The organism is Streptomyces sp. NPDC093795 (assembly GCF_044764665.1).
Taxonomy (GTDB): Bacteria; Actinomycetota; Actinomycetes; order Streptomycetales; family Streptomycetaceae; genus Streptomyces.
Map to the genome: position 1 here is coordinate 473153 of NZ_JBIWIO010000003.1, position 57671 is coordinate 530823.

Consider the following 57671-nt stretch of genomic DNA (forward strand, 5'->3'; position numbering starts at 1 on the left):
GTGGCCTGCAGTCCGTGGCCGATGACGTCGCCGACGACGAGCGCGATCCGCAGCGACGACAGCGGGAACGTGTCGAACCAGTCGCCGCCGACGCTGACGCTGCCGGCCGCCGGCAGATAGGTGCCGGCGGTCTCGGCCGCGGCGCTCTCGCTGGCCGACGGGGGCAGCAGGCTCTGCTGCAGCACGACGGCCGTGTGATGCTCGCGCGTGAACCGGAAGGCGTTGTCGACCGCCAGCGCCGCCCGGTGACACAGATCCTGCATGAGCTTGATGTCGGCTCCGTCGAACGGGGCGGGGTTGTGCGTGCGGTACACGGAGGCGAACCCGTAGAACCGGCCGCGGTGGTAGAGCGGGCAGCCGAGCGAGCCGTGCATGCCCTCGGGCATGTAACGGGCGATGAGTCGCGGGTCGTGCCCCAGGATCTCCCGGAGCAGAGCGGCGTCCGCGACGATCACCTCCCCGACGACCAGGGGGGCGACCTCAGCGCTCTCCGGCACGGCCGGGGTCCGCTCGCCCAGCTGCGTCAGCTCGCGAGGCCAGGCGCCGTCGACCGACCGGACGGCGACGCGCCGCGGCGCGGACGCCTCCACCCCCGGGTAGCCGAGGGGCGGGTCGCGCCCCTGGAGGACGTCGTCGGGGAAGTCGACGCAGGCGAGGTCGCCGAGGGCGGGCACCAGGACGGCCACCAGATCGCGGGCGCTGTGCACCACGTCGAGGGAGTCGCCGATCTCGATCGCGCTCCGGTACGCCGTCGAGAGGCGCTTCTGGGCGCGGTACCTCTCGGTGACCTCGATCGCGGCGATCGCGATGCCGACAGGCACTCCGAGCGAGTCGCCGAGCCGGACACAGGTGAGGGACAGCAGGCGGTCGGCCTCGAACGGGTACTCGGCCGCGATGACGGGCGATCCCGTCTCGGCGACCCCCGTCATGAACCCGCGCACGGTCCCGTGGATGCCGGAGCCCGGCAGGTCCCGCAACCAGTCGTCGTCGCACCCGTCGGGCCGCAGAGCGTCGAAAGCGGCGTTGGTACGCACGACCCGCAGGTCCATGTCGAGTTCGGCGACGGCGATGCGGTCCTGGCTCAGGACGGCGCGGGCGAAGGCGATGTCCTGGTCCCAGCCCGCCGGGCCCTCGGGGCTCCCGGCCACGACGAGGGTCCCGCCCGGGGTGTCGGAGCTCATCAGGCGCACGTCGGCCTCGACCACCGTGCCCGAGCTGTGGCGCAGCCGTAGACGCCCGCCGTCATCGCTTCCGGGCGGCCGCCCGGCGGTGCCTCCCGGGGGCCGCTCGGCGGTCGCGTCCGGTGCGAGGAGGGTCCGGGCGGGTGTCCCGGAGACCTGGGCACTCGTCCAGCCGAGAAGCTCCTCCGCGGCGCGTGACCACCAGACGATACGGCCGTCCTCGTCGAGCAGCGCGGCCGCGACACCGTCCGTGCCGGGCCCCTGCCGCCCCTCTCCACCGGCGGGAGGTGTCACAGGCGTCTCCCCTTGTCGGCACAACCCTGGGGTCCTGTGGGCCGCTGCTGTCCTCCAGGATGCTCCCTTCCCCGAGCCACGGCACCTCGGGTCGGCTCAGCGCCCCCCCGCTCAGCCGGCACCTCGGCAGGACACCGTTTCCTCTCCTGCTAGCTTCCTGTCTTCGATGTCCTGCTCTTGGGAGTCATGTGAGCACCCTCGACCTCGCCCCCGCGCCGCGCCCCCTGGCGCTGCCCGACGGCCGCCCGGCGGCCGCCGCCTGGTCGCTCGATCCGGCGGTCACGCACCTCAACCACGGATCCTTCGGCGCCGTCCCCCTCGCGGCCCAGCAGGAGCAGGACCGCAGGCGCCGGCAGATGGAGGCCTCGCCCGTCGCGTGGTTTCCCGCGCTGCCGGGAAAGATCGCGGCGGCGCGCGAATCACTGGCCCGCTTCCTGCGGGTCGAGGCCGACGACCTCGCCCTCGTACCGAACGCGAGCGCCGGCGCCAGCGTCGTCTACGGCGGTGTCCCGACGCGCCCCGGCGGAGAGGTGCTGGTCACCGATCACGGGTACGGCGCGGTGACCATGGGCGCCGAACGCCTCGCCCGGCGCTGGGGCGGCGCCCTGCGCACCGCCCACGTCCCGCTCGACGCCGACGAGGACACCGCCTACGCCTGCGTCGTGGCCGCGATGGGCGAGGCGACCGGGCTCGTCGTCGTCGACCACATCACCTCGGCCACCGCCCGCTGGATGCCCGTCGGGCGGATCGCCGCCGAAGCCCGCCGCCGCGGCATCCCGGTCCTCGTGGACGGCGCGCACGTCCCCGGGCTCGCCGCCGACCCCCTCGCCGACGTCGACTGCGACGTCTGGGTCGGCAACCTCCACAAGTTCGGCTGCGCCCCGCGCGGCACCGCGGCGCTGGTCGCGCGCACACCCCTACGGGACCGCCTCTTCCCCCTGATCGACTCCTGGGGCGCCCCCGACCCGTTCCCGGACCGCTTCGACACCCAGGGCACCGTCGACGCCACCAGCTATCTCGCCGCTCCGACCGCCGTCGACTTCGTGGCGGACACCTGGGGGTGGGAGGCCGCGCGCACCTACATGCGCGAGCTGGCGGACTACGCGGAGCGGATCCTGGCCGACGCCTTCTCCGAACTGACCGGCGAGGACTGCCGCGTGGACGTCGGCACACCGGTCGGCGTCCTGCGGCTCGTACGGCTGCCGACTCCGCTGGCCGCCACCCGCGCCGAGGCCGACGCGCTGCGCGACCGCGTGGGGCGGGAACTGGGCGTCGCCGCGGCGTTCACCAGCTTCGGCGGCGTGGGCTACCTGCGCCTGTCGACCCATGTGTACAACACGGCCGCCGATTTCGAGCACTTCGCCGAGCGCTGTGTCCCCGTCCTCGGCGCGTGGTCCCGCACCGGATCCCGGAGCTGACCGCGACGGCTGGGAAGCGGCCTCTCAAGGCGGTCCGGGCGAGGAGCGGCGCAGTCGGTCGACGCTTCGGATGACCGGGGTCGCGGCGGCGCCGTGGACGACGACGGAGAGCAGGACGGTGAAGGCGACCACCGACCAGAGCTGGCGCGCGTCGGCCGCGAAGGTGTCGCCGTGGCCGAGTGCGTACGCGAGGTAGAACAGCGAGCCGATGCCCCGGATGCCGAAGAAGGCGATGACCCCCTTCTCCCTCGGGCCCGCGCCGAAGCCGATCAGTCCCAGCCACCCCGCTGCCGGCCTGACGACGAGGACGAGCGCCACGGCGACGAGCGCGCCCTGCCAGGTGAGGGCTCGCAGGCCGCCCGTGACGAGGAAGCCCCCGAGAAGGAAGAGCAGACAGACCGTGAGGAGGCGTTCGATCTGCTCGGTGAACTCGTGCAGCACCCGGTGGTAGCCGTGGCTGCGCTCGGCCGCACGGATCGTGCAGGCCGTCACGAACACGGCGAGGAAGCCGTAGCCGTGGAGGAGTTCGGCCGCCCCGTACGCCAGGAACGTGGCGCCCAGGGCGACGAACCCCTCCATGTGCTCCGAAAGGCGCAGCGCGTCCGTCCGCGCGCGGAAGAACATCCGGCCCAGCAGCCGCCCGGCCACGATTCCCACCGCGACCCCGGCCGCGATCCTGGCCAGGACGTCGACGAGCAGCCATCGTCCGATCCACTCCGCCGACCATCCGTCGCCGGCCGCCGTGGCGAGCGCGAGGGCGGCCAGGACGAACGGGAAGGCGAGTCCGTCGTTGAGGCCGGCCTCGGAGGTGAGGGTGAACCGGACCTCGTCCTCGTCGTTCTCCGCGTCCGTCGGTTCTCCCACTCTCACCTCCGCCGCGAGGACCGGATCGGTCGGCGCGAGTACCGCGGCGACGAGCAGGGCGAGCGCCGGTGGCCAGTCGAGCAGGAGTACGGCGATGAGCGCCGTCCCGGCGATGGTCAGGGGCAGGCTGATGCCGAGCAGGCGCCAGGGCCCGCCCCACGTACGTCGGCCGAAGGGCCGGTTGAGGGCGAGACCGGCTCCCATCAGGGACACGATCACGCACAGTTCGGTCACGTGCTCGACCCAGAGCCGGTCCCGCACCGGGTCCACCGTCGGCACGGGCAACGGCAGCGCGGCCACGGCCACGCCGGCGGCGAGGAAGACCATCGGCATGGAGAGGGGCCGCTTGAACACGAGCCTCGGCACGACGGCCGCGCCGAGCGCACCCAGGCCCATCGCAAGGTAGACGGTGTCGGAGAGGATCACCCCGCACATCCTGTCCGAAACGGTCTCCTCCATGCGTGATCGCCGTCGCGGCCACGGCTTCCGCGCGGCACCCCTCGCCGTGGCCCGTCAGCGCAGTTGGCGGCGGACCAGGCTGTGGAAGAGACCGGCCGTGTCGGCGAGCAGGTCGGCCGGGGTGCCCTCCTGGACGACACGGCCCTCCGCCATGGCGATCACCCGGTCGGCGCCCATGATCGTGGACAGGCGGTGGGCGATGACCACGCGCGTGGTGCGCAGCGCCCGGGTGGCTTCGATCACCTGCCGCTGGGTCTCGTTGTCGAGTGCGCTGGTCGCCTCGTCGAGGAACAGGATCCTGGGCGTCCGGACGAGGGCCTGGGCGATCATCAGGCGCTGGCGCTGACCACCGGAGAGGGTGGCGCCGCCGTCGGACAGCATGGTGTGCAGGCCCATCGGCATGGCCCGGATGTCGTCGGCGAGCCCCGCCAGCGTCACGGCCCGCTCGACCTCCTCCAGGGTGCGGTCCTCGGCGCCCCGTACGCACTCCAGGATCGAGCCGGTCAGGGGCTGGGCGTTCTGCAGGACGACCCCGCACTGGCGCCGCACCGCCGTCTGGTCGAGTGCGGCGAGGTCCTGGCCGTCGTACAGGACGCTGCCCTCGGTGGGCCGGTCGAAGCCGATGAGCAGGCGCAGGAGGGTCGACTTGCCGCAGCCGCTGGGGCCGACGACCGCGACGAACTCGCCGGGTTTGACACGGAGGTCGACGCCGTCGAGGACGAGGGGGCCTTCGGGGGAGTAGCGGTACGAGAGACCGCGGGCCTCGACGGCGCCGGTGAGCGTGCCGGGGCGGGCGGCGTCGGCGCGTACCTCCGGGGCGGCCTTCAGGATCGGCACGACCTGTTCGAAGACGGGCAGGACGGCGGCGACGGAGAGGAGCGCGCTGATCGCCTGGGTCACCGAGGACAGCAGCATCGTCAGGGCGGTGGAGAACGTGAGGAACCCGGCGGCGGACATGGCCCCGCGGGCCGGACCCGCGAGCAGGGCGAACATCACCAGGGTGCAGAGCGGCAGGCAGACCGCGCCCAGGACCGTCAGGGCGTTCTGGATCCGGCCGGCGCGCTGCTGGAGGACCCGGGTCCGGGCGAACTCCCGCGCCCAGGCGGCGTACGCGAAGCTCTCGGCCGCCGCGACCCGCAGCTTGGGCAGGCCGCGCAGGGTCTGGAAGGTCTGGTTGTCGAGCCGGTTGCCGAGCTCGGTCAGACGCCGCTGATGGCGCAGCTGCCACAGCCCGAGGGTGAGGAGGACCGCGGCGACGACGAGGATCAGGGCGAGTGCCACCAGTGCCAGCTTCACGCTGTGGACGAGCAGCAGGACGAGGTTCACCGTGCCGATGGTGCCCGCCTGGAGACAGACGGGGGCGATGCCGGACAGCATGCGGCGTACGGCGCTGATGCCCATGGCCGCGTTGGCCAGTTCGCCCGTCGAGCGGCCGCTGAAGAAGGTGGCCGGCAGGCGCAGGAGCCGGTCCCAGACGGCGGGCTGGAGGGTGGCCTCGATCCGGCCCTCCATCCGCAGCAGGGCGATGTTCTGCGCCAACAGGGACGCGGCCCCGACGGCGGTGGCCGCGAGGAGGGCGACCGCCGTGACGACGATGAGGTCTCCGCGGCCCTGCGGCACGTACTGCCCGAGGATCCGGCCGGTCGCCAGCGGCACCGTCGCCCCGAGGACCACGGAGACGAGCCCGGCCAGGAGCAGGCCGCGCAGGTCCTGACGGGTGCCGCCCAGGCTGAAACGAAGGAGTCGCGCGAGACCGAGCCGGCCCTCGGGCAGGGGGCGGTAGAACATGACGGCCCGCCGCTCGAAGCCGTCCTCGTTGTCCTCGTCGATCCGCTCCCGCCCGCCACCGGGGTCGGCCGCCACATAGCCGCCACGCCGCCACAGCAGGGCGACGGGCGCGCCGTCCGGCTCGCGCCGGCCGAGGAGGGGACCGCAGTTCTCCCGCCACCAGCGGCCGCGCAGCCCGACGGTGCGGGTGCGGACGCGGGAGGCGTGGGCGAGGCGCTCGACCGGGTCGTTCCGTCCGCTGTCCGTCGTCGGGTCGGACTCGGCGGCCGTGGCGGGCGCGTCGGCGAGCGTGATGCGGGCGTCCGCTGCGACCAGACGGCACACCGCCCGCGTCGCGTCCGCGGCGCCGCCGCGCCGGGGGTTGCTTCCGGAACGGCCGAGGGCGGCCAGGAGCGCCTGGTCCCCCTCGCTGCCCGCCGCGCGGCCCGCCGCGAGACCGGCGGCCGTACGGTCCTCGTGGTCGCGCCGGCGCTGCTCGATCCAGTCGTCCAGAGCGTACAGGAGCCGGTGCTGCTGATCCACCATGCCCTGCCACATCGCCGCGTCGACGAGGAGAGTGCCGGGCGCGTGCGGCTCGTACGCGGAGCCGTGGCCGACGCTCCCCGGGGCGACCGGCATCCAGACGATCTCGTCGTCCTCCGCGCCCTGCCCCGCGTCGGCGCGGCCGTCGAGCGGAGCCTCGTACAGGACGCGCAGGCCACGGCCGATGCCGCGGGCGAAGGCCTCCTCCAGCGGGCTCAGGGCGGGTGTGCCGGCGGCATCGGCCCCGTACCCGTACCCGTAGTCGTACCCGTACGGGGACCCGTGCCCGTGCCCGTGCTCGTACCCGTACGCGGATCCGTGCCCGTACGCGGATCCGTTCCCGTACGCGTCCGCGTGCCCCGGTGCCTGGAGCAGCTCGCGCAGTTCGATCCGGCGAAGCAGGCACTCCTGGGAGGGGCGGCCGACGAGGGTGTGGCCGGGGCCCTCGGCGGGGCCGAGCAGCAGCGCGCCGGCGTCGAGGCGGCCGAGGAAGTGCCAGGGCCCGAGCCCCGCCACGTCGACGGCGAAGAGGTCGAGATGGCCGTGGACGACGAGCCAAAGCACCCACGGCCCCTCCAGGGGCAGGCTGCGCAGTCCCGTGCCGTCGACCGGTGTGCCGAGGGCGCCCAGGGCGGCGACCACCGGGTCGGGGGACGAGGGTCCGGCCATTGCCGTGACCGGATGAGGGAACGTCACCTCAGTGCTCCTTCACCAGGTCCGCGTACCGGCCGCCCGAGGCGAGCAGGTACGCGTGGGGTCCGCGCTCCACGACCGCGCCCCGGTCCAGTACGAGGATCTCGTCGCTGTCGCGGACCGTGCTGAGCCGGTGGGCGATGACCACGCACGCGCAGCCACGGCGCCGCAGGTTGTCGATGACGGCCCGCTCGGTGTCCGCGTCCAGGGCGCTGGTCACCTCGTCGAGAACGAGGACGCTGGGGTCGCGGACGAGGGCCCGGGCGAGTTCCAGGCGCTGGCGCTGGCCGCCGGAGAAGTTCCGGCCGTCCTGCTCGACCCGGCTGTGGATGCCGCCGGGCCGCCGGGAGACGACGTCGAGGACGACGGCGTCGGCGAGCGCCGCGACGACGGCCTCGTCGGGGATCGAGGGGTCCCACAGGGCCACGTTGTCGCGGACGGTCCCCTCGAAGAGGAAGACGTCCTGGTCGACGAAGGAGACCGAGGCGGCGAGGGCGCCGCGCGGGATGTCCGCGAGCGGCATCCCGTCGATGCGCAGGGCGCCCTCCCAAGGGGCGTACAGGCCCGCGATGAGCCGGGAGACGGTGGACTTCCCGCTGCCGGAGCCGCCGACGAGCGCGACCTGCTGCCCCGGCCCGACCGTCATCGAGAAGTCCTTGAGCAGGGGCGCGTCGAGCGGGCTGTAGCCGAAGGTGACGTGGTCGAGTTCGACATGACCGGCGAGGCGGCGGGCGGGTCCTGCGGGCTCGCGGCGGGTGTGGACCGGATCGACCGGGAAGTTCTCGACGTCCCGGAGCCGTGCGACGTCGACGGCGAAGTCCTGGGCGCGGCCGACGACACCGCCGAGGCGGGCGATCGGTGCGGTGAAGGCGGTCACCAGGGCCTGGAAGGCGACGAGCAGACCGACCGTCAGATGTCCCTCGACGGCCCGCAGACCGCCGATCATCAGGATCAGGGCGCTGTTGACGGCGGCGAGGGTGGGCGCGACGACCGCCAGCCAGGCGGTGGGCACGCCGAGGCGCTGCTGTACGTCGAGGGTGACGGCGTGCTGGCCCGCCCAGCGGCGGAAGAAGCCGTCCTCGCCGCCCGTCGCCTTGACCGTCTCGATGAGCTGGAGCCCGCCGTACGAGGTGTTCGCGAGGCGGGCGCTCTCGGCGCGCAGCTTCCCCGCGCCCGTGGCCCGCACACGGACCGTGATCCGCATCGCCACCACGTTCAGGAGGGCGACGCCGACGCCGACGAGCGTGAGCTGGGGGTCGTACGTCCACAGCAGGACGGCGTAGAGCACGACGACGAGGGAGTCCACGCCGGCCGCCGACAGGTCGCGGGCGAGGGTCTCGGCGACGGTGTCGTTGGACCGCAGCCGCTGGACCAGGTCGGCCGGGCCGCGCTGGGCGTAGAAGGCGACGGGGAGGCGGAGCAGGTGCCGCAGGAAGCGGGCGCCGGTCAGGGTCGAGGAGACGATGCGCCCGCGCAGCAGGTTGGCCTGCTGGAGCGCGGTGAGCGTGGCGGTGAGGACCAGCGCGACGGCCATGGCGGCGAGCAGCACGCCGAGCAGCGAGGACCGTCCGCCGATGAGGAACATGTCGATGTACGTACGGCTCAGGGCGGGCACCCACGCGCCGACGACGACCAGGAGGAGGCTGGCGAGCACGGCGGCGGCCATGGTGCCGGACATGCCACGCAGGCGGCCCGGCATGGCACCGAGGAGCCCGGGCCCGCGGCCGCCGCGGCGGAAGTCGGGGCCGGGTTCGAGGACGAGGACGATGCCGGTGAAGGCGGTGTCGAACTCCTCCATGGGCACGAAACGGCGGCCCTTGCCCGGGTCGTTGACGTGGACACCACGGCGGCCGGGGCGACGGGTCATACCGTCGTACACGACGTAGTGGTTGAACTCCCAGAACAGCACGGCCGGGGCGGCGACCCCCGCGAGGGCCGCGAGGTCCATCTGCATGCCCTTGGCCTGGAGGCCGTAACTGCGCGCCGCCTTCAGGAGGTTGCTCGCCCGCGAGCCGTCGCGCGAGACGCCGCACGCGATGCGGAGCTCCTCGAGGGGGACGAACCGGCCGTAGTGGGCGAGCACCATGGCGAGGGCGGCCGCTCCGCACTCCACTGCCTCCATCTGGAGGACGGTGGGGGTACGGACCGGGCGCGGCGTCCTGCCCTTGGGCGGGGCCGCGCGGCGGCGGGTCCGGGGGGTGGGGGGAGTGGCGCGGGTGCGGGGGGTGTGCCGGGTGGGACGGGTGCGGGGGGTCTGCGGTGCGGCGCGGGTCACGGGAGCAGCCAGTCGACGGGGCGGTGCGCGGAGAGGTGGACGGCGCCGGTGACCGGCGTTCCCGAGGCCGCGGTCCGCGGGGAGCCGTCGGAGGCGGGCGGGAGTTCCAGGGAGACGAGGACGGCCACCGGGTTGCCCTGCCGGGTGAACTCGGCGGCGAGCCCCTCGTCGCCGAGGAAGCCGGCGATCTGGCCCGGGGTCTGGGGCGCGCCGCCGACGGAGGCGACGCGGCCGCGCAGGGCGCCGTACGTGCTCCGCGACGCCGAGCGGACGCTGACGTCGACGGTCGCGCCGACGCGCAGGGAGCCGGTGTCGCCGCCCGGTACGTAGAGGACGGCCATGAGGGGATCGTCCGGGTCCGTGACGCGCTCGACGGTCGCGACGTCGGCGCCGGTCGTCACGACCGAGCCGGTGCGGGCGAGGAGCGCCGTCAGACGGCCTCCGGCGACCGCGCGCACGGGCCGGTCGCCCTGTGCCGTGCGGACGACGACGAGCGGTGCGCCGGCGGCGACCCGCGTGCCCTCGGTGACGAGGACCTCGGTCACCTGTCCGGCGACGGGGCTCTGCAACAGGTACCTGCCCTGGGCGTGGGTGAGGATGCCGGGGGCGGTGAGCCGGTCGGTGACGGTGCCGGTGAGGGCCCAGAATCCGGCGGCGGTGATGACGAGGGCGGTGACCGCCAGGACGAACCGTCCCTGGGGGCGCGCGAAGCGCACGGGAAGTTCGAGTTCCTCGGGGGATTGCAGCTTGGAAAGAGCCTTCTGGCGAAATTGCATGGGCTGGTGACTGTTCCTTCGGCTGCTTTCGTCCCACCGTGTTCGCGCCGCGGCCATGACGTGTGCCCATGCCACGGGTTCCGCCGTGAATCCCGGAGCGGGAAATGCTCCGGGATTCACGGCAGGAGGCTCGCTCAGAGACCGGCGAGACCGGTGAGGCCGCCGGTGTTCACCGACACGCCGGTGATGCCCTGGGCCAGGCCGGGGACGCCGCCGACGAGACCCTCGACGCCCTGCACGGTCTGCAGGTTGCCGACGGTGCCGAGCAGGTTGGTGACGTCGCCGGTCACGGCGCCGGCGAGACCGCCGTTGACGCTGACGAGACCGCCGGAGACGGCGTCGAGCTCGGTGTCGTCGATCTCGCGGGTCTCGATGTCGTTACGCATGGGGCGCACCTTTCTTGTCCATGGGGGGAATCCTTTTGCCGCGGGGGCCCGGCGGGTGGCGGATAAGAGGGGGGAAGCCGCTCCTCCGTTTCACCGCGACGGGCCAGATCAAAGCACGCGAACGAGTGACCGGGCCAACTCGGTTGACGCCCTTTCGGGCCCGGATGTGACGCTCGGGAGGCAGGCGTGCAGCTTGTTTCACCGAACGCCGACAGCTTCTCCGCAGGACCGGGTAACAGATTCGCGCGGTGCGGGACGCGGAGGGGAGAAAATGGGGCGAACGCGGACAGCTGTACGCCGTCGCCTGGTCGTATCGGAGAGCCCTTGAGGAGGCTGTGCCCGCGTCACGCACACAATGTGCGAGTTTCCGGCAGACGCAGACGCAGACGCAGACGCAGACGCAGACGCAGGGTCGGACACGGACACCCGTGCGGCGTCACCACCCGAGGGTGGTGACGCCGGTTCACGTGCGAGCGGTCAGTGGCGAGGCGTCACTTGCCGAGCCACGCGTCGCGGATCGTCAGCGTCGACGTGTTGCCCTGCTTGTCCGTGACCTCGGTGGAGAGGGAGATGCCGCTGTCCTTCGCCGGGTTCTTCACGGAGATCCTGCCGTCCCTGACCTTCACGAGCCGCCAAGTCTTCCCGTCGTCGTAGCTCACGGACACGGCGAGCGACCTGAGGTTCTTCCCGGCCGCCGCGCCCTGCACGGTCACCGGGACGAGGACCGACGCGCCCGCGGGGGCGCGCGAGGCGAGGTCGACGGGGGCCGCGAAGCGGACCGTGGACACCGGCAGCGCCGTGGTGGCCGTGACCTGCTGCGAGCGGAACGTGAAGCTCGTGTCGATACGGGTCGAGGCGGCGGCGATCTTCGCCGAGCGCTCCACGGAGGTCGTGAGCCGGTACTCGGCGTCGGCGGCGCCGACCGTGAAGGGCCCCGCGCCGGTCAGCGGGTCGTCGTTCTCGGCGACCTTGACCCCGTCGCGGTACAGCGTCGACGTGGCCGAGGTGTGCGGCGTGGAACCCGTGTGCCCCGCGCCGTCGGCGAACAGCGGAAGGGAGCCGACGAGCTGCTGCTCGCCCGTGGCCGGGTCGGGCGCGGTGCGGAAGACACCCATGTCCTCGCCCAGGAGCGGACCGAAGACACCCGTGTTGAACGTCTCCCGGTACGTCCGGCCGGCCTCGTAACGCTTCGGCCGGACCATCGCGTAGCCGCCCTCGTCGGTCGGGCCCCACTCGTCGGGCTCGCCGTACTGGCCGGACCTCGTCAGCCAGGTGACACCGTCGGTGGTGGAGACGAGGAAGGTGTGGGTGCCCGGCGTCGCCCGGCGCGCGAAGAACGCGTTGCCCGGAGAAGCGCCCGGCAGGTGGGGGAAGGGTGCGGTGAGCGCGGTCTTCCCGGGTGCGGACGAGCCGAGCCCGACCTTGAGCGTGGCGAGCTCGTCCGCCTTCACGTGCTTGGTGTAGCCGGTCGCGACCTTGCTCGCCTTTCCGCCGAAGGCCACCGAGTACTGGGTGGTGTCGTCCTTGACGAAGTGCGCGTCCCAGGCCTGCAGAAGCGTGCCGTCGGTGACGGCCGGACCCAGGTGGGCGGTGCGGAAGCCGGTGAAGCCGGGGAGGACCCAGCCGTGGCCGACGGTGCCGATCTCGGTGGCGAGGTCGTAGAACGTGCCGCCGAAGTCGGCCGTGTCGAGGCCGGGCACCGTCAGGTTCACCGGCCTGGTGGTCCGCGCGTCGGCGGTGAGCGTGGTGTCGGCGGAGATCTCCAGCTTCGGCTGGGCGATCCAGTCGGTGCCCTTGCTGAAGTCCGAGGGGTCCTCGTAGACGGCCGTGTCGAAGGTGTACGAGCCCTTGGGCACACGGATCGTGTGCGGTCCCGGCTCGCTGTCGACACGGGTCAGGAAACCCTTGGCCGCGCCGCCGACGCCGTACAGGGTGTTGGAGAAATGGGAGGCTTCCGTGCCGTCGCGGCCGATGGTCCGGAGCGTGACGTCGTAGGACTCCGCCTCGCGGACGGCGACCGCGGCCGTACGGACGGACTGGCCCGCGCCGGTGGCGGTGACGTAGCCCGAGTAGCTGCCGTCGGCGTCGCCGATCCTGGTGTCGGCGATCAGGTCGACCTCGACCCTGCCGCCGGCGGGCACGGTCACCTTCGAGGTGCCGAGCGAGAAGAACCCGGCCGGGGCCGGCTTGCCCGCCGGGTCGATGGTGGACACCGACAGGTCGAGGGTGACGTCACTGGTCCCGAGGTTGCGGTAACCGAGCTTCTTGGTGGCGAGCGGGTCGTCGGCGTGGGGCCACCGCGCCACGCCGAAACTCAGCGAGACCGGATCGGCGATCACGCTCTGCGCCAGTGCCCGGTCGACCTGGATACGGCCCGAGCCCTGCTGGAAGGCGCTGTGATCGCCGCCCTTGGTGGACGCGATCAGCGCGCCCTTCAGCTCGGTGGACTTCCAGTCCGGATGCTGCTGCTTCAGGATCGCGGCCGCGCCCGCCACGTGGGGCGTGGCCATGGAGGTGCCGTCGATCTGCAGATAGCCGGGGGCCGGGTGCGGAACGCCGGGGCGGGTGTCGAGGGCGCTGCCCGGCGCCGCGGCCGCGGTGATCGCCACCCCGGGTGCGGTGACGTCCGGCTTGATGGCACCGTCCTCGGCGCGCGGGCCGATGCTGGAGAAGGCCGCGGGCTTGTCGTCCTTGTCGACCGCCCCGACGGTCAGTGCCGCGTCGGCGCTGCCCGGTGAGCCCAGCGACGAGTCGCCGTACTCGCCGTCGTTGCCCGCCGCGACGGCGAAGAGGATCCCCTTCTCGGCGGTCAGCGTGTTCACCGCCGCTTCCAGCGGGTCGACGCCGGGGCTGTCCATGCCGCCGAGGCTGAGGTTGACCACGTCCGCGCCTTCGGCGGCGGCCCACTCCATGCCCGCGATGACGGCGGAGTCGTCCCCGAAGCCCTCGTCGTCGAGGACCTTCCCGCTGATCACCTCGGCGCCGGGGGCGACGCCCCTGTACCGGCCGCCGGACTTGGCGCCGGTGCCGGCGGCGATCGACGCGACATGGGTGCCGTGGCCGACGCGGTCCACGGCGTCGGCGGAGGCGGAGAAGTTCTTCTCGCCGACGACCTGGGTGCTGAGGTCGTCGTGGGTCCTGTCGACGCCGGTGTCGAGGACGGCGATCGTGACGCCCTTGCCGTCGAACCCGGACGCCCATGCCTTGTCGGCGCCGATCTGCGGGACGCCGCGGTCCAGGGTCGCCCTGCGTACCCCGTCCAGCCACACCGTGGCGATGCCGGAGGCGGCGGCGCGCGCACCGGTCCGCTGCTCGCTGGTCAGCGCGTCCCACACCTTCGCCACGTCGTCCTGTGACGTACGGATGGCGTCGGCGTCGATGGTCGGGAACGTACGCCGCACCTGGGTGTCGCCGGCAGCGCGCACCTCGGCCCGCGCGGCGGCGCCGGCACCCCCTTCGTACCGCACGATCAGCTTGAGCCCGGCGCGGTGGCTCTCGCGCAGTCGCGGGTCGGTGAGCACGGCGAGGTCGAAGAGCCGCTGGTCCAGCCTGCCCGTGGCGATCAGACGCTGGGCGTCGCTGGGCACCACCAGGGTCCGGTCCTCGGTGCGCCGCACCTGTACGGGTATGTGCTCACGGCCCTCGGCGGGCTCGAAGCCCACCATCCGCCCCTCGGCGTCCACCACGACGCGGTCTCCCGTGATCAGCGGGATCCGCTGGTTACCGCCGACGCGGGTGATGTCCGCTGCGGCCGTCGGGTGCGCGACGACCGCCGTCGCGGGGCCGGTCGTGCCTGCTACCAGGGCCACCGATGTGGCCGCTGCGATGGTGAAGGCGCCTGCTCTCTTCACATGTGCGCGCAAGTCTCCCCCAGGAGCTTGGAATGAGGTCGAGTGGTCTTCGCCGGACAGGGGCACGAGGGCGCCCGCCGCCGGCCAGCGCAGTATGGCCAGGTGATCAACGGCGGTACGGGTGGCAGGCGTTGAGGCTCGTGCTTTCAAGCCACGCCGAGGTCCGTGCGTGCGATGGGACGACGATGGCCGTGTGACGGCGCTGTGACGCCCGGGCGATGCTTGTGCGACACCGGCGCACGCCGGCGCACGCCGACCCCGCCGGATCGCCGTCCAGGGCAGGCCCCGCGCGCTTTCGACGACCGGCCCCCTCGGGGTCGGAGCGCGCCCCTCCCCGTTTGGCCGTATCCGCACCCGGACGGACGGCCCTTCAGCGGGCGCGCAGCACCGCGCAGCCGCCGGGCGGCAGTTGGCGGACCGGGCCTCCCACCAGCAGGTCGTGGGCGGGCTCCGGCAGTGGCACGGCATCGGCGCGGTGGTTGACCAGGACGTGCCAGCGGCGGCCGTCCGCGGCGTGGCGGGTGACGGCCTCGACACCGGACGGCAGGCCCGGCAGCTCCTCGACCACACCGGCTTCGTCGAGCAACCGGGAGACCAGGGCCGCGTAGCCGGTGTCGTCGAGACGGGTGGAGAGGTACCAGCCGGCGCCCGCCCCGTACCCGTGGCGGGTGAGTGCCGGACCGCCGGCGAGCATGCCCTCGGTGTACGTGGCGAGGACCTCGGCACCCTCCGTACGCAGGGACTCGCTCCAGGCGGTGCCGCGCGAGCCGTCGGAGAGGACGGTCACCTCGTCCCGCCGCAGCGGGCGGTACTCCTCGATCCGGATCCCAAGCGCCGCCCGGAGCGGAGCGGCCGGGTAGCCGCCGAGGCGGGCGTGGAGGCGCTCGTCGACGGCGCCGCTGAAAGGCTGGACGAGCAGGGTGCCGCCACGCGCCACATAGCGGTTCAGGTTCGCGGCGCCCGCGTCGGAGAGCAGGAACAGGGCCGGCGCGAGCACGAGCCGGTAGCGGCTCAGGTCGTGCCCCGGGTGGGCGAAGTCGACCGTGACGCCGGCGTCCCACAGCGCCCGGTGGGCCCGGCGCAGCGTGCCGTGGTAGTCGAGTGCGGCCGAGGGCAGCCCGTCGGCCTCGAGCGCCCACCAGGCGTCGGAGTCGTGCAGGACGGCGACCTCGGCACGGACGGTGGAACCGGCGAGTTCACCCAGGCGGCTCACCTCCTCCCCGACGGCCGCGACCTCGCGGAAGACGCGGCTGTCCGGCCCGGCGTGCGGGACCATCGCGGAGTGCCACTGCTCGGATCCCGCGCGGGACTGGCGCCACTGGAAGAACATCGCGCCCTCCGAACCGCGGGCGATGTGGCCGAGGGTGTGGCGCCGGATGTCACCCGGCTCCTTGCCGAGCACACGGTCGCCCGCGTACACGGTGTTCGTGCCCTGCTCCATCAGCAGCCAGGGCGCGCCGCCGCCGAAGGAGCGGGCCCGGTCGGCGCCGAAGGCGGTGTCGGCGGCGGCGTCCACCGCGGGCGCGGCGGGGTAGTGGTCGACGGCCACCAGGTCGACCTCACGGCCGAACGCCCACAGGTCCAGGTTCTGGTAGCCGGGCAGCATGAGGTTCGTCGTCACCGGGCGTTCGCTGTGCGCGCGGATCGCGTCCCGCTGCTCGCGGTACGCGGTGAGGGCCTCGTCCGACCAGAAGCGGCGGAAGTCCAGGGCCTGGCCGGGGTTCTTGTGCCACTGGGTGGCGCGGGGCGGCATGATCTGCTCCCACGCCGAGTACCGCTGGCTCCAGAACGCCGTCCCCCAGGCCTCGTTGAGGGCGTCGAGGGAGCCGTGACGGGCCCGCAGCCAGACCCGGAACGCGGCCGCGGTGTGCGCGCACCAGCAGAGCGTCGCGTACTCGTTGTGCACGTGCCAGAGGGCCAGCGCGGGGTGGTCACCGTAGCGGGTGGCGAGAGCGTCCGCGATACGGAGGGCGGCCCGGCGGTACGCGGGCGCGGCGAGGCAGTAGGTGTCCCTGCTGCCGTGGGTCAGCCGGGTGCCGTCGGGGGAGACCGGCAGGGCGTCGGGGTGGGCCAGGGTGAACCAGGGCGGCGGGGAGGCGGTCGGGGTGGCGAGGTCGACGGCGACACCGGCCGCGTGCAGACGGTCGAGCTGGGTGTCGAGCCAGGCGAAGTCGTAGCGGCCCTCCTCGGGTTCGAGCAGAGCCCAGGAGAAGACGCCGACGGTGGCCAGGTTGACCCGCGCCCGGCGCATCAGCTCGTCGTCCTCCTTCCACACCTCCTCGTCCCACTGCTCCGGGTTGTGGTCCCCGCCGAAAGCGAGACCGTCGAGCCGGTCGGTCAGCCGGCGCGTCGTCATATGAGCCACTCCCTCAGCTTGTGCCGTCGGCATCGACGTGTCGAAGCGCTTGGATGCCGAGGCGAGGCTATTGACGCGATTCCCGTACGACAAGAGCCTGGGCACATCCAAGAATCCCCGGAGCAGCAGCAGTTGACACCGACACCGGAGCCTGTCAGCGTCGAAGCGCTTCGACGAAGAGTGTCACCGCCAGCCTGCCGAGGGGTTGCCCACGTGAGTTCCCTGTCCGCGTCCGCGGCCGATCAGCCGCCCTTCCGCGACCCCGCGCTCCCGCTGCGCCGACGCGTCGACGACCTGCTCGAACGGCTCACGCCCGACGAACGGATCGCGATGCTCCACCAGTACGCGCCGGCCGTCCCGCGCCTCGGCGTCGACTCCTTCCGTACCGGCAGCGAGGCCCTCCACGGCGTCTCCTGGCTGGGGGAGGCGACGGTCTTCCCCCAGGCCGTCGGCCTCGGCGCCACCTGGGACGAGGACCTGGTGCACCGGGTCGCGGAGGCGGTCTCGGTCGAACTGCGCGCCTTCCACCGCCACCGCCCGCCGGTGATCGCCCCCGACCGCGCCCCCAACAGCCTCCAGGCCTGGGCGCCCGTCCTCAACCTGCTGCGCGACCCGCGCTGGGGGCGCAACGAGGAGGGCTACTCCGAGGACCCGACGCACACCGCCCGCCTCGGCGAGGCCTACTGCCGGGGCCTGTCCGGCGACCACCCGACCTATCTGCGCGCGGCCCCGGTGCTCAAGCACTTCCTCGCCTACAACAACGAGGACGAGCGCTGCACCACCTCCTCGGGGCTGCGTCCGCGCGTGCTGCACGAGTACGACCTCGCCGCCTTCCGCCCCGTCGTCGCCGCCGGGGTCGCGACCGGGGCCATGGCCGCGTACAACCTGGTCAACGGCCGCCCCTGCCACGTGACTCCGCTCATCGAGACCGAACTCCGCCGCTGGGCGCGGCCGACCGGCCACGAGCTGTTCGTGGTGAGCGACGCAGAGGCCCCGTCCAACCTCGTCGACCCCGAGCACTACTTCGACGACCACGTCGAGTCGCACGCGGCGGCGCTCAAGGCCGGCATCGACAGCTTCACCGACCACGGCGAGGACAGCGAGACACCGCTCGGCCGGCTGCGCGAGGCCCTGGAGCGAGGCCTGATCGACGAATCCGACGTGAACCGCGCGGTCCGGCGTCAGCTCGAACTGCGCTTCAGGCTCGGCGAGTTCGACCCCGACCTCGACCCCTATGCGGCGATCGGCCCCGAGGTGATCGACTGCCCCGAGCACCGCGCCCTCGCGAGGCGCGCCGCCACCGAGTCGGTGGTGCTGCTCAAGAACGAGGGCCTGCTGCCGCTCGACCCGGCGCGGGCACCGCGGATCGCCGTCGTCGGCCCGCTCGCCGACACGCTGTGCGAGGACTGGTACAGCGGCACCATGCCGTACCAGGTCGGCATCGCCTCAGGACTCGCCGCCGAACTCGGCGCCCACGGAGGTGAGGTGATCCATGTGGACGGCTCGGACCGGATCGCGCTGCGCTCCCGCACCACGGGCGAACTCCTGGGCAAGACCGCGTTCGACGTCGTCGACTGGGGCCACGGCGTGCTGACGCTGCGCGCCGCCGACACCGGCCGCTACCTCAGCCTCAAGGACGACGCCTCCCTCGCGGCCGACCAGAAACTGCTGAAGAGCTGGGAGATCCACGAGACCTTCCGCCTCGAAGCGGCGGGCGGGGCGGTCGGCGGGGGAGGGGGTGACCACGACCTGCTCCTGCGCTCCGTCCTCACCGGACGTTACGCCGCCGTGGACCCGACGGACGGCCGGGTGACCGTCACCGCCGAGACCCCGGACGCCGCCGAACGCTGGCAGCGGGAGCTGCTGCGCGACGGCACGGCCGAGGCGCGGGCTGCGGCCGAAGCCGCGGACGCGGCGGTCGTCGTCCTCGGCAACCACCCGCTGATCAACGGCCGGGAGACGGAGGACCGGGCGGGCATCGACCTCCCCGAGACACAGGAGGCACTGCTGCGCACGGTCGCGGCCGTCCGCCCGGAGACGGCGCTCGTGGTGATGAGCAGCTACCCGTACGCCGTCGACCGGGCCGAGGAGCACCTGCCCGCCGTGGTGTGGACGTCCCACGGCGGGCAGGAGACCGGCCACGCCCTGGCCGCCGTGCTGCTCGGCCGGGCCGAGCCCTCGGGCCGCCTGCCGCAGACCTGGTACCGGGGCGACGACCCGCTGCCCGACCCGCTCGACTACGACATCATCAAGGGCGGCTGGACCTACCAGTACCACCGCGCCACCCCCCTCTACCCCTTCGGCCACGGCCTCTCCTACACCGTCTTCTCCCACCGCGACCTGCGTCTGTCGCGCTCGTCGATGGCCCAGGACGGCACGGTCGACGTCGCGGTGACCGTGACCAACACCGGCCCGCGGCCCGGCAGCGAGGTCGTCCAGCTCTACGTCCGGGCCGTGGACGCCCGCTACGAGGCCCCCCGGCGGCGCCTCGCAGACTTCCGCAAGATCCGCCTGGAGCCGGGGGAGAGCCGGGACGTCACGTTCCGGCTGCCGGCCGAGCGGCTCGCCCACTGGGACGTCGCCACCGGTGCCTTCACCGTCGACCCCGGCGGATACGAGATCACCGTCGCCCGCTCCGCCGAGCACCCCGTCCTCACCGCACCGCTCACCGTCACCGGGGCGGCCCCCGAGCCCCGCGCGGTCGTCGGACGCCGGACCCTGGCCGTCGACTTCGACGACCACGAGCACACCACCATCGTCGACGCCACCCGCGCCGACGGCGACGCCGTCGCCCCTGCCGATCCGGCGACGCGGCCCGCGACCCTCCTCTTCCGTGCCGTCGACCTCACCGGAGCGGTACGCGTGGAGGTCGAGACCGCCCGCGAGGCCGAGGGGTCGCGGGAGGCGCGCCTCGAACTCCACGCCGGTGAGCGGCGGCTGGCGGAGATCAGGGTGCCGGTCACGGGCGACCGCCACACCTGGACGGCCTGCGCCGCCGAGTTCACCGCTCCGCCGGACGGCGTCCACGACCTGCGACTGACGCTGCACGGCGCCTTCCGCCTCGCCGCCTTCCGCTTCGGTGAGGGCCCCCACGGGAACCGTGGCCCGATCACCGCGCACGGTGCGTCGCGTACGGAGGGAACCTCGCGATGAAGTTCACCGACGGGTACTGGCTGATGCGCCCGGGCCACACCGCGCGCTACGCCGCCGAGGTCGCGGACATCCGGGCCGACGAGCACCGGATGACGCTCTACGCTCCGGTGAAGCAGGTGCGCGGTCGCGGCGACACCCTCAACAGTCCGTTGCTCACTGTCGAGTGCTGGTCGCCGGCCGAGGGCGTGATCGGGGTACGCACCACCCACCACGCCGGCGCCGTACGGCGGGGTCCGGAGTTCGCGCTGCCCGGAGCGGAGCAGGGGGCCGGCAAGGTGCGCCGGGACGGTGGGGTCGTCGAGCTGGTCGCCGGTGACCTGACGCTGCGGGTGGACACGGCCGAGCCGTGGCGCCTCGACTTCACCGCCGACGGGCGGGTGCTGACCTCCGTGGGGGAGCGCGGCACCGGATTCGCCACCGACGCCGAAGGCCGGCACTTCATGCTCGGCCAACTCTCCCTGGGAGTCGGGGAACTGGTCTACGGGCTCGGGGAGCGGTTCACTCCGTTCGTCAGGAACGGCCAGACGGTGGACATCTGGCAGGCCGACGGCGGCACCAGCAGCGAACAGGCGTACAAGAACGTCCCCTTCCACCTGACCAACCGGGGGTACGGCGTCTTCGTCAACCACCCCGGCAAGGTCAGCTACGAGGTCGGCTCCGAAGCGGTCGGCCAGGTGCAGTTCAGCGTCGAGGACCAGTCGCTCGAGTACTTCGTCGTCCACGGCCCGACGCCGAAGCGGATCCTGGAGCGGTACACCGCGCTCACCGGCCGCCCCGCCCTGCCCCCGGCCTGGGCCCTCGGCCTCTGGCTGACGACCTCCTTCACCACCGACTACGACGAGGCCACCGTCAACCGCTTCGTCGACGGCATGGCCGAGCGCGGCATCCCCCTGAGCGTCCTCCACCTGGACTGTTTCTGGATGCGCGCCTACCAGTGGTGCGACTTCGAGTGGGACGCCGACACCTTCCCCGACCCGGTCGGCATGCTGACCCGGCTCAAGGAGCGGGGACTGCGGATCAGCGCCTGGATCAACCCGTACATCGCGCAGAAGTCGGCCATGTTCGAGGAAGGCATGCGCGAGGGCTATCTGGTGCGCCGCCCGGACGGCTCCGTGTGGCAGTGGGATCTGTGGCAGCCCGGCATGGCGCTGGTCGACTTCACCGATCCCGCGGCCCGCGCCTGGTACATCGGCAGACTGCGCACCCTGCTCGACCAGGGCGTGGACTGCTTCAAGACCGACTTCGGCGAGCGGATCCCCACCGACGTGGTCTGGCACGACGGTTCCGACCCGGAGCGGATGCACAACTACTACACGCAGCTGTACAACCGGGCCGTCTTCGAGCTGCTGCGCGAGGTACGCGGGGAGGGCGAGGCCCTGCTCTTCGCCCGCTCCGCCACCGCCGGCGGCCAGCAGTTTCCGGTGCACTGGGGCGGCGACTGCGAGTCGCACTTCAACGCCATGGCGGAGTCACTGCGCGGCGGGCTCTCCCTCGGTCTGTCCGGCTTCGGTTTCTGGAGCCACGACATAGGCGGCTTCGAGGGCACTCCGACCCCCACCGTCTTCAAGCGCTGGGTGCAGTTCGGTCTCCTCTCCTCGCACAGCCGCCTGCACGGCAGCAAGTCCTACCGCGTGCCCTGGGACTACGGCGAGGAGGCCGTCGAGGTCACCCGCGAGTTCACCCTGCTCAAGCACCGTCTCGCCCCCTACCTCCAGCGCGCCGCCCAGGAGGCACACACCACCGGCGTCCCCGTCATGCGGGCCATGGTCCTGGAGTTCCCCGACGACCCCGCCGTCGGCACGCTCGACCGGCAGTACATGCTCGGCGACGACCTGCTCGTCGCCCCGGTCTTCAGTGACGACGGGACGGTCGAGTACTACGTACCCGAAGGGCCGTGGACGAACGTCCTCACCGGTGCCCGGATCACCGGCCCCCGCTGGATCCGTGAGCGGCACGACTTCCACACCCTGCCGCTCCTCGCCCGCCCCGGCTCCGTCCTCCCGCTCGGCGCCGACGACCAGCACCCCGTCTCCGCCTGGCCGGACGGAGTCGAACTACGGGTGCACGCCTTCGCCGACGGCGCCGAGCGGACCGTCGTGATCCCGGCCGCCGACGGCCCCGGCGAGGCGGCCCGCTTCCACCTGCGCCGCCGGGGTGACCACCTTCACGTGACCACCGACAGCCGGCACCCGTGGCACCTGCGCGTCGGCGGCCCGGACGGCACCCTTCACGCGCAGCCCGCCGACACCCTGGAGGCAGTTCTCCCCTACGAGGACTGAACCGTCACACTTGTATGCACAAGTGTGACGGGGTCCGCCCGGCGGGCTTCCCTACCCCCGGTGGCCCATTTCCGTCGCCGTGCGGTGGACCTCGAAGAGCCTCCGGCCGTCGCGGTTGATCCAGGTCGCCGTCAGGGTGGGGTTGCTGGGTGATGTAGTCGAGGATCGCATCCCGCTCGTGCGCGTAGGTGCCCCAGTCGTCGGGCTCGGTGTTCTGCGTGTCGTCCCAGATCATGCCGGTGGCCAGGGCCTTGAACGGGGCCGTGCTGGTCCGCAGGCCCTCGCGGAGCCAGTCCCCCTGCACCCGGCCCGGACAGGTCGGGCTTGGCGGGGTCGGCCCAGCTGGGTTCCGTGCGGCTGAACCAGCGGGGGTCGAGGAGGAAGACCTCGATGGGGCCGCGGCGGAAGGAGGTGTAGATGCCCTGGCCGGCCTCGCGGGTGGTCAGGAGGGTGCCGTCGGCCGCGTGGCCGAAGGTGGCGTTCGCGCGGCGGTCGACGCATGGAGGTGGGCGTGACGGCGGGTGCCGCTCCGGCTCGTACCAGGCGGACATAGCGGGCGAGCGCGACGAAGAAGGCGGCGCTGTCCTCGACGGCCGCGGCGGGCTGCGTTGCCGCGCCGGAGGCGTCGAAGCACTTGTCGACGGTGAGGCTGGACACCAGGAACCGGCCGCTGCCGTGCCGTCCCTCAAGCAGCGCCGGGGGGAACCCGGTGGCGTCGCAGGCCATGAGCACCCGCATCGACCGCCACTCCCTGACCGTCTCCCAGCTGACCCGGACGGATGTGTTCCGCCCGGTGAACAGCAGGCCGCCACTGGTCCGCAGGCCGGCGACCAGCGGGTGGTCCGGCGCGGTGGGGTGGATGGTGTCGTAGTCGGAGTCGGTCCGTACGGCTCCGAGGCGTCGGGCAGGTAGGCGACGGAGGCACCCAGCTGGTCGGACTGCGCCAGGTCGAGGACCACCCGGCCGTCGGCGGCGAACTCGCGCAGTGAGGCGCCGTGTTCCGCGACGTACGTACGGTAGGCCGCGTCGTTGTTGGTGAAGCTGCCGAACGCTATGAGGTCCACGGGCTCGGGCTGCGCGGTCGCCGGACGCGTGAGGTCGAGGGGTACGACCGTGAACCCGGCCCGGCGCAGCAGCTCGGCGAGACCCGTGGCCCGGGTCCACTGGTCGGTGTACTCCAGGACGGCGGCGGTGAGTGCGACGGCGACGCCGCCCCCGAGCAACAGCCTTCTGTTGATGCCTTTTTCGGCCATCGTTGGTCTCCCTTGCCTGGACGGTCGCGGAGTGCGTACGAGGGAAAGCTGGCAGCAGTTGTCATGGGACACAAGGACTCATATCTACAAGTTTCCGGGATGTTCATTCGCGTCGGACGGGCCCGGGAGCGCGGCGAACCGAGCCGGGTAGGGTCGCGGACATGGCAACCCCTCTGCACCAGTCCATCGCCACCGAACTGCGCCGGCGCATTCGCCGCGGCGAGATCGAGGTGGGTGAGTCGCTGCCGTCGGAGGCCCAGCTCTGCGAGGAGTTCACCGCGTCGCGAGGGCCCGTACGACAGGCGCTCGCCGCGCTGCGAGACGAGGGCCTGATCGGCGGAGGCCAGGGCAGGCGGGCCACGGTGCTCGACGCGGTGCCCGCCCAGCCGTTCGAGTCGTTCCTCTCCTTCACGCGACGCGCGGAGATGACGGGGTACGTGCCGGGGCAGCGGCTCCAGGAGATCGCCCTGCGGCGGCCCGAACCCGAGATCGCGGCGGCCCTGGAGATCGATGCCGACGACCTGGCCGTCCAGCTCCTGCGGCTCCGGCTGCTCGACGGACGCCCGGCGATGCTGGAACGCATGACGTACGTCGAGCCCATCGGGCGGCGACTGATCGAAGCCGATCTGGACGCGGGCTCCATCTACGCGCTGCTCACGGAGCAGGGGGTGGACCTGCACTCGGCCCGGCACACCTTCGACGCCGTGCCCGCCGAGGCCACCGACGCCCAGCTGCTCGACGTACCCGAGGGCTATCCCCTGCTGAGGGAGCGTCGACTGACGACCGACTCCCACGGCGCACCGATCGAATGGTCCGACGACCGCTACCGCTCCGACATCGCCACGGTGACGGTACGGAACACCCGGGGCTCCCGCACCGCCATGCTGTGACACCGCCCGCCTCATGCGGGCGAGGGGCAGCGGGCAGCGGACAGCACGAAGCCCCGCTCCGGACTGGCGCGAGGCTCGTCCGGAGCGGGGAGTTCAGGTCTTCGGGCTGCGGTAGGAGGGCGGCGCGGGCGGGCCCGGGGAGAGCGTCAAGACCTACCCGGTCGTAGTTCTGCTTCGGTCACCATGTCCCGGGCCAGGTAGGCGGCCCCCACGCACGCCGCCATCTCGCCGAACCGCGCGAGCCGTAACTCCGGTACCGCGGGGGAGGCGAGGTGGCCCGCGAGCGTCGCCCGGAGCGACGTGAGGCCCGACGGCCCCGCCTCGCCCGGCTCTCCGGCGATGACCACCCGCTCCGGGGCGTGACGGCGGATCTCCGTCGCCAGGGCGCCGACCAGCGCGTCCACCGCGTCCGTACAGATGGCGCGGGCATGCGGATCCCCCGCGTCGGCCCGGTGGTACACCTCGCGGGCGGTGACCCCTCGCCAGCCGGTCGTCCGTGCGTACCGCCGGGTGACGGCGGTGGTGGAGGCGACGGTCTCCAGGCAGCCGTGACGGCCGCAGTGGCAGCGGTCGCCGCCCTCCGGCCGGACCACGACATGGCCGAACTCTCCCGCCCCGCCGTCCTCGCCGGGCCCGGCCCGGCCGTCGACGACGGGCGCCGCCGCGAAGTCGTCGCCCACCGAGACGTAGAGGAAGTTCCGGCAGTCGCCGCCGGCTCCCGCGCGCGCCTCGGCGAGTCCCCCCGTACGCCCGTCGTGGCCCACGGCGACGGGCAGGTCCAGGTGCTCGGCCACCCAGTCCCGGACCGGGATGCGGTGCCAGCCCAGGGCGGTGGCGCGGACCGCCCGTCCCGACGTCTCGTCGACGACGCCGGGAAGGGCCACGCCCGCGGCCAGGGGGCGGCAGCGCGCGGCGAGTGAGGCGGCGGCGGCGAGGACGCTCTCGACGACGGCGTCCGGCCCCCGCTCGGGACGGGTGAACCACCGCTCCCCGACCCGTGGGGACCCGTCGGGTCCCAGCACGCACCCCCGGATGAAGGTGCCTCCCACGTGCAGGGCGATCACGGTCCCGTGGTCCGCGCGCCGTCGTCGTACGGCCGGCGGCCCCGGGCGGGGCGCCGCCGTCGGCGGCTCCCGTTCCCCTCGAACTGCCGTGTTCACCGCGCTACTTGACGGATCCGGCGGTGAGGCCGGAGACGACCTTCCGCTCGATGAGCGCGAACAGGATGACGACGGGCACGATGGCGATGACCGAACCGGCGAACAGGTAGTTCCACTGGACGGTGTAGTTGCCGATGAAGCTGTTGATGCCGACCGTCAGCGGCTGGCTCTCCGGAATGGTGGAGAGCGTGAGCCCCATGACGAACTCGTTCCACGCCGCGATGAAGGTGAAGATCATCGCGGTGACGACCCCCGGCATCGCGAGCGGCAGGGTGATCCGCAGCAGCGCTCCGCCCCGCCCGAGACCGTCGATCATCGCCGACTCCTCCAGCGCCTCGGGGATGGAGGCGAAGTAGGCGGTGAGGATCCAGATCGCGAAGGCCAGGTTGAAGGCCGCGTTGCAGAGGATCAGGGTCCAGACGGAGTTGAGCATGTCCAGCTGGTAGAACTCGCGGTACAGACCGACGAGCAGCGAGGTCGGCTGGAACATCTGGGTGATGAGCACGAGCAGCAGGAACAGCTTCCGGCCCCGGAACCTCATCCGCGCCGTGTAGTACGCGGCGGGGATGGCGACGAGCAGGACGAGCAGGGTGGAGCCGGCGGCGACGAGCAGCGTGACCCGGAGGTTGTCCCCGAGGTGCGACTCGCGCCATACGTCGACGAAGTTCGCCCACTCGAAGGCGCTCGGCAGGTAGGTGGCGTCCCGCAGTTCCTCCGCCGGCCGCAGAGCGGTGATCACCATCTCCGCGTACGGCATCAGGAACACGGCCGCGAGCAGCCAGGCGACCGCGGTGATCAGCAGGGTCCGCGGGCGCAGGGTGCGGGGCGCCCGGGGGGCGCCCGGCCGTGGACCGCCCGCGCCGGGGCCGGGGGCCGGGGCCTTCCGGGTGGTCGTCCCCGCGGGGTCGAGGGTGTGCTGGGCCATCAGCTCTCCTCCTGGTTCCAGCGGCTGGCCTTGAGGAAGACGACGACCATGACCACGACGAGGGCGAAGTTCACGACGGACATCGCCGCGGACTGGCCGATGTCGGAGTTCTTGAGCTGGTACATGAACACGGTGGTGGTGGCGGTGTCGCTGTCAGGACCGCCGCGGGTCATGCTCCAGATGATGGGGAACGAGTTGAAGACGTTGATCAGGTTGATGACGACACCGACGAGGAACGCCGGCCGCAGCAGCGGGAGGGTGATCCGCAGGTACGTCTGCCAGGTGTTGGTGCCGTCCACCTTGGCCGCCTCGTAGATCTCACCCGGGATCGTCTGCAATCCCGCGAGCAGGGTGTACGTGGTGAACGGCAGGGAGACGAAGACGGCGACGAACATCATCCAGGGCCAGGCCGTCGCGGGGTCGCCCAGCCAGTCCTTGGGACCGTCGACGAGCCCGAGGTCGGTCATCAGCGTGTTGAGGACGCCGGCGGTCTGGTTGAGCATCCACTTGAAGCCGATGGCGGTCATCACGACCGAGGCGGCCCAGGGCGCGATGAGCGCCCAGCGGGTGACGCGGCGGCCCGGGAACCGCTGGTTGAACAGCTGGGCCAGGGCCAGCGAGATCACCATGGTGGCGGTGACCACGACCACCGTCCACACCACGGTCGACAGGACGACCGAGGGCAGTGACGGCTCTTCGAACAGCTGCTTGTACTTGTCGAAGCCGGCCGAGCCGCGGACGAAGCCGCTGCTGCTGATCTTCAGGAACGACGTGCGGACCATCTCGTAGACCGGCCAGAGCACGACCAGGACGATGAGCAGGACGGCCGGGCCGATCCAGGGCAGCGGCCCCAGCCGGGCCAGGCCGCCCCGGCCCTTGCGGCCGGGGCCTTTGGTGGAGGAAGTGCTGGACACGAAGGTGCCTTCCGTGACAGGGCGGTGCGCGGGGACTACTGGTCCGAGACCGCGTCCTCTGCCTTCTTCTGGAGCTCGCCCAGGACCTTGGCGGGGTCGTTCACGGCCGTACCGCCGCTCTTCTTGATCTCGGCGGAGACGGCGTCCCACGAGGTGTCGCCCAGCGGGTAGAAGACCGCGTTCGGCAGCAGGGCGAAGAAGGGCTCCAGGTCCTTGTGCTTGCCGTTGCCGGTCATCTCCTTGAGGGTGTCCTCGGTGACCGGCATCAGGTTGTACGTCTCGTCGAACTTCAGCGTGTTCTCCTTGGAGTACGCGAAGTCGAGGAACGCGCGGACCTCTTCCTTGTGGCCGTTGTCCTTGAACGCCATCATCCAGTCGGCGACGCCGAGCGTGGAGGTGAGCGCCCCCGTCTTCCCGGGGATCGGCGCGACCCCGTAGTCGACCTTGCCGTCCTTGGACATCTGGATCAGGGACGGGTGACCGTTGAGCATCGCGGTCTTGCCGGCCGCGAAGTCCGCGAACGCGGTCTTGCGGTCCGTCGTCGCCGGGTTGGCGTAGGTGAGGCCGGGCCCGACGAGGTTCGACTTCAGCCAGGCGAAGGACTCGATGTTGGCCTTGCTGTCCAGCGTGTACGCGCCCTTGGCGTCCGTGAAGCCTCCGCCGTTGCCGAGCTCCCAGATCAGCGACTCGCCCTGGGCCTCCTCGGGGCCCAGCGGCAGTGCGTAGGGGGTCACTCCGGGCACCTTGGCCTTGATCTTCGCGGCGGCGGCCTTGAGGTCGTCCCAGCTCTTCGGCGCCTCGGTGATGCCGGCCTTGGCGAAGATCGCCTTGTTGTAGAAGAAGGCCCGCGCCGAGGAGACGAACGGGATGCCGTACTGCGTGCCGTCGACCTCGCCGGCCTTGGCGAAGCTGTCGATCAGATTGGCGCGGGTCTTCTCCGACAGGACCTCGTCCGCCTTGTAGAGCAGGTCGTCGGCGACCTTGTCGGCGTAGCCGCCGGTCTGGAGGACGTCCGGGACGTTGCCGCTCTGGATCATCGTCTTGACCTGGGAGTCGATGTCGTTCCAGTTGATGACCTGGACATCGACCTTGATCTTCGGGTTGGCGGCGGTGAAGCGCTGCGCGACGTCCTTCCAGTAGGCCGTCGAGCTGTTCGACGCCTTGTCGCCGTAGTCGGCCGCGACCAGCTTCAGCGTCACCTCGCCGTTCTCCGACGCACCTCCGCCGCTGCCGCAGGCCGTGAGGGTGAGGACGCCGAGAGCGCTCGTACAGGCCGCCGTGATCAACCGCTTGTTCATTGTCAGAACCGCCTTGTCTCCTGACCGGTCGGAGGCGACGCGGCCGTGTGGCTGGGAACTGCAGCAGATTTTCGGAGCGTGCTCAAACCTGGCTTGTTTACCGAGGGTTCGCTCATTAACGAGCATCTGCTGTGGTCAGAGTAAACATGACGAAGGCCGGGTGAGACTAGGCCCGTTACGTAAAAGATGCATATATGCCCGTGCCGGCAAGGGAATCGGGCGCGGTGGGGTGCCAGGGCATGCGCGAAAGGGCGCCCCCGGACGGGGGCGCCCTCAGTGGAACGACTGGTGAGTGGGCGGATGCGGCCTCAGACGCTGATGACCTCGATGCCCGCCTCGGTGAGCCGCGCCGCCATGTCGGGCGCGAGCCCGGAGTCGGTGACGAGCACGTCGATCCGGTCGAGGCCGCAGATCCTGGCGAACGCGCGCTTGCCCATCTTGGACGAGTCCGTCGCGAGGATCACCTGCCGGGCGCGCTCCGCCAGGAGCCTGCTGATGCCGGCCTCGTCCTCGTGATGGGTCATCACGCCGAGCCGCGGGTCCACGCCGTCGACGCCGAGTACGGCGACGTCGAGCACCACCTGGTTCAGGACTCCCTGGGTCAGCGGGCCCACCAGCTCGTACGTCTGGGGCCGTGCCACGCCGCCGGTCAGCACGATCTTGAACTGGGGCCGGACCGCCAGTTCGCTCGCGATGTTCAGTGCGTTGGTGACGACGGTGAACATCGGCCCGGTGGCGTTCTCCCCGCGCTCCGACGGGCCGCCCGCCCGGAGGGTCATGGCCCGCGCCACCTCCGTGGTGGTGGTCCCGCCGTTGAGGCCCACGACGTCCCCCGGGGTCAGCAGGTCCGCCACCGCGCTCGCGATGCGCTGCTTCTCCGAGACCTGCCGTGAGGACTTGTACCGCAGCGGAAGCTCGTACGAGACGCCGTGCGCGATGGCCCCGCCGCGCGTACGGACGAGCAGCTGCTGCTCGGCGAGTTCGTCGAGGTCGCGCCGGATGGTCGCCGGTGACACGGCCATCGTGGCGGCCGCGCCTTCGACCTCCAGCCTGCCGTCGACCGCGAGCAGCTCCAGCAGCTTGCTCCATCGCTCCTGCTTGGACATGCGCCGCTTCCCCTCCGTGCCCTGAAACTCCGATGCCGAGGGACGAGGACCGTCCGCGCGGCCGGTCGACCGGCCCCCTCGGGAGACATGCGCGGAGCTGATCGTAACGCCGAGGATCGCGCAGGCGCACGGGAGTGATCCGCGCACGCCGTCGAACTCGGGCCCCGGAGTCCTGGACGAGAAGGGCTCGGGCACGTGATACTCCAGTCACATAGACTGCTGGAAGTTGCTCGTTACTCCTCTGTAGTGAGCAGCTCCGATCATCAAGAGGGTTCGATGCTCATGGATGCGCAGGGGTGCGTACTCGGCCTCGACGTCGGCGGCACCGGAATGAAAGGGGCCGTCCTCGACCACGACCTGCGACCGCTGGAGACGGTGCGCCGGCCGACACCGCGCGCCGAAGGACCGCTCGCCGTCGTCGACGCCATCACCGACACCCTGCTCACCCTGAACGCCATGGCCGACGAACGCGGACTGCCGGTGCACCACGCGGGCGTGGTGGTGCCGGGCATCGTCGACGACGAGCGGCAACGGGCCCTGTGGTCGGCGAACATCGGGTGGCGCGACCTCCCGCTCGCCGCCCTCCTGGAGGAACGCACCGGGCTCCGCGTCACGTTGGGCCACGACGTGCGCGCGGGCGGCCTGGCCGAACGCGCCCTCGGGGCCGCCCGCGGCGCACGGAACGTGCTCTTCGTGGCCATCGGCACCGGCATCGCGGCCGCCCTCGTCTGCGACGGCGAACCGATCAGCTCCGGCGGCCACGCGGGCGAACTCGGCCATGTCGTCGTCGAGCCCGGGGGACAACCGTGCGCGTGCGGCGGCACCGGCTGCCTGGAGACCGTGGCCTCCGCCACCGCCGTCGCCGCCGCGTACACCGCCCGCGCCGGCCGGGCGGTGATCGGCGCCGCCGACGTCGCGGCCCTCGCCGTACGGGGCGACCCCGTCGCGCGAGCCGTCTGGCAGCGGGCGGCCGACGGCCTCGCGGACGCCCTCGCGACCGCCACCACCCTGCTCGCGCCCGAGTCGATCGTGCTCGGCGGCGGTCTCGCCGAAGCAGGCGACCTCCTGCTCGACCCCGTACGGGCCGGGCTCGGGGAACGGCTCACCTTCCAGCGCCCACCCGCACTCGTCCGGGCCGAGCTGGGCGACTGGGCCGGGTGCCTCGGCGCGGGCCTCGCCGCCATGCGAACGGCCGGGCACACCCTCACCACCCCGCGGACAGGAGTACCCGCGCCATGATCCTCACCGTCACCCTCAACGCCGCCCTCGATGTCACCTGGGGCGTCGAGGGCCTGCGGCCCCGTACCTCCCACCGGGTCGACACCACGTACGAACGAGCGGGCGGCAAGGGAGTGAACGTCGCCCGCGTCCTCACCACCCTCGGGCACGACCCCCTGGCGACAGGCCTCGTCGGCGGACCCACCGGCCGCCTGATCCGCGCGGAGCTCCGCGCCGCCCGCGTCCGTGAGGCGTTCCTCGACGTCGCCGGCGACTCCCGGCGCACCCTCGCCGTCGTCTCGCGCGACGACGGCGACGCCACCGTCTTCAACGGGCGGGGCCCGCGGGTGGATCCCGCCGAATGGGAGCTCTTCGCCCGCCACTTCGCCTCGCTGCTCGCCGGCGTACGCGTGGCCGTCCTGAGCGGCAGCCTCCCGCCCGGTCTGCCGCCGGACGCGTACGCGCGGCTGATCCGCACGGCCGCGGCGGCCGGAGTGCGAACGGTGCTCGACGCGAGCGGCCCCGCCCTCGTCGAGGCGCTGAGCGCCGGACCCGACGTGGTCAAGCCCAACGCCGACGAGATCGCGGCGGCGACCGGACACCACGACCTCCCCGCAGCCGCCGCGGCCCTGCGGGACCTGGGCGCCCGGACGGTCGTCGCCTCCGCAGGCGCCGACGGCCTGTACGCGATCACCCCCGAGGGCAGCTGGCGGGCGGCACCCCCGGAGCGGCTCTCCGGCAATCCGACCGGCGCCGGCGACGCCTGCGTGGCCGCGATCGCGGCCGGCCTCGCGGCCGGCTCCGCGTGGCCGGACATCCTGCGCCAGGCGGTGGCCCTGTCCGCCGCCGCGGTCCCCTGCCCGGTCGCCGGCGACATCGACACCGCGGTCCACGACCGGCTTCTCCCAGCCGTCTCCGTGGTGGAGGAGCCCGCGGCCGACCGCGTGTGAGACCTGACCTGACCTGACCCCCTCCCTCGTCCCTCCGAACGTAAGGACCTCGCATGACCCCCCAGGGAACCTCCCTCACCTCCGTCGAGATCGCCTCCCAACCCGCGACCTGGAGGCGCGCGGCCGAGGCCGTCACCTCGTACGCCGATGTCCTGCCCCGGCGCGGTGAACGCGTCGCCGTGGTCGGCTGCGGCACCTCCTGGTTCATGGCCCACGCCTACGCGCAGTTGCGCGAGAGCGGCGGCCACGGCGAGACCGACGCGTTCGCCGCCTCCGAGTTCCCGGCCGGCCGCCGCTACGACCGGATCCTGGCCATCACCCGCTCCGGCACCACCACCGAGGTCCTGGACCTGCTGGCGAAGGTCAAGGGCACCGTCGCGACCTCCGCCCTCACCGCGGACCCGGCGACGCCCGTCATGACGGCCGCCGACGCCGTCGCCGTACTCGACTTCGCCGACGAGCGGTCGGTCGTGCAGACCCGGTTCGCGACCACCGCGCTCGTCCTGCTGCGCGCGCACCTGGAGGCCGAGCAGGCGCTGCCGTCCGGTGTACGGCCGCTCGCCCAGGCCGTCGAGGACGCTCAGCGCGCCCTCGACCTGCCGTTGGGCGCGGACGTGACCGGCGCCGAACAGTTCACGTTCCTCGGCACGGGCTGGACCTACGGGCTCGCCCTGGAGGCCGGCCTGAAGATGCGCGAGGCCGCCGGTGCGTGGACGGAGGCGTACCCGGCCATGGAGTACCGGCACGGCCCCATCAGCATCACCGGCCCCGGCCGCGTCGCCTGGCTGTTCGGCCCCGCACCCGACGGCCTCGCCGACGACATCGCACGCGTCGGCGGCCTCCTCGTCTCCCTCTCGGCGGACGGAGCGGCCCCCTCCACGGGCGGGACGTCCCTCTCCACGGACGGAGCGACCCCCTCCACGGGCGAGGCCGCCGCACTCGACCCCCTCGCCGACCTGATCGTCGCCCAGCGACTCGCCGTCCTCCTCGCCGAAGCACGCGGCTACGACCCCGACCGCCCCCGCAACCTCAGCCGCTCCGTGATCCTCGCCACCGAATCCGCCTGAGCGACCGCCGCAATCCTCGCCACCGAATCCGCCTGAGCGACCGCCGCAATCCTCGCCACCGAATCCGCCTGAGCGACGCCGCCCTCGGCCCACGAGCCGACGCCGACGACCGCAGCCGGTGCCGGCGACCGAAGCCGGCGCCCGACCACCGCATTGGGGAAGACCTTCATGCCCTTGACCTCCACCGACGACATCGTCGGCCCCGCACACGCCGCCCGCCGCGGGGTCGGCGCCTTCAACGTCGTACAGATCGAACACGCCGAGGCCATCGTCGCCGGAGCCGAGCGGGCGGCGCTGCCCGTCATCCTCCAGATCAGCGAGAACACCGCCCGCTACCACGGCTCGCTCGCCCCCGTCGGGCTCGCCGCCCTCGCCCTCGCCCGGGCGGCCGCCGTGCCGGTGGCGGTCCACCTCGACCACGCCGAGTCCGTGGACCTCGTCACGGAGGCCGTCGAACTCGGCTTCACGTCCGTCATGTTCGACGCGTCCAAGCTTCCCTACGACGACAACGTCGCCGCGACACGGGTCGTCACCGAGCGGTGCCACCGCGCCGACGTCTGGGTCGAGGCCGAACTGGGTGAGGTCGGCGGCAAGGACGGGGCGCACGCCCCCGGTGTCCGCACCGACCCCGACGAGGCCCGCGCGTTCGCCGCGGCCACGGCCGTCGACGCGCTGGCCGTCGCCGTCGGCAGCTCGCACGCCATGCTCAGCCGGGACGCCGTCCTCGACTTCGACCTCATCGCCCGGCTGCGGGGCGCGCTCGACGTGCCCCTCGTGCTGCACGGCTCGTCGGGCGTCGACGACGCCCACCTCGCCAAGGCCGTCGCGGCGGGCATGACGAAGGTCAACATCTCCACCCACCTCAACAAGCTCTTCACCCGGACCGTGCGCGAACGCCTGGAGGCGTCCCCCGAGGTTGCCGACCCGCGCACGTACCTCGGTCCCGCCCGCGACGCGGTGGCAGCCGAAGTGGCCCGTCTGCTCACGGTTCTCGCCGGCCCCTGACGGGACGTTTGATCGACCGCCGCCGCCGACGGCCGGGGCGGGGGCGACTCACGGGAGGGACGTTGGTGCGGGGCGCGGGTATCGGCTATGACTGCCCTGTCCCGCACCTCGCACGGCTGGAACGCGTCTCGTGACACTCGACCTGCACCGCTTGTGGATCTTCCTGGCCGTCATCGAGCAGCAGGGGTTCTCCGCCGCCGCCCAGAAGCTGTACATGAGCCAGCCGTCCGTGTCGAACCAGGTGCGGAAGCTGGAGGAGTCCCTGCGGATCACCCTCATCGACCGTTCGAGCGCCCGGATCAGGCCCACGGCCGAGGGAGAACTCCTCGCCGAGTACGCGGCCCGCGTCTTCCTCCTCGCCGACGAGGCGGTCTCCGCCGTCCAGCAGCTCAGCGGCCTGCAGACCGGTCGGCTCGTGGTGGGCGGCTCGACGACCGTGGGCACCTATCTGCTGCCGGACCTGCTGGCGGAGTACCGCAGGCGGCATCCCGGCATCGAGAGCCATGTCCTCGTCGGCAACAACTCGACCGTGACGCAGCACCTGATGAACGGGGAGGTGGGCGTCGCGGTCGTGGCCGGCGCCCCGGGGAAACCGCGCCTGATCGGCGAGCCCGTCCTCCAGGACCGGATGGTGCTCGTCGCCCCGCCGGGCCACCCCCTCGACGGCCGGGGCCCCGTCACGGGAGAGATGCTCGCCGGCGAACGGATCGTCCTCCGGGAGCCCGGTTCCCAGACCCGTGAGGTGCAGGAGCTGACCCTGGCCCGGTGGGGGATCGAAGCCCCGCCCCACACCGACGCGTGGGGCCCGGAGGTCCTCAAGCGGTGCGTGCGGGCCGGTCTCGGCATCACCCTGATCTCCGAGCACGCGGTCGTCGACGAACGACGGGCGGGCACGCTCGTCGTCCTGCCGACGGAGCAGCCGACGGAACCCCGCGTCATCTCACTCGTACGCCGCCGGGACCGCATCCTCTCCCCGGCCGAGATTCGGGACTCGGCCAGGCCGAAGGGGCGCGACTTCCGGCCCGACCCGGAGTGGGGGCCGAGCACACTGCCCGCGTCGGTCTCGACGACGAGGCCCGCCGAGGGGTGACCCTCTAAAATGTCGGCCGCGCGACGCCCCATGGGGGTGACGCTCCGCGCGGTAGCCGTGTCTACGGGGGAGAACTTCTGTGTTCGGAATCATCAGGCCCTGCCGTCATCGCCTGGGCGGGACCATGCGTACCGAGTGGATGGCGCATCTGTGCGGGCTGTGTCTGGCGCTGCGCAGCGAGTACGGGCAGTTCGCGCGGGTGGCCACGAACTACGACGGACTGATCGTCTCGGTGCTGACCGAGGCGCAGTCGGAGCGTTCCGGCGACTGGCGGCGGGGCGCCGGCCCGTGCCCGCTGCGCGGGATGCGGTCGGCGGACGTGGCGCGGGGCGAGGGCGCGCGGCTCGCGGCGACCGTGTCGCTGGTGCTCGCCGCGGCGAAGATACGTGACCATGTGGCGGACGGTGACGGCCTGTTGGGGCGCCGCCCGGTGACGCTGGCGGCCCACAGGATCGCCCTCGGCTGGGACCGTGCGGGCGCCGCGGGCGGCGACCGGCTCGGCTTCGACACCGCGGTGCTGATCGGGGCGGTCGAACGGCAGCAGGACATCGAGCGGATGATCGGCCCCCGGGGCTCGCTGTTCACGGTCACGGAGCCCACGGAGACGGCGACCGCCGCCGCCTTCGCCCACACCGCGGTCCTCGCGGGCCGCCCGGGCAACGCCGAACCGCTGGCGGAGGCGGGCCGTCTGTTCGGCCGGCTGGCGCATCTCCTCGACGCGGTGGAGGACCTGGACGCGGACGAGGTGTCCGGCGCCTGGAACCCGATCGCCGTGACCGGCGCCGACCGCGCCGAGGTACGCCGGCTCTGCGACGATGCCGTCCAGGGCATCCGACTCGCCCTGGCCGAGGCCGAGTTCGTCGACGACCGGCTGGTACGGGCACTCCTCGGCGTCGAGCTGGATCACGCCGTCGACCGGGTCTTCGTCCCCCGGCAGGGGCGTCACCATCAGCACCGCCCCCGGACAGGGGGCCCGGGCCCGCGCATGCTGCCCTGGCTGGGACGCCGTACGGCGACGGACAGGCCCTCGGAGACCGACGGGGGTACGTCCTGCGGAGTCGGTGCGCTCACGGGCGTGACCCCGGAGGGTGTCTCGATGGCTTCGCGTCGGCCGTCGGAGGGCCAGTGCGGACGGTGTGGCCAGTGGCGCCCGCTGTGCCGCGACTGCCGGTGGTGCTCCTCCTGCTGCACCTGCGCCGACGACGCCATGGAGGGCGGGGAGCTCCCGCAGTTCGGGGGCTCGGACAGCGGCGGCTCGGGCGGGGGTAACTGGGGCGGGGGTAACTCGGGCGGCGGGAACTGGGGCGGCTCCTCCGGTGGTTCGGGCGGTGGCTCGGGCGGCGGAGGCCGTGGTTCCGGCGGTTCCGGCGGCGGTTCGGGTGACGGCTGCTGCGGTGGCGGTGGCTGCTGCAACCCGTGCAACTGCTGCTGCGACTGACGTCTTGCCGTCGAAGGCGGCCGCTGTCGATCGCGAGGGCGACGAAGTGCGCGATAAGGCGAGGCCGAAGACCGCGACGAACGGGCCGGCGAATTCCCAGCCCACGAGGGCCTCCTTGCGGAGGCGGAAGCGGGCTCGTGGGCGGGGCGGTGGTGCTGCCGTAGCGCGCGTCGACAAGAGCGTCATGGCTTTGGGTCCTAGCGTCGGTGACCGAGCGGTCCGGAGGCGGGGAGCGATGTTGTGGGCCTGAGGCCGAGAACCGACCCTGCGAGAGGGCTGGCCGACGAGAAATGTTTACGTAATCATCGGTAGCGTGATGGTGACATTCCCGCTGAGGGGCGTCCAGCACGAGTGGCAGCGAATGAGAGGGAATCGGGTGACCGAGCAGAACGCGACCGGTCGGTCGGCGTCGGCCGTGAACGGCGGCCGGCGGGGGGCGCGGACCGGGCCGCGCCGTGTTTCGATGGCGGACGTAGCCCAGCGGGCGGGGGTCTCGTCGCAGACGGTGTCCCGTGTTTCCAACGGCGACGCGGCCGTCGTCGAGGCCACCCGGCAGAAGGTCCTCGACGCGATGAAGGAGCTGGGCTACCGTCCCAACAGCGCGGCTCGTGCCCTCAAGCGGGGTGAGTTTCGAGCCATAGGTGTCATCACGATGGGGCTCACCAGCACGGGAAATGTCCGGACTCTGGACGCCATCGCCGGCTCGGCGTCCCGGGCCGGTTACGCGGTCACGCTGATCCCGCTCGACGCGCCCACGCAGGACAACGTCAAGGGTGCGTTCACCCGCCTCGACGAGCTGGCGGTCGACGCGGTCGTGCTGATCATGGAGGTGCACCTGCTCGACGCCGCCGCCCTCACGCTGCCGCCGCACGTCAAGGTCGTCGTGGTCGACTCCGACGCCACGGGGCGCTTCCCGGTGGTGGACACCGACCAGCGGCAGGGCGCCCGCGCCGCGGTGCGGCACCTGGTCGGCCTCGGCCACGGCACGGTCTGGCACATCGCGGGACCCGAGGAGTCCTTCGCCGCGGGCCGCCGCGCCGAGGCGTGGGAGGCGGCGCTGCGGGAGGAGGGGTGCACGGTGCCTCCCGTACTACGCGGGGACTGGACCCCGGAGTCGGGTTACGAAGCGGGCCTGAGGCTCGCCGACGAGGCCGACTGCACGGCGGTCTTCGTGGCCAACGACCAGATGGCCCTCGGCCTGCTGCGAGCCCTGCACGACCGGGGCGTACGCGTCCCCGAGGACGTCAGCGTCGTCGGCTTCGACGACATCCCGGAGTCGGCCTCCTTCATCCCGCCCCTGACCACGGTCCACCAGGACTTCGCCCAGGTCGGAGCGCTGTGCGTCGACGCGGTCCTGCGGGAGCTGGCGGGCGAGACGGTGACGGGGGTACGCCTGGTGCCGACGACCCTGGTGGAACGGAACAGCACGGCGCCCGCGGGCGCGGGGGGAAGGGGGCGCTGAGGCGTCGGTACGGCCTGGGCCGGGGCGGCGCAAGGAGGCCACCCGAGGCCGGGCCCGCCCGGGGTGACGGCAGAAAGTCGCGCCCGCCGGGCCCGCCAGGGGCGGCGCGGGGAGGCCACCCGAGGCCGGGCCCGCCCGGGGTGACGGCAGAGAGCCGCGCCCGCCGGTCCCGCCAGGGGCGGCGCGGGGAGGCCACCCGAGGCCGGGGCCAGCCCGGGGCGACGGCAGGAAAGTCCCCGCCGGCCGGTCACGCCCCGGGTGACGGCAGGAGAGCGCGCGCCGGCCGGTCACGGTGGGGGTGTGACGCCAAGGAAGTCGCGCCGGCCGGGCATGACAGGGCGGACGGCTGGTCTGCCCCGCCGCAGGCCGGGTACGGCACGGCTGTCGACGGCTGTCGACGGCAGTGAGCTGGGCCGGACCGGTCACGGCAGGCCGGAGGCCTCCGCCGCCGGTCGGCTACGGGCCCCGCCTGCCGGCTACAGCGCGGCTGTCGTCGGCAGGCGGCCGGGCCCGTTTCAGGCCATGGCGCCCGGGTGCGGGGGAGCCGTGCTCGAGCGCACCCACACCCGGAACCCGCACGGCGCCCATCGAGGACAGCCCGATCCTGCGCCTCCTGTTCGCCGCGACCCGCCACACCGAGACCGCGAACCCGACGACCACGGCCGTCGTCACGGCGCTGCGGACAGCGGCGCGACAGAACCACGCCTCGACTCTCCCGCCGACCTTTCGCCAGGGGGCGGCGTCGCGCCGGTTCCGCAGGGCAAGCGGCGCGGTCGACTCCTCAATTCGCTTGCGAATGCCCAGGTCAGCCGAGGCAAGATGCTCCCATTGAACGTGGAAAGCAGCGTGGCCGAGGTCATCGAGCGAGAGTTGCAGTTGCTGAGTCCGGCCGGGCGGTCATCCAGGGCATTGGCGGATCAACTCCTCGATCCGGAGTTCGTGGAAGTAGGTGCCTCAGGCCGTAGGTGGGATCGCCAGTCGATGCTCTCGGCGCTGCCGGTGATGCAGGGGCGTCCGACGACGGCCCGCAGTACGTGCCTACCGAGATGACGGGCACCGTTTTGGCGCCGGGGATCGTGCATCTGACGTTCGAAACCACGCTCGATGGCAGGCGGGCCCGGAGGAGCTCCATCTGGCGGAAGGTGAATGACGAATCCGGGTGGCGGATGTACTACCACCAGGCCACCCCTGTGCCGGATGCGTGAGGCACAGAGCCTGTTCAAGCCTCCGGGGCCTCGGGGCTGCGGCGTCGTACCCCGACGACGGCGAGCAGAGCACCGAGGACGCACAGCGTGCCCGCGACGAGTACCGAGGTGTGCACGCCGTTCATGAAGGCCTGGTGGCTGCCCTCGGCGACGGCTTCCCTGAGACCCACGGGCATGTCGGCGGTCACGGGGGCGACGCCCATGGCCACGGCGTCCTTGGCCTCGTACAGACCCGTGGCCACGGGCGCGGGCACCCCGGCGGAGGTGAGCTCGCCGGGCAGGGTCGTACCGACGCGGCTGCTGATCAGGGAGACGAGCACGGAGGTGCCGAGCGCCCCGCCGATCTGGAGGGCGGTGGCCTGGAGACCGCCGGCGACGCCGCCGTCCTTGACGGGGGCGTTGCCCACGATGGCGTCGGAGGAGGAGGCCATCACCATGCCGACGCCGAGACCGAGCGCGACGAACGGCGGCCACATCACGGTGGGGGAGGACTCCGGGCTCCAGCCGAGCATCGCGAAGCACGCGGCCGCCTGGAGGACCATGCCGAGCGGCATGGTGAGCCGGGGGCCGAAGCGCTCGGTGAGCGCGGCGCCCAGCGGGGACGCGACGACGGAGGCCAGGCTCAGCGGCAGCGTCCGTACGCCCGCCTCGACGGGGGAGAGGCCGCGGACGTTCTGCAGGTAGATCATGACGAAGAAGATCACGCCGAGCAGGACGAAGAAGTTGAGGGCCGTGATGACCGTGCCGATGGCGAGCGCGCGGTGCCGGAACAGACGCATGGGCAGCAGCGGTGAGGCGACACGCGTCTCGTACCAAGCGAAGACCAGCAGGAGCGCCACGCCGGCGGCCATGGCGCCCAGCGTTCCGGCCGAAGTCCAGCCCCAGGTCTCGCCCTTGACGACGCCGAACACGACGGCGAGCAGTCCCGCCGCGAGGAGGACGACACCGGCCAGGTCGAACCGCTCCCGCGCGGCGGAGGAGTTCCGGCTCTGCGGCAGGACGGCCATGCTGAAGACCAGCGCGAGCACGCCGATGGGGGCGTTGATGTAGAAGACGGACTCCCAGTTCACCCGTTCGACGAGCAGGCCGCCGACGATCGGCCCGAGAGCCGTGGACACGGACGAGACCATGGCCCAGATCCCGACGGCCATGCCGAACTTCCTCGGGGGGAAGACGGCGCGGAGCAGGGCGAGGGTGTTCGGCATGAGCAGGGCGCCGAAGAAGCCCTGGACGGCGCGGAAGGCGATGACGCCCTCGATGGATCCGGCCAGGCCGATGGCGACGGACGCGAGGGTGAACCCGGCGACGCCGATCAGGTAGAAGGTGCGGCGGCCGAACCGGTCTCCCAGCTTGCCGCCGAGGATCAGCGCGGCGGCGAGCGCGAGGAGGTAGGAGTTGGTGACCCACTGCAGATCGGTCGTGGAGGCGCCCAGGTCGCGCCCGATCTCCGGGTTGGCGATGGCGACGACCGAACCGTCGAGGCCGACCATGAACAAGCCGAACGCCACGGCGACCAAGGTCAACCACGGGTTGGAGCAAAGGCCGCCGGGCGGGGCGGCGGCGGGAGGCGCGTGAGTCGGCGGAGCGGCTGGGGGTGCGGAGGGCATGGCTGTGCCAGTCCTTACGTGCGGAAGGGGAAAGTGAGGGGGCGCATCGAGGCGTGCCGGGGCAGCCAGGGCCCGGCGTGCCTGATCAGCGCGCCGGGCGGTGAAGCTGCTGGTTGAGTGAGCCGAGGGCACCGAGCGCGGAGCCGAGAGCGTCCAGCTCGGCGTCGCTCAGGGCGCGCAGCGCGCGCGTCACGTGGGTGCCCATGAGGTGCTCCACCTCGGCGATCTCACGCCGCGCGGTCGCGGTGAGATGCAGGTGCGCGACCCGCTTGTCGGCCGGGTCCCGCCGGCGTTCGAGCAGCCCCTGCTCGGTCAGCTGCCTGACCAGCGCGCTGACGTTGTTCGGCTTCATCAGGAGCGCCTCGGCGGCTTCACGCACGGTGATGCCGTCGCACGACTCGACGTGCCGCAGCAGCGCGAGCTGCGCATCGGACGGCTTGGCGGGCTTGGCGTACGTGTCGTCCAGGTCCACGCGCCGCTCGACGGCCCGGGAGAGCGCCGGAAGACACGCCACGAGCCCGGAGGCTACGCGGCGGATGTCCTCGTCGGACGCACTGTTCTCGGGCACGCCGATACTTTACGTATGCGCTGATAGCTATGTCAACATACCTATCTCTTGCCTCGCCCCCGCTGCGAGACTGGCCGCCCGCGTACGCGCGTACGCGGGCGGCCAGCACGGGTGCTCGGGGAGAGGCGGAACCGGTGGGGATCGGGACGAGAACGGTACGGCGGGGGTGCCTCGCCGCAGTACTGAGTGGCGCCGTCATGCTGTCCGCTGCGGGGTGTTCGCCGGAGCTCCGCCCCCTGGCGGCGGTGTACGTGGACCAACACGGCACCGCACACGCGCTGCTGCGATCGTGCGACGACGACGGCCGGGTGGGCAGCCCCTGGCTGCGCGGCACCGTCGTCCCCGCCACCGACGACGAGGCTCCGTCGGGCGACGCGCGGAACCCCGAGCCGGAGGCGGCGGAGACCGAGGGACCCTGGACCGGCTGGGAGACCCGAGGGCTCTACAAGGCGGCGGACTTCCCGTTGTTCGACCCGCCCTCGGCATGGGCGGCCGAGACCCGCGGCCCGCAGACCCCGCAACCGGGCCACACGTACGAGCTCGGGTTCGCCGATCCCGACGACTCCTACGTCTACAACGGCTGGGTGCGGTTCGAGGCCCGCCGACTCGCGGAGCTGGCACCCGGAGAGGTCCTGACCCTCCGGGGCGCCATGACGAAGGAAGCCTTCGAGGACCTCGCCGCCGAGGTGTGCTGACCGGCCCGAAGCCGGCCGTGGCGTGGGTTCCTGACGCCTGGGCAGGCGGGTACCCGTAAGCCCCGTACGGAGGGCGGTGGGCAGTGCACGGTGTGCCGGGGCCCGGCGGCGGGGGGAGGGGTGGCACGCTCGGGTGGAGCGGGACACCGTGAGCGAAGCGAGGTAGCACGTGACGCAACGCAGCATCCGGAGCGCCCGGTACGCCCGGCTGGAGCGGCGGCTGCGGCGGGATCCGTTCGTCGTACAGACGGTACGGTCCACGGCGGCGGCGACCCTCTCGTACGTCGTCGCGCTCCAGCTCAGCAGCGAGGCGGCGCCCCTGACCGCACCGCTGACCGCGCTCCTCGTCGTGCAGGTCACGCTCTACTCGACCCTCACCACGAGTCTGCGCCGGGTCAACTCCGTCGTCGTCGGCGTCCTCATCGCCATCGGGTTCAGCGTCCTCGTCGGCCTCTCCTGGTGGAGCCTCGCCCTGGTCATCCTCGCCTCCCTCCTCGTGGGGCGGCTCGTGAAGGTGGAGGAGTTCATCCCCGAGGTCGCCATCAGCGCGATGCTGGTGCTCGGCGTCACCCAGGTCGCCCACACCGCGTGGGACCGCGTCCTGGAGACCCTGATCGGCGCCGTCGTCGGGATGCTCTTCAACCTGGTGCTCGCCGCGCCCCTCTGGGTGGACACGGCGGGGGAGTCGATCGAGGACCTCGCCCGGCGCATGCGGAGGCTGCTGCTCGACGTCGCGGAGGAGTTCGCCGAGGCGCCGGCCGTCGAGCGGGCCGCCGCGCGGCTCCACGAGGCTCGACGGCTCGACAACGACGTGGCCGACGTGGACGGCGCACTGCGCACGGCCGAGGACAGCCTCCGCCTCAACCCGCGCGTGAAGGAGGGCCTCCTGCACCGCATCGTGCTGCGCACGGGGCTCGACACCCTGGAGATCTGCGCCGTCGTGCTGCGCGTCCTCACTCGTACCCTCACCGACCTGGCGAAGCAGCGGGACGGCGAGGAGCTGCTGCCCCGCCAGACCGCCCTCGCCCTCCAGGAGACCGCGCAGCACACCGCCGACGCCTTCGTCAGCTTCGCCGTGCTCGTCACGGCCCCCGGCAGCGAGGCGTCCGAGGCCGCCGAGGACCGGCTCGCGGGCGAGCTGCGCGCGGCCCGCGCCTGCCGCGGCGGGGCCGCCGACCTGCTGCTCGCCCTCGCCCTGCGGGAACCCGAACGCTGGCAGCTCTACGGAGCGCTGCTCACCGAGATCGACCGCGTCCTCGACGAACTGGACCCCGAGCACCGGGGCCGACGCCTCATGGAGGAGCTCGACCGCCACACCCGCGAGCGCCGGCGCCGGCTGAGGCCCCGGGACCGGCGCGCCCACGCGGAGGCCTGAGCGCCACCGACCCGCCTCCGCCCCGGTTCGGCGCGGGATAGCGGGGCAGACGGAGGGCCACAGGTTCTCTGGAGAGGAGAGGAACGCCATGGGCATCATCGGCTGGATCCTGATGGGGCTGATCGTCGGAGTCATCGCGAAGGCCCTGATGCCGGGGCGGGACCCCGGCGGCTGCATCGTCACCCCCCTCATCGGTATCGCCGGCGGCCTGCTCGGCGGGTGGCTCGGCAAGGTCATCTTCGGCGTCGACTCCGTCGACGGCTTCTTCGAGATCTCGACCTGGGTCGCCGCGATCGTCGGTGCCCTGATCCTCCTGGGCCTCTACCGTCTCGTGGTCCGTCCCAAGCACTGACGCCCCGACCGGCGGGCCGCTCAGTCCCGGGGCAGCAAGGGCCCGAGCGGGCCGAGGTCGAGGTTGAGGTCCTCCAGCGCGTAGCCGTGCTCGGCACACAGGTCGGCGAGGCTGTCGTGGAGGGCGAGGAGGGTCGCCCCGAGCTCCTCCTCCTGCCCGTCGGTGAGGTCCCCGGCGTCCACGCGGCGCAGGGCTTGACGCTCGATGAGCTGGCGCAGGAGCTCGACGACGGTGAGGACGAGCCTGAGCAGGTCCTCTTCGACGGTCTCGCGGTCGGCACGCACACGGTGGGCGGGGCGGCCCGGCCGGCCCTCGTGGGCGGCGGGGGGCGCCTGAGCGAGCCGGAACGCCCGCGACATGGCGGTGCCGACGTCCTGGAGGCCGTCGCGCCGCGGGGAGGGGTCAGTACTCACGCGGCCCGCCGTCCCGCCCGTGGGAAGGGCCCGTCTCGGAGCTGACGGACACGATGAGCGCGCGCAGCGAGATGCGCACCAGGTCGATGTCCGCGATGGACAGGACGATGTCGCCGGTGATCACCACTCCGCCGCTGAGGAGCCGGTCGAGGAGGTCGACCAGGGCGACCTGCCGGCCGGGCAGCGGTTCGCGCTGCTCCGCGAGGCTCATGGCGCCGGCTCCTGTACGTCCGGGTCGCCGGTGGCGGTGTCCTCGGCCGCCGGCATGGCGAACGAGTACGGCGCCCACGGGCCGGTGACCTCGACCAGGACCTCGGGGAAGTCCTCGGAGGCGTGCGTGACGGCGGCTCGGAACTCCTGGGCGTGCCCGTCGGGGACGAGGTAGGCGTCGTTGAGGACGTTCTCCCCGGGCCCGGCCAGCTCACCGCTCTGCGGTGCGTGGCTCACGCGCTCGGAGGCGTGGCGGGCGGCGGTCGCCTCGACGGCACGCGCGGCCTGCTGAGCCTGCCGGTAGACGTGTTCGCGGGCGTGGTGCTGGCTCCTGCGGCGCCGCAGGTACGCCTTGCCGGGCGAGGCGGCCTCGGCCGCGCCGTCATCGGTGGCGGTCCCGTCGTCGGAGGGGGCCGCGGAGGCCGGCAGGTAGATCTTGACGCCGTATTCGGTGTGGGCGTCGAGCTGGGCGAGCCGCCGGGCGAAGACGTGGTGTTGCCGGGAAAGGGCCAGGCGGGCCCGGTTGTCGTCCTGGTAGACGGTGGCCATGCGCAGGGGCAGGACGGTGGCGAGGGTGGCGACGGCCTGGACGACGTCGTGGTGGGCGCGGGCGACGTCCTCGAGCCACCGCAGGTCCTCGAAGTGCTCCTTGAGGGCGGTCTCCTCGAAGTCGCGGCGGGGGACCGGACTGACGACGAAGGCGACAGGGGCGGAAGCGGGGGGAGACGCGGGAGGGGCGGGAGAGGTGGGGGCGGCGCCGGGAATGGCCAGGAGCCCGACAGGCGCCCCGTCGACGCCGCCGAGACCGGTGAGGAGCTCCCGCAGGGCGTCGGTGTCCCGGGCGACGGCGTAGACGTACGTGAGGGATTCCTGGGCGGTGCTCACCGGGGCCGCCTCCGTGTCGTCCCGCCGCCCGGGTCGGGCGGTTCTTCGCCGCGCCCGTCGCCGCGTTCGATGGGTTCCCGCCCACCGGCCTGGTCGCGGCGCAGGGCCTCCAGCTCGGCGCGCAGGCGGCGGTTCTCCTGCTCCAGAGGACTTCCGGTGTGCCGGGAGGAGAGCGAGGGGTCGTGCTCCCACCAGTCGATCCCCATCTCCTTGGCCTTGTCCACGGAGGCGATCAGGATCCGGAGCTTGATGGTCAACAGCTCGATGTCGAGCAGATTGATGCGGATGTCGCCGGCGATGACGATGCCCTTGTCCAGGACGCGCTCCAGAATGTCCGCGAGGCTGGAGGTGGAGCCCGACCCGTACGGCATCGGGGCACGGGAGGGGAAGTCTCCGAGTCGGCCGGGTAGCGGTTCTGTCACGATGGCGGCCTCGCTTCGACGGTCAGGACGTGCGGTTCCGGAACTCTTCGATCTCCGCCAGCCGGTCGAGCAGCTCGTCCTCCCGGAGGTCGAACTCCTCCTCGGTGAGGTCGCCCGCGAGCAGGCGCCGCTCAAGGTCGGCGAGTTCGCGCCAGACCGGGGCCGGGTCGTAGTAGGCCTCTTCGGCCTCGTCGACGACCCGCTGCGCGACCCAGGTGACCATCCGGACCGGCGCGACGGGCAGGGTCAGCAGGCTTGTAAGGAGTCCCACGATCTGCCTCCTTCTCTCCGCGTGGGGCGGCGGGCGTCGGCCTCGGTGGCGGTGGCGGTGCTAGACGAAGCTGTACGGGGGCAGCGGGCCGGCGAACCGGAGCCCGGCGCCGCCGCCGTCGACGTCGCGGGCCAGGGACTCCCGCGCGGTGAGAAACGCGTCCTTCCGCTCGTCCGGCACCAGGAGCGAGAGATTGAGGAAGTCGTTCCCGGCGGGCGGATGGGTGACGTGCTCGCGAGCGAAGGGCAGCAGGGCCTCGGCGAGTTGGGAGGCGAGCGCTTCCTGCCGCGCCTGCACCTCGCGTGCCACCCGTTCCCCGAGAGCGAGCGGCAACTGTGGATCGGAGTCACCGGTACGGATCCGGCGCTGGAGGTCCCCCGCCTCGGGCGAGTCCTGAAGGATCCGGCGCAGCAGCGGCTCCTCGTCCTCCTGGAAGGCCCGCACGTGGTACTCGGCGCAGCCTTCGACGCGTCGCAGCGCCGTGAGGTAGCCGTCCTCGCTCTCCTCCAGAACCCGCAGGACCGTCGGTTCGTCGGCGGCCGTGTAGCCGAACCGGAGTGGCAGGACCGGTCCGTCGGCCATCAGCCGCTCCTGCACCTCCTGGTGCGCGAGGAGGTCCCGCCGCTTGGGTCGGATCTCCTCGGAGACATCGCTGACGACCGCGCACAAGGGCCCCGTGGTGACCGTCCGCAGGGGTGCGGGCCCGGAACCCACGCCACTCAGACCGTCCAGGCGGCGGGGGTGGCCCGTGGCGGTGATCGAGTACACGTAGAGCGCCATCGGCTACTCCTTCTCTCGGCGTGCCGGGCGCCGTGCCGGGCGCCGTCGCCTGGGGGACTCCACTTCCTCCGCTTCCTCCTCTTCCTCCTCCTGGTCCGGCTCCTCGTCCCGGGAGGACCTGCCGGTCAGGGAGTCGGTCACCGCATCGACGGCTCCGCTCAGCGCGCCCTTGGACTTGCCGCGGGCACCGCCCTCCATCACGTTCTCCATGACGTCGGGCAGCTGGGCCGGGGCCTTGCGGCCCGCTTCCAGGTCGAGGCGGTTGCACGCCTCGGCGAAGCGGAGGTAGGTGTCGACGCTGGCCACCACGATGCGCGCGTCGATCTTGATGAGTTCGATGCCCACCACGGAGACCCGGACGAAGACATCGATGACCAGACCGCGGTCGAGAATGAGTTCCAGGACGTCGTAGAGGCTGCTCGTGTTGCCGCCCCCGCCCCCTCGGGCGACGGCGTTGCCGCCTTGCGGCACCATGGTCATGGCGCCTCCTTCCATCGACGGCCTGCTCTCAGGAGGGCCGGTCGATCGTTCCTCGGCTGTAGCGGCGGGTGCGTTCGTAGGAGATCAGCTCGCCCTCCTCGTCCAGAGCGACCCGGTAGCTGGCCATCACGCTGGCGGTGTCCGGGATGCGTTCCAGTTCGACCACCTCCACCTGTGCCTCCCAGCCGTCCTCGGTGGGCTTGAGCGACGAGACCGAGTCGGGTGGCCTGCCGAGGAGTTGAGCCAGTTGCTCGGCTGCGGACCGCATCGCCGACCCTGCGCTGCGCACGCCCGAGCGCGGCCGGGAGGCCGCACGCCGCGACGTTCGCCGCTCGTGCCCTTCGCCTGCAGCCATTTGGCACTCCCCTGGGGAGACGGCCTCTTAGAACCTAGAATGTCACTAAATGCGCCCTTAAGCCCTTTATCGAAGGCGGGGGCTTCTGAAGGCCAGGCGTCATCAACAGTCCGCAAGCACCCTGTCGAAGGGATGATCATGCAGGACACAGCCAAGATCGCGCTCGCAGCCGCCCTGGCCGGTGGTTACGTACTGGGCCGGGCCAAGAAGGGCCGTATGGCGTTCGCCGCCGCGACCTATGTGGCAGGCCGTCGTTTCGGCCTCGAACCGACACAGCTTCTCAAGGAGGGCCTCTCCAAGGTCAAGGAGATGCCGCAGTTCGCCGACCTCGGCGACCAGCTGCGCGGGGAAGCCCTCGACGCGGGCAGGCAGGCCCTCCGCGCCGCCGCAGACCGCAAGCTGGCCGACTTCGCCGACTCCCTGCACGCGCGCACGCGCGAACTCACACGCGCCGGTGCACGACAGGACCAGGACGAGGACGAGGAGGCTTACGAGGACGAGGAACCCTACGAGGACGAGGACGAGGAAGCGGAGGACGGCGAACCTGAGCAGGGCTACGCCGAACCTGACGAAGAGGAGGAGGAAGAAGAAGACGAGGAAGAAGCGGAAGGGCAAGGACCGGAGGCTGAGGAAGAGGCTGAGGAGGAGGAAGAGGAGGAAGAGGAAGAGGGCGAGGAAGAGGGCGAGGAAGAGGGCGAGGAAGAGGGCGAGGAAGAGGGCGAGGAAGAGGGCGAGGAAGAGGGCGAGGAAGAGGGCGAGGAGGAGGAGCCGCCGCCACCGCGCAAGCCTTCCCGTGCCACGGCCCGCGGCCACGCCGGCAAGCCGCCTGCCGCTCGTAAGGCAGGGCAACGGCAGAGCGCCCCCAGGAAGACAACTCCGGCCAAGAGCACCGCTCCCGCGAAGAAGGCCGCTCCGGCCAAGCGGGCTCCCGCGAAGAAGGCCGCCCCCGCGAAGAAGGCCGCTCCCGCCGAGAAGGCGACGGCGAGGAAGTCCGCGCCCGAGAAGCCGGCGGCGAAGAAGTCGGCGGCGAAGAAGACCACGAGTCGGAAGCCTGCCGCGAAGACGACATCTCCCGCAAGGAAGAGCGCCGCCTCCAAGAAGACGGCGGAACCGGGGAAGCGGACCACATCCCAGAGCAGCGCACGCAAGACGGCCGCGAAGAAGACCACCGGCCGCAGCCCTGCACGCAAGACGGCCGCCAAGAAGACGGCGACCCGCAAGCAGTCCGCGCGGAGGTAGGCCATGGCAACGTCACGCCGCGACAGCGGCAAGAAGGAATCCGCGTCGGGTCTCGACCAGCTGCTCGGCGAACTGACCGACTACCTGGGCGCCCAGGCGGATCAGCTGGCCGACAAGGCGACCGACAAACTCGGCGACCTCACCGACCAGCTCTACGACGTGGCCGAGAACGGAGGCAAGCTCTCCGACGTCGCCGGGATCGGCGGTCGGCTCCTGAAAGGTGACTCGCCGCTGAAAGCGATGGCCGGCCAGACACTCGGCAACATCAAGGACAAGGTGACCGACACCGCGTCCAAGGCCTTCGGCAAGGGGCGGGGCCGTAAGAGCGGCGGAAAGGTCATCAACATCGTCGAGGTCCTGGACGTGGGTCTGCCGCTGCGCACGACGTACGACCACTGGACGCAGTACGAGAACTTCAGCAGCTTCGCCAAGGGCGTCCGCGATGTGTCGCGCAACGACGAGACCACCAGCGACTGGAAGGTCAAGGTCGGCCCTTCCACCCGCGGCTGGAAGGCGACCGTCCAGGAGCAGGTACCCGACGAGCGCATCGTCTGGACCTCCGAGGGCGCCAAGGGAACCACCCGTGGATGCGTCAGCTTCCACGAGCTGGCCCCCTCGCTCACCCGCGTGGTCGTCGTCGTCGAGTACTACCCGTCGGGATTCTTCGAGAAGACCGGCAACATCTGGCGGGCCCAGGGCCGTCGGCTGCGTCTGGACCTCAAGCACTTCCTCCGGTACGTCACGCTGAGCACCGACGAGCCGGAGGGCTGGCGCGGCGAGATCCGGGACGGCGAAGTGGTCCAGTCCCATGAGGAGGCCCTCGAAGTAGAAGGAGAAGACCAGGACGAGGAGCAGGACGAGGATCAGGACGAGGAGGAAGGCGCAGACGGAGAGGACGACGCGGACGAGTACGAGGACGACGAGGAAACCGACGACGAGGAAACCGACGAAGAGGAAGGCCACGAAGAGGAACCGGCCGACGAGAACGACTCCGGCTACGCCAGAGGTGAGGCGGAGGAGGACGAGGAGGAGTACGAGGAGGGCGACGAGGACGAGGGCGACGAGGACGGCGAGGCCGAGGACGAGGACGAGGACGAGACCGCGCCTCCCCGCCGACGTCGGCGACAGACCGCTTGAGCCCGCTTCCGGCATCAGGAGGTTCTCGTGGGATCCACCTTCGGACGGAGTCGGCACCTCGCTCGCTGGACACCTCCGGCAATCGCCCGCCGCGTGCTCCTGGGGCTGGCGCTGTGGGGCGCACGCCTGGTGCTCCGGCGGGTGCTGCGCCGGGTGGTCCACGCCCGGTGACCCCGCCCCGGGCGTGGATCCGGGTGGCGTGGGGAGGCGATCACCGGCGAGTCTGCGTAGCCTGAGACCCACCCCCCCCCGAGGGGCGACGGGCCGCTCCACGCCACCGCGCCGCAAGACGCCGTTGAGGAGAGCCGCGGAGGTCGTGTGTCGACGTACGAGGATGTCCTCGCCGGACTGCTGGCCCGCTCCCGTCTGCTGTCCGGGCGGGAACTCGCGGGCCTCGTCCAGGACGCGGGCCGGCGCATGGGCCTGCGGGGGACCGCCATGTACGTGGCCGACCTCCAGCAGATCCGGCTGGTCGCACTGCCCCAGCCCGATGCCGTGGGGCAGCAGGCCCTCGACGTCGACACCTCACTGGCGGGCCTGGCCTACCGTACGCAGCGGGTGCAGCGGTCGAGGGACGGCAGCACCGCCTGGCTGCCGATGATCGACGGGGTCGAACGCCTCGGCGTCCTGATGGTGACCGCCCCCGCCCTGGACGGTGCCGTGCTCGGGCGCGCCGGGGCGCTCGCCGCCGTGGCCGCCCTCCTCGTCGTCTCGAAGTCCTCCCACAGCGACCTGCTCGTCGAGGCGGAGCGATCGAGGGCGATGACGGTGCAGGCCGAGCTTCTGTGGGCGTTCCTGCCGCCGCGGACCATCGGCACGGCGGACGTGACCTCGTCGGCGGTGCTCGAACCCGCGTACGACATCGGCGGTGACACCTTCGACCACACCCTGGACGACAGCGGTCTGCACCTCACCGTCATCGACTCCATGGGCCATGACCTCGCCTCGGGCGGAGCCAGCGCCGCCGGGCTCGCCGCGTGCCGCGCGACCCGCCGGTCCGGCGGTTCGCTGACCGACATCGTCACCTCGATCGACCGGATCCTGGACCAGTGGTTCACCGACCGCCTGATGACCGCCGTCGTCGCCCATCTGGACACCTCCGACGGACGCCTGACCTGGATCAACTGCGGGCATCCGCCGCCCCTGCTGATCCGCCGGGGCAGGGTGTTCCCGCAGATGCTGGCCCGGGAGCCCGACCTGCCGCTCGGTTGGGGTTTCCTGGCCGGGACTCCGCCGACCGAGCACACCGAGCGCCTCCAGCCCGGCGACCGGATCCTCCTCTACAGCGACGGCGTCACCGAGGCCCGCTCGCCCGAGGGGGACCTGTACGGCGAGGAGCGGCTCGCCGACACCGTCATCCGCGCCACCGCGGCGGGCGATCCCGCCCCCGAAGCCCTGCGGCGCCTGGTCCAGGGCCTGCGTCAGCACCAGGACCACAAGCTGCGCGACGACGCCACCATCCTGCTCACCGAGTGGCACCCGGGCGGCCTCGGCGCGGAGGCGGGCGGCGGGACCACGGACGCGCGTGCCCGCGACGTACGCGGGTAGGCGTCGGTTCGACAGCGAGACCACCGTGACCCGTCAGGAGGTTCCATGAGTACGCCCCCGAACGATCCCGTCCCTCCGAGCCCCACGCCCACGCCCGGGCCGGGGCCCGGCCCCACGCCGGGGCCGCTTCCGGGGCCGGTCCCCGGGCCCGGCGGCCCGGACCCCGTACCTCCGGCGCCGCCCCAGCCGCAGCCGGATCCGCCGTCGCCGGGCCCGCCGCCGGAACCGTTCCCGCAGCCCGGCCCGCTGCCCCCGCCGGGACCCGCGCCGGAACCGGCGACCTGAGTGACCTGAGCGGCTCCCGACCCGAGTGACCTGAGCGGCTCCCGAAGAGGCACGGCTCAGGCGAGTGACGGCACCCGTTCGGACGGCGGTGGCGGCCCGGGCGGCGTGCCGTCGCCGAACGGCCGCCCGCCGAGCGCTTCCCGCCCGTGCGCGGTGAGCCAGCTCCGGGGGTCGGGGCCCTGGGGGACGATCCCGGTCGGGTTGATGTCGCGGTGGACGACGTAGTAATGCGCCTTGATCTGCTCGAAGTCGATCGTGTCACCGAAGCCGGGCGTCTGGAACAGATCCCGCGCGTACCCCCACAGGGCGGGGAGTTCGGTGAGTTTCTGCCGGTTGCACTTGAAGTGGCCGTGGTAGACGGCGTCGAAACGCACGAGGGTCGTGAAGAGCCGGACGTCGGCCTCCGTGACGGTGTCACCGACCAGGTAGCGCCGGCCGGCGAGCCGCTCCTCCAGCAGGTCGAGCCGCTCCCAGAGCCTCCGGTACGCCTTGTCGTACGCCTTCTGGCCGCCGGCGAAACCGCACTGGTAGACGCCGTTGTTGACGTCCCGGTACACGGCTTCGGCCACCTCGTCGATCTCGTCGCGCCAGCGCTCCGGATAGAGGTCCGGGGCGCCGTCCCGCTGGTGGGCCGCCCACTGGCCGCCCAGGTCGAGGGTGATCCGGGCGAAGTCGTTGGTCACCACCTCGCCGGTGGGGACGTCGACGATCGCCGGCACGGTGATCCCGCGCGCGTACCCGGGCTCGCGGCGGAAGAACGCCTCCTGGAGCCGCTCGATGCCGAGGACCGGGTCCCGGCCGCCCGGGTCCAGGTGGAACGACCAACTGCGCTCGTCGTGCACCGGTCCGGCGATCCCCAGGGACAGCACGTCCTCCAGGCCCATGAGCCGCCGCACGATCGCGGCCCGGTTCGCCCAGGGACAGGCGCGGGCGATGATCAGCCGGTAGCGCCCGGGCTCCACCGGGTAGCCGTCCCGGCCGTCGGCCGTGATCCGTGTCGTGAGGTAGTTCCGGTCGCGTTCGTACTCACCGTCGTCGGCCATCGTCCCCGTCCCGGTCTCGGTCCCGGTCCTTCTCGTCCGTCTCCGCCCGGACGCCCAGTGCGCGTACGTCCTCCTCGCTCCAGGAGCGGGTGTCGCGCGGCTCGACGTACGGCTCCTCGTCCGGCGGCATGCCACCGGCGACCGCCCGCTGACGCAGCGCCTCGGCGTCGAACTCCAGGCCCAGGAGCACGGCCAGGTTGCTGATCCACAGCCAGATCAGGAACACGATGACACCGGCCATGGTGCCGTAGGTCTTGTTGTACGACGCGAACTCGGCCACGTACAGGGCGAATCCGGCGGAGGCGACCATCCAGATCAGCAGGGCGAGGGCGCTGCCCGGGGTGGTCCAGCGCCAGCCCCTGCCCTTGGCGTTCGGCGCCGCCCAGTACAGCAGCGCGATCATCATCGTCACGAGCACGAGGAGCACCGGCCACTTGGCGATCGACCACACGGTCAGCGCGGTGTCCCCGAGGCCGAGCACATCCCCCGCCCGGCGCGCCACATCGCCGGTGAAGACGACGATCAGGGCGCTCGCCGCGGCCATGACCATGAGCGCCGCGGTCATCCCAAGCCGGATCGGCAGGACCTTCCACACCGGGCGGCCCTCGGGCATCTCGTAGATCCGGTTGGCGGCGCGCATGAACGCCCCGACGTAGCCGGAGGCCGACCAGAGGGCGAGGACCAGGCCGACGACCACCATGACGGCCCCCGTGCCCGTGCCGCCCTGCACGTTCTCCACGGCCTTGCCGAGGACGTCACGGGCCGGGCCGGGAGCCAGCTCGCGCAGGCTGTCCATCACCTTGTCCGTCGTGGACGGCCCGCTGACGCCGAGCAGCGAGACGAGCACGAGCAGCCCGGGGAAGAGGGCGAGCACGCCGTAGTACGTGAGGGCGGCGGCCCGGTCCGTCAGCTCGTCGGACACGAACTCCCGCATCGACCCCTTGAGGACCGCGAGCCAGGAGCTTCGCGGCAGCTCGGTCGGCGAGTCGGGCGCGCGCTCCTCGACCCCGGGCCCGGGGCCGACGTCCTCCGGCTCCGGCGTGGCGGCCTCCGCAGGGCGTTCATGGGGGGTCTTCCGATCAGCCATGTCCGGGCGGGTACCCCCGTCGCCCGGTCCTACGCACGACGACCCGGGCCCCTGTGCTCCGCCAGTCGGGGAGCGCGTTTCCACGCGGTACGCGGTGTGGGCTCCCTAGCCCTTCCCGAAGGCGCGGCGGTAGGCGGCGGGCGAGATGCCGAAGGCCGTCCTCATGTGGGCGCGCAGTGAGTTCCCCGAACCGAGACCGGCCCGGTGCGCCACCAGGTCGATCGACAGATCGGTGCTCTCGAGCAGCTGCTTGGCGAGTTCGAGCCGCTGCGCGGTGAGCCACTGCACGGGAGTCATCCCGACCTCGTCGCGGAACCGGCGGGTGAAGGACCGCAGGCTCATCCGGGCGTGTTCGGCGAGCCGGGCGAGGGTGAGCTGCTCCCCGAGGTGCTCCAGGGCCCAGGCGCGGGTGGCGGTGGTGCTGGCCACGGTGGGCTCCGGGACCGGGCGGTCGATGAACTGGGCCTGACCGCCGTCCCGCCAGGGCGGTACGACACAGATCCGGGCGGCGCGGTTCGCGACCGCGGCGCCGTGGTCGCGACGGATCATGTGCAGGCACAGGTCGACGCCCGCGGCCACGCCGGCGGAGGTCAGCACGTCGCCGTCGTCGACGAAGAGCACCTCCTCGTCGACCTTGACCTGGGGGTAGGCCCGGCGGAACTCCGGTGCCAGGTTCCAGTGGGTGGTGGCCGGCCGGCCGTCGAGCAGGCCGGCGGCGGCGAGCACGTACGACCCGGAGCAGATCGACACGAGCCGCGTGCCCGGCCGGATGCCGGCGACGGCGGCGTTGACCTCGGGCGGCAGTGGGCCGCCCCTGCCCAGCTCGGGCATGGCGTGCGTGGGCGGGAGGACCACCGTGTCGGCCTCGGCGAGCGCCTCGGGACCGGCGGCGGGCTGCACGGTGAAACCGGCGTCGCTGAGGACGGGGCCGCCGTCGGCGGTGCAGATGGTGACCTCGTACAGAGCGCGGCCCTCGGCGTCCATGGCGCTGCCGAAGACCCGGGAGGGGATGCCGAGTTCGAAGGGCGGCACGCCGGGGAGGGCGAGCACGGCGATGCGGTGGAGCCGCACCGGCCGCCCGGGACGCTCGTCCCGTACGGCCGGCCCACAGGAAGTACTCATGGCCAGATCCTGTCACATAGTGGCCTGGCGGCCAATGCCGTGGCGGGGCGGGATGCCCGATCGTGGAGTGGTCGCCGCCGGTATGGGTCCGGCGGCGTGCGGCTGAGAGACGAAAGAGGCTGACGGTATGCGTGCGATGGTCGTGGAGCAGTGGGGCGGGCCCGAGAACCTGGTCGAGCGCGAGGTGGAACGCCCCGAGCCGGGCCTGAACGAGGTTCTCGTACGGGTCCACGCGGCCGGTGTGAACCCGGTGGACTGGAAGACCCGCGCGAGCGGTGCCCTCATCGACTGGGACGCCGTCCCGGTCGTCGGCTGGGACGTGTCCGGCACGGTGGAGGCCGTAGGACCCGGCGTGGGAAGCTTCCGCCCCGGTGACGAGGTCTTCGGGATGCCGTTGTTCCCGCGCCAGGCGGGCGCGTACGCCGAATACGTGGTGGCACCGGCCCGCCACCTCGCACCGAAGCCGGCGTCCCTGACGCACGTGGAGGCGGCGGCGCTGCCGCTCGCCGCCCTGACCGCCTGGCAGGCCCTCGTCGACACGGCGGACGTCCGCCCCGGGGAGCGGGTCCTCGTGCACGCGGCGGCCGGAGGCGTGGGGCATCTCGCCGTGCAGATCGCCAAGGCCCGGGGGGCGTACGTCATCGGCACGGCGAGCGAGCCCAAGCACGAGCTGGTGCGCGAGCTCGGCGCGGACGAGGTGGTCGACTACCGCGCGGCCCGCTTCGAGGACGTCGTCTCCGGAGTGGACGTCGTCCTCGACGGCCTCGGCGGGGAGACGGCCGAGCGCTCTCTGAAGGTGCTCCGCGCCGGGGGCAGGCTGATCACCCTGCCGGGACCGGACGACGTCCCGGCGGCCGCCCAGGACGGTGTGCGGGCGGTCTGGGTACTGGTCGAACCCGACCACCTCGGCCTGCGCGAGATCGCGGCGCTCGTGGAGCGCGGTGAGCTGAGGCCGGTGGTCGACACCGTGCTGCCGCTGGCCGAGGCGGGCAAGGCCCACGAGATCGGTGAGCGGGGCCGCACCACGGGCAAGATCGTCCTGACGGTCGGCTGACGGGTCTGCCCGGATCGGCCGAGCCGTCGGGCCGTCCGGCTCCCGCGCCCGCCGGGATGTGGCCGCTCGCGGCTCGCGGCTCAGTGGCCGTAGCGGCCGGTGTCGACCTCCCAGCGGTGGTAGCCGGCGATCCAGGCGGCGAGGCCGTCGACGTACCGGTGGGCGGCCTCGCGTCCGGCCGGGGTGAGGCCGAGCAGGTCGCAGATCTCGGGGACCTCGGACGACAGCTCCACGAAGCGGTCCACCATCGTCTGCGCCTCGCGCATCACCTGGGCGGCCGCCTCCTCGGGGGTGCCGCCGCGCTCCTCACGGACGATCATCACCAGGTTGGCGACATCGCCCCGCGCCATCTCCTGGGCGTAGGAGTGCACGTCGTTGGTGAACGACGGTATGTCGGCGGCCAGTTGACGCATCCGGCGGAACGCGGGGTGGTGCAGCACCTCTTGCGGAAGCTCGAACCGGTTGAGCCGCTCGACCATGTCGAAGAGGGTCTCCATGGCGGCCGTGCCCCGGCGCAGCGCCAGATAGCCCTCCCGGTCCGGGAGCCGCCCGGAGAGCCGGCCGGCGGCCTCGGCGGGGTGGCAGGCGAAGTACCACTCCCAGTTGTAGGCGGACCGGGCCCGCCACCGCGCGGACATGCCGCGCAGGCTGCGCTCCCAGAGGTCGGCGAAGGCCTTCTCGACAGGGGTACGGGCGCCGGGCGCGGGGCCGTCCCCGTGCATCAGGGCCGTCAGGCGGGCGCAGACCTCCGCCACGCGCGCGGGGGCCCGGCCGAGATCGGAGTCGAACCGGTCGTCGAAGAAGAAGTAGAAGCTGAGCAGGTCCGCGGCGAGGACGAGGTCGTCGGTGGCGCAGTCGGGGCTGGTGAACGCGGCGAGGCGGGGGACGTCCCAACGGGCGTACGCCGTACGGTCGATGACACCGGCGAGCCCGTCGTGACGGAGCAGCCAGTCATGGTGGGAAGGTGCCACGGACCCCTGGCGCGGATTGCTGCGCGGCGGGAACGGCAGATCGAGCAACGCGGCGTTGAACACGGGAACCCCCAGGCGTCGACCGGGGTGATTCCCTAAGACACCCTGGCGCGATCGAAGCGTACTTGACTTGATCATCCACGGCCAGGGACGGCGGAGGAGTCTCCCGCGCACTTCAGGGGCGTCGCCCGGAGCGGCCGCCCGCCACCTGGGCGGACGTCCGTTGTCAGTGGGTCGCACTAGCTTGGGGAGTGTTCGGGAGCGGGCGCGGAAGCGTGCCGGAGGGGTGGATTCGTGGGTGGCGCAAATGCGTTGAGGGTCGTTCTGGTGGACGTGAACGACGAGGTGGTGGCGGCCTGGCGGTCCGCGTTCGCGGACACGCCCGGGGTCGAGATCCGGAAGGGCTCCCTCCTCGATGTCGATGTGGACGCGTGGGTGTCCCCCACGAACGCGCGGGGCCGGATGGACGGTGGTGTCGACGCGATCGTCAAGCGCT

Annotated in this window: 47 protein-coding genes and 2 pseudogenes (2 of these 49 running past the window's edge); 22 read left to right on the plus strand and 27 right to left on the minus strand. The window is 72.4% G+C overall.

Annotated elements, in window-relative coordinates; all coding sequences use genetic code 11:
* Positions 1–1475, minus strand: the 5' portion of a protein-coding gene (locus tag ACIRB7_RS10995) for a SpoIIE family protein phosphatase (protein ID WP_403595507.1). 907 nt of this gene lie to the left of the window's left edge; 1475 of the gene's 2382 nt are visible here — the first part of the coding sequence; the start codon lies at positions 1473–1475; its stop codon lies off the left edge, out of view.
* Positions 1476–1663: 188 nt separating this feature from the next.
* On the opposite strand from ACIRB7_RS10995, the gene ACIRB7_RS11000 reads away from it, so the two are divergent.
* Positions 1664–2893: an aminotransferase class V-fold PLP-dependent enzyme gene (locus ACIRB7_RS11000; protein WP_403595510.1), complete on the plus strand. Its 1230-nt coding sequence runs from the start codon at positions 1664–1666 to the stop codon at positions 2891–2893.
* 24 nt (positions 2894–2917) lie between these two features.
* Here ACIRB7_RS11000 and ACIRB7_RS11005 read toward each other — a convergent pair whose 3' ends face one another.
* The 7 genes from ACIRB7_RS11005 to ACIRB7_RS11035 all read right to left on the minus strand — a co-directional run bounded on the left by ACIRB7_RS11005 (position 2918) and on the right by ACIRB7_RS11035 (position 16863).
* Positions 2918–4192 carry a cation:proton antiporter gene (locus ACIRB7_RS11005; RefSeq protein WP_403596196.1) on the minus strand — a complete coding sequence of 425 codons (1275 nt, stop codon included), beginning with the start codon at positions 4190–4192 and terminating at the stop codon, positions 2918–2920.
* A gap of 78 nt (positions 4193–4270) precedes the next feature.
* Entirely contained in the window at positions 4271–7195 is a 2925-nt protein-coding gene (locus ACIRB7_RS11010; RefSeq protein WP_403596199.1) for an NHLP bacteriocin export ABC transporter permease/ATPase subunit, read from the minus strand.
* 28 nt (positions 7196–7223) lie between these two features.
* Positions 7224–9494, minus strand: a complete 2271-nt coding sequence (locus tag ACIRB7_RS11015) for an NHLP family bacteriocin export ABC transporter peptidase/permease/ATPase subunit (protein ID WP_403595513.1) — start codon at positions 9492–9494, stop codon at positions 7224–7226.
* Positions 9491–10270, minus strand: a complete 780-nt coding sequence (locus tag ACIRB7_RS11020; RefSeq protein ID WP_403595516.1) for an HlyD family efflux transporter periplasmic adaptor subunit — start codon at positions 10268–10270, stop codon at positions 9491–9493. The genes ACIRB7_RS11015 and ACIRB7_RS11020 overlap by 4 nt, the downstream gene beginning before the upstream one ends.
* A gap of 134 nt (positions 10271–10404) precedes the next feature.
* A complete protein-coding gene (locus ACIRB7_RS11025; RefSeq protein WP_403595519.1) occupies positions 10405–10656 on the minus strand; it encodes a hypothetical protein in 252 nt (83 codons plus the stop codon).
* Positions 10657–11147: 491 nt separating this feature from the next.
* A complete protein-coding gene (locus tag ACIRB7_RS11030) occupies positions 11148–14519 on the minus strand; it encodes a S8 family peptidase (RefSeq protein WP_403595522.1) in 3372 nt (1123 codons plus the stop codon).
* A 358-nt stretch (positions 14520–14877) separates the two neighbouring features.
* Positions 14878–16863, minus strand: coding sequence for a beta-galactosidase (locus tag ACIRB7_RS11035; RefSeq protein WP_403595525.1), 1986 nt, complete (start codon positions 16861–16863; stop codon positions 14878–14880).
* Positions 16864–17085: 222 nt separating this feature from the next.
* Here ACIRB7_RS11035 and ACIRB7_RS11040 point away from each other — a divergent pair, with 222 nt between their 5' ends.
* From ACIRB7_RS11040 to ACIRB7_RS11055, 4 genes are all read left to right on the plus strand, one after another.
* Positions 17086–20016, plus strand: coding sequence for a glycoside hydrolase family 3 C-terminal domain-containing protein (locus ACIRB7_RS11040; protein WP_403596202.1), 2931 nt, complete (start codon positions 17086–17088; stop codon positions 20014–20016).
* A complete protein-coding gene (gene yicI / locus ACIRB7_RS11045) occupies positions 20013–22295 on the plus strand; it encodes an alpha-xylosidase (RefSeq protein WP_403595528.1) in 2283 nt (760 codons plus the stop codon). Before ACIRB7_RS11040 ends, yicI begins: the two co-directional genes overlap by 4 nt.
* A 724-nt stretch (positions 22296–23019) precedes the next feature.
* Positions 23020–23166: a hypothetical protein gene (locus ACIRB7_RS11050; RefSeq protein WP_403595531.1), complete on the plus strand. Its 147-nt coding sequence runs from the start codon at positions 23020–23022 to the stop codon at positions 23164–23166.
* A gap of 543 nt (positions 23167–23709) precedes the next feature.
* Positions 23710–24438 carry a GntR family transcriptional regulator gene (locus tag ACIRB7_RS11055; RefSeq protein WP_403595534.1) on the plus strand — a complete coding sequence of 243 codons (729 nt, stop codon included), beginning with the start codon at positions 23710–23712 and terminating at the stop codon, positions 24436–24438.
* 146 nt (positions 24439–24584) lie between these two features.
* Here ACIRB7_RS11055 and ACIRB7_RS11060 read toward each other — a convergent pair whose 3' ends face one another.
* From ACIRB7_RS11060 to ACIRB7_RS11080, 5 genes are all read right to left on the minus strand, one after another.
* Entirely contained in the window at positions 24585–25502 is a 918-nt protein-coding gene (locus ACIRB7_RS11060) for an ROK family protein (protein WP_403595537.1), read from the minus strand.
* Between the two features lie 100 nt (positions 25503–25602).
* Positions 25603–26523 carry a carbohydrate ABC transporter permease gene (locus tag ACIRB7_RS11065; RefSeq protein WP_403595540.1) on the minus strand — a complete coding sequence of 307 codons (921 nt, stop codon included), beginning with the start codon at positions 26521–26523 and terminating at the stop codon, positions 25603–25605.
* Complete coding sequence (locus tag ACIRB7_RS11070) at positions 26523–27437, minus strand: carbohydrate ABC transporter permease (RefSeq protein WP_403595543.1); 915 nt, start codon at positions 27435–27437, stop codon at positions 26523–26525. The genes ACIRB7_RS11065 and ACIRB7_RS11070 overlap by 1 nt, the downstream gene beginning before the upstream one ends.
* 35 nt (positions 27438–27472) lie before the next feature.
* Positions 27473–28735 carry an extracellular solute-binding protein gene (locus tag ACIRB7_RS11075; RefSeq protein ID WP_403595546.1) on the minus strand — a complete coding sequence of 421 codons (1263 nt, stop codon included), beginning with the start codon at positions 28733–28735 and terminating at the stop codon, positions 27473–27475.
* Between the two features lie 308 nt (positions 28736–29043).
* Complete coding sequence (locus ACIRB7_RS11080; RefSeq protein WP_403595549.1) at positions 29044–29841, minus strand: DeoR/GlpR family DNA-binding transcription regulator; 798 nt, start codon at positions 29839–29841, stop codon at positions 29044–29046.
* A gap of 282 nt (positions 29842–30123) precedes the next feature.
* Here ACIRB7_RS11080 and ACIRB7_RS11085 point away from each other — a divergent pair, with 282 nt between their 5' ends.
* The 8 genes and pseudogenes from ACIRB7_RS11085 to ACIRB7_RS11120 all read left to right on the plus strand — a co-directional run bounded on the left by ACIRB7_RS11085 (position 30124) and on the right by ACIRB7_RS11120 (position 39276).
* Entirely contained in the window at positions 30124–31080 is a 957-nt protein-coding gene (locus ACIRB7_RS11085; RefSeq protein WP_403595552.1) for an ROK family protein, read from the plus strand.
* Positions 31077–32009 carry a 1-phosphofructokinase family hexose kinase gene (locus ACIRB7_RS11090; protein WP_403595555.1) on the plus strand — a complete coding sequence of 311 codons (933 nt, stop codon included), beginning with the start codon at positions 31077–31079 and terminating at the stop codon, positions 32007–32009. Before ACIRB7_RS11085 ends, ACIRB7_RS11090 begins: the two co-directional genes overlap by 4 nt.
* Before the next feature lie 53 nt (positions 32010–32062).
* Positions 32063–33076 carry an SIS domain-containing protein gene (locus ACIRB7_RS11095; protein ID WP_403595558.1) on the plus strand — a complete coding sequence of 338 codons (1014 nt, stop codon included), beginning with the start codon at positions 32063–32065 and terminating at the stop codon, positions 33074–33076.
* 168 nt (positions 33077–33244) lie between these two features.
* Positions 33245–34081 (plus strand): ketose-bisphosphate aldolase, encoded by an 837-nt coding sequence (locus tag ACIRB7_RS11100; protein ID WP_403595561.1) that lies wholly within the window; start codon positions 33245–33247, stop codon positions 34079–34081.
* 130 nt (positions 34082–34211) lie between these two features.
* Positions 34212–35171 (plus strand): LysR family transcriptional regulator, encoded by a 960-nt coding sequence (locus ACIRB7_RS11105; RefSeq protein WP_403595564.1) that lies wholly within the window; start codon positions 34212–34214, stop codon positions 35169–35171.
* Between the two features lie 124 nt (positions 35172–35295).
* Positions 35296–36609 (plus strand): DUF5685 family protein, encoded by a 1314-nt coding sequence (locus ACIRB7_RS11110; protein ID WP_403595567.1) that lies wholly within the window; start codon positions 35296–35298, stop codon positions 36607–36609.
* A 463-nt stretch (positions 36610–37072) separates the two neighbouring features.
* Complete coding sequence (locus ACIRB7_RS11115; RefSeq protein WP_403595570.1) at positions 37073–38071, plus strand: LacI family DNA-binding transcriptional regulator; 999 nt, start codon at positions 37073–37075, stop codon at positions 38069–38071.
* A gap of 819 nt (positions 38072–38890) precedes the next feature.
* Positions 38891–39276 (plus strand): annotated as a pseudogene (locus ACIRB7_RS11120) (DUF4440 domain-containing protein).
* A 14-nt stretch (positions 39277–39290) separates the two neighbouring features.
* Here ACIRB7_RS11120 and ACIRB7_RS11125 read toward each other — a convergent pair.
* Both ACIRB7_RS11125 and ACIRB7_RS11130 read right to left on the minus strand, forming a co-directional pair.
* Positions 39291–40883: a DHA2 family efflux MFS transporter permease subunit gene (locus ACIRB7_RS11125; RefSeq protein WP_403595572.1), complete on the minus strand. Its 1593-nt coding sequence runs from the start codon at positions 40881–40883 to the stop codon at positions 39291–39293.
* Between the two features lie 85 nt (positions 40884–40968).
* A complete protein-coding gene (locus ACIRB7_RS11130) occupies positions 40969–41451 on the minus strand; it encodes a MarR family winged helix-turn-helix transcriptional regulator (RefSeq protein ID WP_403595575.1) in 483 nt (160 codons plus the stop codon).
* A 197-nt stretch (positions 41452–41648) separates the two neighbouring features.
* On the opposite strand from ACIRB7_RS11130, the gene ACIRB7_RS11135 reads away from it, so the two are divergent.
* The 3 genes from ACIRB7_RS11135 (at position 41649) to ACIRB7_RS11145 (ending at position 43873) form a co-directional block, all read left to right on the plus strand.
* Positions 41649–42146 carry a hypothetical protein gene (locus tag ACIRB7_RS11135; RefSeq protein ID WP_403595578.1) on the plus strand — a complete coding sequence of 166 codons (498 nt, stop codon included), beginning with the start codon at positions 41649–41651 and terminating at the stop codon, positions 42144–42146.
* Positions 42147–42315: 169 nt separating this feature from the next.
* The gene (locus ACIRB7_RS11140) at positions 42316–43521 is read left to right on the plus strand and encodes an aromatic acid exporter family protein (protein ID WP_403595581.1); all 1206 of its coding nucleotides are present in this window, start codon (positions 42316–42318) and stop codon (positions 43519–43521) included.
* Between the two features lie 88 nt (positions 43522–43609).
* Complete coding sequence (locus ACIRB7_RS11145) at positions 43610–43873, plus strand: GlsB/YeaQ/YmgE family stress response membrane protein (RefSeq protein ID WP_403595583.1); 264 nt, start codon at positions 43610–43612, stop codon at positions 43871–43873.
* A 20-nt stretch (positions 43874–43893) separates the two neighbouring features.
* Here ACIRB7_RS11145 and ACIRB7_RS11150 read toward each other — a convergent pair whose 3' ends face one another.
* The 8 genes from ACIRB7_RS11150 to ACIRB7_RS11185 form a co-directional block, all read right to left on the minus strand.
* Positions 43894–44286 carry a gas vesicle protein K gene (locus ACIRB7_RS11150; protein WP_403595585.1) on the minus strand — a complete coding sequence of 131 codons (393 nt, stop codon included), beginning with the start codon at positions 44284–44286 and terminating at the stop codon, positions 43894–43896.
* Positions 44276–44497, minus strand: coding sequence for a gas vesicle protein (locus tag ACIRB7_RS11155; protein WP_403595588.1), 222 nt, complete (start codon positions 44495–44497; stop codon positions 44276–44278). Before ACIRB7_RS11155 ends, ACIRB7_RS11150 begins: the two co-directional genes overlap by 11 nt.
* The gene (locus ACIRB7_RS11160) at positions 44494–45381 is read right to left on the minus strand and encodes a GvpL/GvpF family gas vesicle protein (RefSeq protein ID WP_403595591.1); all 888 of its coding nucleotides are present in this window, start codon (positions 45379–45381) and stop codon (positions 44494–44496) included. The genes ACIRB7_RS11155 and ACIRB7_RS11160 overlap by 4 nt, the downstream gene beginning before the upstream one ends.
* Positions 45378–45752 carry a gas vesicle protein gene (locus ACIRB7_RS11165; protein ID WP_403595594.1) on the minus strand — a complete coding sequence of 125 codons (375 nt, stop codon included), beginning with the start codon at positions 45750–45752 and terminating at the stop codon, positions 45378–45380. The genes ACIRB7_RS11160 and ACIRB7_RS11165 overlap by 4 nt, the downstream gene beginning before the upstream one ends.
* Before the next feature lie 73 nt (positions 45753–45825).
* A complete protein-coding gene (locus tag ACIRB7_RS11170; RefSeq protein WP_403595597.1) occupies positions 45826–46074 on the minus strand; it encodes a gas vesicle protein GvpG in 249 nt (82 codons plus the stop codon).
* Between the two features lie 60 nt (positions 46075–46134).
* Positions 46135–46854, minus strand: coding sequence for a GvpL/GvpF family gas vesicle protein (locus tag ACIRB7_RS11175; protein ID WP_403595599.1), 720 nt, complete (start codon positions 46852–46854; stop codon positions 46135–46137).
* 3 nt (positions 46855–46857) lie between these two features.
* The gene (locus tag ACIRB7_RS11180) at positions 46858–47334 is read right to left on the minus strand and encodes a gas vesicle structural protein GvpA (protein WP_403595601.1); all 477 of its coding nucleotides are present in this window, start codon (positions 47332–47334) and stop codon (positions 46858–46860) included.
* 28 nt (positions 47335–47362) lie between these two features.
* Entirely contained in the window at positions 47363–47689 is a 327-nt protein-coding gene (locus ACIRB7_RS11185) for a gas vesicle protein (RefSeq protein ID WP_403595603.1), read from the minus strand.
* Positions 47690–47827: 138 nt separating this feature from the next.
* On the opposite strand from ACIRB7_RS11185, the gene ACIRB7_RS11190 reads away from it, so the two are divergent.
* From ACIRB7_RS11190 to ACIRB7_RS11205, 4 genes are all read left to right on the plus strand, one after another.
* Complete coding sequence (locus ACIRB7_RS11190) at positions 47828–48928, plus strand: histone protein (protein WP_403595606.1); 1101 nt, start codon at positions 47828–47830, stop codon at positions 48926–48928.
* 3 nt (positions 48929–48931) lie between these two features.
* A complete protein-coding gene (locus tag ACIRB7_RS11195) occupies positions 48932–50065 on the plus strand; it encodes an SRPBCC family protein (protein WP_403595608.1) in 1134 nt (377 codons plus the stop codon).
* A 27-nt stretch (positions 50066–50092) separates the two neighbouring features.
* Complete coding sequence (locus ACIRB7_RS11200; RefSeq protein ID WP_403595611.1) at positions 50093–50236, plus strand: hypothetical protein; 144 nt, start codon at positions 50093–50095, stop codon at positions 50234–50236.
* A gap of 147 nt (positions 50237–50383) precedes the next feature.
* Entirely contained in the window at positions 50384–51613 is a 1230-nt protein-coding gene (locus ACIRB7_RS11205) for a PP2C family protein-serine/threonine phosphatase (protein ID WP_403595614.1), read from the plus strand.
* Positions 51614–51954: 341 nt separating this feature from the next.
* Here ACIRB7_RS11205 and ACIRB7_RS11210 read toward each other — a convergent pair whose 3' ends face one another.
* From ACIRB7_RS11210 to ACIRB7_RS11220, 3 genes are all read right to left on the minus strand, one after another.
* Positions 51955–52941 (minus strand): glutathione S-transferase family protein, encoded by a 987-nt coding sequence (locus ACIRB7_RS11210; RefSeq protein WP_403595616.1) that lies wholly within the window; start codon positions 52939–52941, stop codon positions 51955–51957.
* Positions 52925–54028: a YihY/virulence factor BrkB family protein gene (locus ACIRB7_RS11215; protein ID WP_403595619.1), complete on the minus strand. Its 1104-nt coding sequence runs from the start codon at positions 54026–54028 to the stop codon at positions 52925–52927. Before ACIRB7_RS11215 ends, ACIRB7_RS11210 begins: the two co-directional genes overlap by 17 nt.
* A 105-nt stretch (positions 54029–54133) precedes the next feature.
* Positions 54134–55150 (minus strand): GlxA family transcriptional regulator, encoded by a 1017-nt coding sequence (locus tag ACIRB7_RS11220; RefSeq protein ID WP_403595621.1) that lies wholly within the window; start codon positions 55148–55150, stop codon positions 54134–54136.
* Positions 55151–55277: 127 nt separating this feature from the next.
* Between ACIRB7_RS11220 and ACIRB7_RS11225 the strand changes: the two genes are divergently transcribed.
* Positions 55278–56204: an NADP-dependent oxidoreductase gene (locus ACIRB7_RS11225; RefSeq protein ID WP_403595623.1), complete on the plus strand. Its 927-nt coding sequence runs from the start codon at positions 55278–55280 to the stop codon at positions 56202–56204.
* 80 nt (positions 56205–56284) lie between these two features.
* Here the strand turns inward: ACIRB7_RS11225 and ACIRB7_RS11230 are convergent, their stop codons facing one another.
* The gene (locus ACIRB7_RS11230; protein ID WP_403595626.1) at positions 56285–57175 is read right to left on the minus strand and encodes a terpene synthase family protein; all 891 of its coding nucleotides are present in this window, start codon (positions 57173–57175) and stop codon (positions 56285–56287) included.
* Positions 57176–57610: 435 nt separating this feature from the next.
* Here ACIRB7_RS11230 and ACIRB7_RS11235 point away from each other — a divergent pair.
* Positions 57611–57671, plus strand: a pseudogene (locus tag ACIRB7_RS11235) (macro domain-containing protein); its annotated part runs 302 nt beyond the window's last position; the annotation flags it as partial.

Coding starts and splice junctions, on each gene's coding strand:
- ACIRB7_RS11005 (WP_403596196.1), bottom strand. CDS start 4,192: ATGTGCGGGGTGATCCTCTCCGACACCGTCTACCTTGCGATGGGCCTG.
- ACIRB7_RS11010 (WP_403596199.1), bottom strand. CDS start 7,195: ATGGCCGGACCCTCGTCCCCCGACCCGGTGGTCGCCGCCCTGGGCGCC.
- ACIRB7_RS11020 (WP_403595516.1), bottom strand. CDS start 10,270: ATGCAATTTCGCCAGAAGGCTCTTTCCAAGCTGCAATCCCCCGAGGAA.
- ACIRB7_RS11025 (WP_403595519.1), bottom strand. CDS start 10,656: ATGCGTAACGACATCGAGACCCGCGAGATCGACGACACCGAGCTCGAC.
- ACIRB7_RS11035 (WP_403595525.1), bottom strand. CDS start 16,863: ATGACGACGCGCCGGCTGACCGACCGGCTCGACGGTCTCGCTTTCGGC.
- yicI (WP_403595528.1), top strand. CDS start 20,013: ATGAAGTTCACCGACGGGTACTGGCTGATGCGCCCGGGCCACACCGCG.
- ACIRB7_RS11050 (WP_403595531.1), top strand. CDS start 23,020: ATGAGCACCCGCATCGACCGCCACTCCCTGACCGTCTCCCAGCTGACC.
- ACIRB7_RS11055 (WP_403595534.1), top strand. CDS start 23,710: ATGGCAACCCCTCTGCACCAGTCCATCGCCACCGAACTGCGCCGGCGC.
- ACIRB7_RS11065 (WP_403595540.1), bottom strand. CDS start 26,523: ATGGCCCAGCACACCCTCGACCCCGCGGGGACGACCACCCGGAAGGCC.
- ACIRB7_RS11075 (WP_403595546.1), bottom strand. CDS start 28,735: ATGAACAAGCGGTTGATCACGGCGGCCTGTACGAGCGCTCTCGGCGTC.
- ACIRB7_RS11080 (WP_403595549.1), bottom strand. CDS start 29,841: ATGTCCAAGCAGGAGCGATGGAGCAAGCTGCTGGAGCTGCTCGCGGTC.
- ACIRB7_RS11085 (WP_403595552.1), top strand. CDS start 30,124: ATGGATGCGCAGGGGTGCGTACTCGGCCTCGACGTCGGCGGCACCGGA.
- ACIRB7_RS11090 (WP_403595555.1), top strand. CDS start 31,077: ATGATCCTCACCGTCACCCTCAACGCCGCCCTCGATGTCACCTGGGGC.
- ACIRB7_RS11095 (WP_403595558.1), top strand. CDS start 32,063: ATGACCCCCCAGGGAACCTCCCTCACCTCCGTCGAGATCGCCTCCCAA.
- ACIRB7_RS11100 (WP_403595561.1), top strand. CDS start 33,245: ATGCCCTTGACCTCCACCGACGACATCGTCGGCCCCGCACACGCCGCC.
- ACIRB7_RS11110 (WP_403595567.1), top strand. CDS start 35,296: ATGCGTACCGAGTGGATGGCGCATCTGTGCGGGCTGTGTCTGGCGCTG.
- ACIRB7_RS11115 (WP_403595570.1), top strand. CDS start 37,073: ATGGCGGACGTAGCCCAGCGGGCGGGGGTCTCGTCGCAGACGGTGTCC.
- ACIRB7_RS11125 (WP_403595572.1), bottom strand. CDS start 40,883: ATGCCCTCCGCACCCCCAGCCGCTCCGCCGACTCACGCGCCTCCCGCC.
- ACIRB7_RS11135 (WP_403595578.1), top strand. CDS start 41,649: ATGCTGTCCGCTGCGGGGTGTTCGCCGGAGCTCCGCCCCCTGGCGGCG.
- ACIRB7_RS11145 (WP_403595583.1), top strand. CDS start 43,610: ATGGGCATCATCGGCTGGATCCTGATGGGGCTGATCGTCGGAGTCATC.
- ACIRB7_RS11155 (WP_403595588.1), bottom strand. CDS start 44,497: ATGAGCCTCGCGGAGCAGCGCGAACCGCTGCCCGGCCGGCAGGTCGCC.
- ACIRB7_RS11165 (WP_403595594.1), bottom strand. CDS start 45,752: ATGCCGTACGGGTCGGGCTCCACCTCCAGCCTCGCGGACATTCTGGAG.
- ACIRB7_RS11175 (WP_403595599.1), bottom strand. CDS start 46,854: ATGGCGCTCTACGTGTACTCGATCACCGCCACGGGCCACCCCCGCCGC.
- ACIRB7_RS11180 (WP_403595601.1), bottom strand. CDS start 47,334: ATGACCATGGTGCCGCAAGGCGGCAACGCCGTCGCCCGAGGGGGCGGG.
- ACIRB7_RS11185 (WP_403595603.1), bottom strand. CDS start 47,689: ATGGCTGCAGGCGAAGGGCACGAGCGGCGAACGTCGCGGCGTGCGGCC.
- ACIRB7_RS11190 (WP_403595606.1), top strand. CDS start 47,828: ATGCAGGACACAGCCAAGATCGCGCTCGCAGCCGCCCTGGCCGGTGGT.
- ACIRB7_RS11195 (WP_403595608.1), top strand. CDS start 48,932: ATGGCAACGTCACGCCGCGACAGCGGCAAGAAGGAATCCGCGTCGGGT.
- ACIRB7_RS11210 (WP_403595616.1), bottom strand. CDS start 52,941: ATGGCCGACGACGGTGAGTACGAACGCGACCGGAACTACCTCACGACA.
- ACIRB7_RS11215 (WP_403595619.1), bottom strand. CDS start 54,028: ATGGCTGATCGGAAGACCCCCCATGAACGCCCTGCGGAGGCCGCCACG.
- ACIRB7_RS11220 (WP_403595621.1), bottom strand. CDS start 55,150: ATGAGTACTTCCTGTGGGCCGGCCGTACGGGACGAGCGTCCCGGGCGG.
- ACIRB7_RS11225 (WP_403595623.1), top strand. CDS start 55,278: ATGCGTGCGATGGTCGTGGAGCAGTGGGGCGGGCCCGAGAACCTGGTC.